Source organism: Thiomonas sp. FB-6 (genome assembly GCF_000377645.1).
Lineage (GTDB): Bacteria > Pseudomonadota > Gammaproteobacteria > Burkholderiales > Burkholderiaceae_C > Thiomonas_A.
In genome coordinates, this window is record NZ_KB898474.1 from 54,840 (window position 1) to 110,457 (window position 55,618).

Annotated in this window: 50 protein-coding genes and 2 pseudogenes (2 of these 52 only partly in view); 32 read left to right on the forward strand and 20 right to left on the reverse strand. The window is 71.7% G+C overall.

Annotation, left to right across the window (positions count from 1 at the left end; all coding sequences use genetic code 11):
* From D466_RS23160 to D466_RS0105870, 4 genes are all read right to left on the reverse strand, one after another.
* On the reverse strand, positions 1-1,099 hold the 5' portion of the coding sequence (locus D466_RS23160; RefSeq protein ID WP_081629839.1) for a methyl-accepting chemotaxis protein. 329 nt of this gene lie to the left of the window's left edge; 1,099 of the gene's 1,428 nt are visible here — the first part of the coding sequence; its start codon is at positions 1,097-1,099; the stop codon falls past the left edge of the window.
* Between the two features lie 36 nt (positions 1,100-1,135).
* A complete protein-coding gene (locus D466_RS24415) occupies positions 1,136-1,279 on the reverse strand; it encodes a hypothetical protein (RefSeq protein WP_196803431.1) in 144 nt (47 codons plus the stop codon).
* A gap of 116 nt (positions 1,280-1,395) precedes the next feature.
* Positions 1,396-2,829 carry a heavy metal sensor histidine kinase gene (locus D466_RS0105865; protein ID WP_018912782.1) on the reverse strand — a complete coding sequence of 478 codons (1,434 nt, stop codon included), beginning with the start codon at positions 2,827-2,829 and terminating at the stop codon, positions 1,396-1,398.
* Positions 2,816-3,502: a heavy metal response regulator transcription factor gene (locus D466_RS0105870; protein ID WP_018912783.1), complete on the reverse strand. Its 687-nt coding sequence runs from the start codon at positions 3,500-3,502 to the stop codon at positions 2,816-2,818. The genes D466_RS0105865 and D466_RS0105870 overlap by 14 nt, the downstream gene beginning before the upstream one ends.
* 194 nt (positions 3,503-3,696) lie before the next feature.
* Here D466_RS0105870 and D466_RS0105875 point away from each other — a divergent pair, with 194 nt between their 5' ends.
* The 6 genes and pseudogenes from D466_RS0105875 (at position 3,697) to D466_RS0105905 (ending at position 8,522) form a co-directional block, all read left to right on the forward strand.
* Positions 3,697-3,966, forward strand: coding sequence for an SHOCT domain-containing protein (locus tag D466_RS0105875; protein WP_026284944.1), 270 nt, complete (start codon positions 3,697-3,699; stop codon positions 3,964-3,966).
* Between the two features lie 31 nt (positions 3,967-3,997).
* On the forward strand, positions 3,998-4,708 hold the full coding sequence (locus D466_RS22665; protein ID WP_026284945.1) for a Spy/CpxP family protein refolding chaperone: 711 nt from the start codon (positions 3,998-4,000) through the stop codon (positions 4,706-4,708).
* Positions 4,709-4,891: 183 nt separating this feature from the next.
* A pseudogene (locus tag D466_RS0105890) lies at positions 4,892-5,104 on the forward strand (HAD family hydrolase); the annotation flags it as partial.
* Positions 5,105-5,212: 108 nt separating this feature from the next.
* Entirely contained in the window at positions 5,213-5,608 is a 396-nt protein-coding gene (locus tag D466_RS0105895; protein WP_018912786.1) for a DUF302 domain-containing protein, read from the forward strand.
* A 219-nt stretch (positions 5,609-5,827) separates the two neighbouring features.
* Positions 5,828-7,558: a copper resistance system multicopper oxidase gene (locus tag D466_RS0105900; protein WP_026284946.1), complete on the forward strand. Its 1,731-nt coding sequence runs from the start codon at positions 5,828-5,830 to the stop codon at positions 7,556-7,558.
* Positions 7,559-7,568: 10 nt separating this feature from the next.
* Positions 7,569-8,522 carry a copper resistance protein B gene (locus tag D466_RS0105905; RefSeq protein WP_018912788.1) on the forward strand — a complete coding sequence of 318 codons (954 nt, stop codon included), beginning with the start codon at positions 7,569-7,571 and terminating at the stop codon, positions 8,520-8,522.
* A gap of 24 nt (positions 8,523-8,546) precedes the next feature.
* Here D466_RS0105905 and D466_RS0105910 read toward each other — a convergent pair whose 3' ends face one another.
* Both D466_RS0105910 and D466_RS0105920 read right to left on the reverse strand, forming a co-directional pair.
* Entirely contained in the window at positions 8,547-10,001 is a 1,455-nt protein-coding gene (locus D466_RS0105910; RefSeq protein WP_018912789.1) for a CVNH domain-containing protein, read from the reverse strand.
* A 147-nt stretch (positions 10,002-10,148) separates the two neighbouring features.
* Positions 10,149-10,577, reverse strand: coding sequence for a YciI family protein (locus D466_RS0105920; RefSeq protein WP_026284949.1), 429 nt, complete (start codon positions 10,575-10,577; stop codon positions 10,149-10,151).
* A gap of 123 nt (positions 10,578-10,700) precedes the next feature.
* Here D466_RS0105920 and D466_RS0105925 point away from each other — a divergent pair, with 123 nt between their 5' ends.
* Positions 10,701-11,741: a patatin-like phospholipase family protein gene (locus tag D466_RS0105925; RefSeq protein ID WP_018912791.1), complete on the forward strand. Its 1,041-nt coding sequence runs from the start codon at positions 10,701-10,703 to the stop codon at positions 11,739-11,741.
* A gap of 26 nt (positions 11,742-11,767) precedes the next feature.
* On the opposite strand, the pseudogene D466_RS23165 reads toward D466_RS0105925, so the two are convergent.
* Positions 11,768-11,887: pseudogene (locus D466_RS23165) on the reverse strand (cupin domain-containing protein); the annotation flags it as partial.
* A gap of 121 nt (positions 11,888-12,008) precedes the next feature.
* Complete coding sequence (gene yghU, locus D466_RS0105935; RefSeq protein WP_026284950.1) at positions 12,009-12,887, reverse strand: glutathione-dependent disulfide-bond oxidoreductase; 879 nt, start codon at positions 12,885-12,887, stop codon at positions 12,009-12,011.
* Positions 12,888-12,978: 91 nt separating this feature from the next.
* Here yghU and D466_RS0105940 point away from each other — a divergent pair, with 91 nt between their 5' ends.
* From D466_RS0105940 to D466_RS0105970, 7 genes are all read left to right on the forward strand, one after another.
* A complete protein-coding gene (locus D466_RS0105940) occupies positions 12,979-13,584 on the forward strand; it encodes a TetR/AcrR family transcriptional regulator (RefSeq protein WP_026284951.1) in 606 nt (201 codons plus the stop codon).
* A 150-nt stretch (positions 13,585-13,734) separates the two neighbouring features.
* Positions 13,735-14,556, forward strand: a complete 822-nt coding sequence (locus tag D466_RS0105945; RefSeq protein WP_018912795.1) for a transporter substrate-binding domain-containing protein — start codon at positions 13,735-13,737, stop codon at positions 14,554-14,556.
* Positions 14,557-14,665: 109 nt separating this feature from the next.
* Positions 14,666-15,412, forward strand: a complete 747-nt coding sequence (locus tag D466_RS0105950; protein WP_026284952.1) for an amino acid ABC transporter permease — start codon at positions 14,666-14,668, stop codon at positions 15,410-15,412.
* Positions 15,409-16,269 (forward strand): amino acid ABC transporter permease, encoded by an 861-nt coding sequence (locus D466_RS0105955; protein ID WP_018912797.1) that lies wholly within the window; start codon positions 15,409-15,411, stop codon positions 16,267-16,269. The genes D466_RS0105950 and D466_RS0105955 overlap by 4 nt, the downstream gene beginning before the upstream one ends.
* 11 nt (positions 16,270-16,280) lie before the next feature.
* Positions 16,281-17,024 carry an amino acid ABC transporter ATP-binding protein gene (locus tag D466_RS0105960; protein ID WP_018912798.1) on the forward strand — a complete coding sequence of 248 codons (744 nt, stop codon included), beginning with the start codon at positions 16,281-16,283 and terminating at the stop codon, positions 17,022-17,024.
* Positions 17,025-17,198: 174 nt separating this feature from the next.
* On the forward strand, positions 17,199-19,442 hold the full coding sequence (locus D466_RS20755) for a DUF3141 domain-containing protein (protein ID WP_018912799.1): 2,244 nt from the start codon (positions 17,199-17,201) through the stop codon (positions 19,440-19,442).
* 30 nt (positions 19,443-19,472) lie between these two features.
* Entirely contained in the window at positions 19,473-20,303 is an 831-nt protein-coding gene (locus D466_RS0105970; RefSeq protein ID WP_018912800.1) for an HDOD domain-containing protein, read from the forward strand.
* A 46-nt stretch (positions 20,304-20,349) separates the two neighbouring features.
* Here the strand turns inward: D466_RS0105970 and D466_RS0105975 are convergent, their stop codons facing one another.
* Positions 20,350-21,045, reverse strand: coding sequence for a helix-turn-helix transcriptional regulator (locus D466_RS0105975; protein WP_018912801.1), 696 nt, complete (start codon positions 21,043-21,045; stop codon positions 20,350-20,352).
* A gap of 83 nt (positions 21,046-21,128) precedes the next feature.
* Complete coding sequence (locus tag D466_RS0105980) at positions 21,129-21,809, reverse strand: glutathione S-transferase family protein (protein ID WP_018912802.1); 681 nt, start codon at positions 21,807-21,809, stop codon at positions 21,129-21,131.
* A 105-nt stretch (positions 21,810-21,914) separates the two neighbouring features.
* On the opposite strand from D466_RS0105980, the gene arfB reads away from it, so the two are divergent.
* Both arfB and D466_RS0105990 read left to right on the forward strand, forming a co-directional pair.
* On the forward strand, positions 21,915-22,340 hold the full coding sequence (gene arfB, locus D466_RS0105985) for an alternative ribosome rescue aminoacyl-tRNA hydrolase ArfB (RefSeq protein ID WP_156004067.1): 426 nt from the start codon (positions 21,915-21,917) through the stop codon (positions 22,338-22,340).
* Positions 22,341-22,362: 22 nt separating this feature from the next.
* A complete protein-coding gene (locus tag D466_RS0105990) occupies positions 22,363-23,451 on the forward strand; it encodes a nitronate monooxygenase family protein (RefSeq protein WP_018912804.1) in 1,089 nt (362 codons plus the stop codon).
* 15 nt (positions 23,452-23,466) lie between these two features.
* Here D466_RS0105990 and D466_RS0105995 read toward each other — a convergent pair whose 3' ends face one another.
* Both D466_RS0105995 and D466_RS0106000 read right to left on the reverse strand, forming a co-directional pair.
* Complete coding sequence (locus tag D466_RS0105995; RefSeq protein ID WP_018912805.1) at positions 23,467-24,096, reverse strand: PQQ-binding-like beta-propeller repeat protein; 630 nt, start codon at positions 24,094-24,096, stop codon at positions 23,467-23,469.
* Positions 24,097-24,126: 30 nt separating this feature from the next.
* On the reverse strand, positions 24,127-25,347 hold the full coding sequence (locus tag D466_RS0106000; protein ID WP_018912806.1) for a hypothetical protein: 1,221 nt from the start codon (positions 25,345-25,347) through the stop codon (positions 24,127-24,129).
* Between the two features lie 104 nt (positions 25,348-25,451).
* On the opposite strand from D466_RS0106000, the gene D466_RS0106005 reads away from it, so the two are divergent.
* From D466_RS0106005 to D466_RS25090, 4 genes are read left to right on the forward strand one after another with little or no spacing between them, the layout of a single operon-like run.
* Positions 25,452-26,228 (forward strand): DUF899 domain-containing protein, encoded by a 777-nt coding sequence (locus D466_RS0106005; protein WP_018912807.1) that lies wholly within the window; start codon positions 25,452-25,454, stop codon positions 26,226-26,228.
* Positions 26,229-26,236: 8 nt separating this feature from the next.
* Positions 26,237-26,524 carry a hypothetical protein gene (locus D466_RS20760; protein ID WP_018912808.1) on the forward strand — a complete coding sequence of 96 codons (288 nt, stop codon included), beginning with the start codon at positions 26,237-26,239 and terminating at the stop codon, positions 26,522-26,524.
* A gap of 46 nt (positions 26,525-26,570) precedes the next feature.
* The gene (locus tag D466_RS0106015) at positions 26,571-27,236 is read left to right on the forward strand and encodes an MOSC domain-containing protein (protein WP_018912809.1); all 666 of its coding nucleotides are present in this window, start codon (positions 26,571-26,573) and stop codon (positions 27,234-27,236) included.
* 8 nt (positions 27,237-27,244) lie between these two features.
* On the forward strand, positions 27,245-28,093 hold the full coding sequence (locus tag D466_RS25090; protein ID WP_018912810.1) for a DUF488 domain-containing protein: 849 nt from the start codon (positions 27,245-27,247) through the stop codon (positions 28,091-28,093).
* Here D466_RS25090 and D466_RS22670 read toward each other — a convergent pair.
* On the reverse strand, positions 28,056-32,684 hold the full coding sequence (locus tag D466_RS22670) for an EAL domain-containing protein (RefSeq protein WP_018912811.1): 4,629 nt from the start codon (positions 32,682-32,684) through the stop codon (positions 28,056-28,058). The two genes, D466_RS25090 and D466_RS22670, sit on opposite strands and share 38 nt — an antisense overlap.
* A 71-nt stretch (positions 32,685-32,755) precedes the next feature.
* Complete coding sequence (locus D466_RS0106030) at positions 32,756-36,781, reverse strand: EAL domain-containing protein (protein ID WP_018912812.1); 4,026 nt, start codon at positions 36,779-36,781, stop codon at positions 32,756-32,758.
* A gap of 447 nt (positions 36,782-37,228) precedes the next feature.
* On the opposite strand from D466_RS0106030, the gene nirB reads away from it, so the two are divergent.
* The 5 genes from nirB to D466_RS0106055 are packed head-to-tail and all read left to right on the forward strand — an operon-like array spanning position 37,229 to position 44,945.
* Entirely contained in the window at positions 37,229-39,661 is a 2,433-nt protein-coding gene (gene nirB / locus D466_RS0106035; RefSeq protein ID WP_038165421.1) for a nitrite reductase large subunit NirB, read from the forward strand.
* Between the two features lie 8 nt (positions 39,662-39,669).
* Positions 39,670-40,041 carry a nitrite reductase small subunit NirD gene (gene nirD / locus D466_RS0106040; RefSeq protein WP_018912814.1) on the forward strand — a complete coding sequence of 124 codons (372 nt, stop codon included), beginning with the start codon at positions 39,670-39,672 and terminating at the stop codon, positions 40,039-40,041.
* Positions 40,034-42,826, forward strand: a complete 2,793-nt coding sequence (locus D466_RS20775) for a nitrate reductase (RefSeq protein ID WP_038165423.1) — start codon at positions 40,034-40,036, stop codon at positions 42,824-42,826. Before nirD ends, D466_RS20775 begins: the two co-directional genes overlap by 8 nt.
* Positions 42,823-43,758, forward strand: coding sequence for a uroporphyrinogen-III C-methyltransferase (gene cobA / locus D466_RS24680; protein ID WP_081629841.1), 936 nt, complete (start codon positions 42,823-42,825; stop codon positions 43,756-43,758). Before D466_RS20775 ends, cobA begins: the two co-directional genes overlap by 4 nt.
* Positions 43,674-44,945 carry a nitrate/nitrite transporter gene (locus D466_RS0106055; protein WP_231385672.1) on the forward strand — a complete coding sequence of 424 codons (1,272 nt, stop codon included), beginning with the start codon at positions 43,674-43,676 and terminating at the stop codon, positions 44,943-44,945. Before cobA ends, D466_RS0106055 begins: the two co-directional genes overlap by 85 nt.
* Positions 44,946-44,951: 6 nt before the next feature.
* Here D466_RS0106055 and D466_RS0106060 read toward each other — a convergent pair whose 3' ends face one another.
* From D466_RS0106060 to D466_RS0106075, 4 genes are all read right to left on the reverse strand, one after another.
* Positions 44,952-46,127: a CmpA/NrtA family ABC transporter substrate-binding protein gene (locus D466_RS0106060; RefSeq protein ID WP_018912818.1), complete on the reverse strand. Its 1,176-nt coding sequence runs from the start codon at positions 46,125-46,127 to the stop codon at positions 44,952-44,954.
* A gap of 110 nt (positions 46,128-46,237) precedes the next feature.
* Complete coding sequence (locus D466_RS0106065; protein ID WP_018912819.1) at positions 46,238-46,876, reverse strand: ANTAR domain-containing response regulator; 639 nt, start codon at positions 46,874-46,876, stop codon at positions 46,238-46,240.
* 64 nt (positions 46,877-46,940) lie between these two features.
* Positions 46,941-47,798 carry a DMT family transporter gene (locus D466_RS0106070; RefSeq protein WP_018912820.1) on the reverse strand — a complete coding sequence of 286 codons (858 nt, stop codon included), beginning with the start codon at positions 47,796-47,798 and terminating at the stop codon, positions 46,941-46,943.
* A gap of 4 nt (positions 47,799-47,802) precedes the next feature.
* Positions 47,803-48,741, reverse strand: coding sequence for a DMT family transporter (locus D466_RS0106075; RefSeq protein WP_018912821.1), 939 nt, complete (start codon positions 48,739-48,741; stop codon positions 47,803-47,805).
* 77 nt (positions 48,742-48,818) lie between these two features.
* Between D466_RS0106075 and D466_RS0106080 the strand changes: the two genes are divergently transcribed.
* From D466_RS0106080 to D466_RS0106105, 6 genes are all read left to right on the forward strand, one after another.
* The gene (locus D466_RS0106080) at positions 48,819-49,676 is read left to right on the forward strand and encodes a LysR family transcriptional regulator (protein ID WP_018912822.1); all 858 of its coding nucleotides are present in this window, start codon (positions 48,819-48,821) and stop codon (positions 49,674-49,676) included.
* A gap of 119 nt (positions 49,677-49,795) precedes the next feature.
* Positions 49,796-50,368 (forward strand): glutathione peroxidase, encoded by a 573-nt coding sequence (locus D466_RS0106085; protein ID WP_018912823.1) that lies wholly within the window; start codon positions 49,796-49,798, stop codon positions 50,366-50,368.
* A gap of 48 nt (positions 50,369-50,416) precedes the next feature.
* Positions 50,417-51,235: a GTP cyclohydrolase FolE2 gene (folE2, locus tag D466_RS0106090; RefSeq protein ID WP_018912824.1), complete on the forward strand. Its 819-nt coding sequence runs from the start codon at positions 50,417-50,419 to the stop codon at positions 51,233-51,235.
* A 31-nt stretch (positions 51,236-51,266) separates the two neighbouring features.
* Complete coding sequence (locus tag D466_RS0106095) at positions 51,267-51,464, forward strand: DUF2256 domain-containing protein (protein WP_018912825.1); 198 nt, start codon at positions 51,267-51,269, stop codon at positions 51,462-51,464.
* The gene (locus tag D466_RS0106100; protein WP_018912826.1) at positions 51,454-53,022 is read left to right on the forward strand and encodes a cryptochrome/photolyase family protein; all 1,569 of its coding nucleotides are present in this window, start codon (positions 51,454-51,456) and stop codon (positions 53,020-53,022) included. Before D466_RS0106095 ends, D466_RS0106100 begins: the two co-directional genes overlap by 11 nt.
* Positions 53,023-53,108: 86 nt before the next feature.
* A complete protein-coding gene (locus D466_RS0106105; RefSeq protein WP_026284955.1) occupies positions 53,109-53,849 on the forward strand; it encodes an SDR family NAD(P)-dependent oxidoreductase in 741 nt (246 codons plus the stop codon).
* Between the two features lie 15 nt (positions 53,850-53,864).
* On the opposite strand, the gene D466_RS0106110 is transcribed toward D466_RS0106105, so the two are convergent.
* Positions 53,865-54,398, reverse strand: coding sequence for a c-type cytochrome (locus D466_RS0106110; RefSeq protein ID WP_018912828.1), 534 nt, complete (start codon positions 54,396-54,398; stop codon positions 53,865-53,867).
* Between the two features lie 185 nt (positions 54,399-54,583).
* On the opposite strand from D466_RS0106110, the gene D466_RS0106115 reads away from it, so the two are divergent.
* Positions 54,584-55,522, forward strand: coding sequence for an extracellular solute-binding protein (locus D466_RS0106115; RefSeq protein ID WP_018912829.1), 939 nt, complete (start codon positions 54,584-54,586; stop codon positions 55,520-55,522).
* Between the two features lie 15 nt (positions 55,523-55,537).
* On the opposite strand, the gene D466_RS0106120 is transcribed toward D466_RS0106115, so the two are convergent.
* Positions 55,538-55,618: the 3' portion of a hypothetical protein gene (locus D466_RS0106120; RefSeq protein ID WP_018912830.1), read on the reverse strand. The gene runs 138 nt beyond the window's last position; the window shows 81 of its 219 coding nt (coding positions 139-219); its start codon lies off the right edge, out of view; the stop codon is at positions 55,538-55,540.

Genomic DNA, 55,618 nt, shown 5'->3' on the forward strand with positions numbered 1-55,618 from the left:
GGCTCTTCTCGGCCAGCCTGCGTACTTCGGCGGCGACGACGGCAAAGCCCTTGCCATGTTCGCCGGCACGCGCGGCCTCGATGGCCGCGTTCAGCGCCAGCATATTGGTCTGGTAGGCGATGTCTTCGATGACGGAAATGTGCTCTGCGATGCTGTGCATGGCCGCCACGGCGTCCTGGACCGCAGTGCCGCCCTCGGAGGCCTGGGTGGCCGCCTGCCGCGCCATGGCGTCGGTCTGGCGGGCGTTGTCGGCGCTTTGCCGGATCGATGACGTGGACTGTTCGACGGTGGCCGAGGTCTGTTCCACGGAGGCGGCCTGGTCGCTCGTCGCTTGCGACAGACTCTCCGAGGTGGACGCCACCTGGGACGAAGCCGAAAGCAGCTGATCGGCGGAGGCGCGCACCGAGGCGATCAGCGCGGCCAGCGTGTCGCGCATCGAGGCCATCGACGCGATCACGCTCGAGCGGTCACCGTCTCGAACCCGGATCGCCTGGCTGAAGTCGCCTGCGGCGAGCCTGCCCATGGCGCCGGTCACCTCCCGGGGCTCCGCGCCGAGCATGTTCGCCTCGGCACGCAGAACGTGGGCGACATAGATCAGGATCACGGCCTCGAACACCACGTACAGCGCGTGGACCGCGACGATGAACCAGCTGGCGCCGTCCTTGAACAGTTCGATGCCCTGGTGCTGTTCCTGCAGGTAGTTGAACAGCACGTGGTGCACCGCGATCAGCGCCGCGGCGAGCACGATGGGGCGCCAGTCCCCGTACACGATCAGCAGCGCGAGCAGCACGAAGATGCCGAAGTGCATTTCGATCATGCCCCCGGCCTGCTGGATCATCAGTGCGCAAAAGACCATGTAGGCAGCCCCGAAGGCGCAGCGGGAGGCCAGGCTTCCCGGCACCAAGAGCGCCACGGCCAGGGGCACGAGCAGCGCCGGCAGGCCGATGCTGGCCGCCTCGCCGAGGCTGTTCGTGAACCAGGCGAGTCCGCCGCTGATGGCGAACACCACGGCCAGGGTGATGCCCATCAGGCTGTCGGCCCGCACGTCGGCCATGTCGGACCGAAGCAGGGACGAGGAATGGGACGGCTCCGTGCTCATGAGGTACTCCGTGTGATGCGCGCGCCGCGTGCCGGTTCAGCCGCCGCAGCCGGGGAGATGGCGCAGCAGCTGGAACAGCCACAAGCGCTGGCCGGTATAGGCGATCCACGCGACGATCGCCAGCCAGGCCGCGAGATGCCGGGACCGAAGCGGGAGGTGAGCAGGGCGGGCGGATGGCATGGTGCGCGAATTGTTGGGAGACGTATTTGTCGCGCGAGTTGCCTCGCGGGACCTAGAACTATTTCACGGATAGGGCGTCGCGCAGCATGTGCATGTCGTCCGGACGCGATGGCCCTTCAGCGGCGCGCGCGCGAATCGGGGGGCAGACGCAGCCAGAAGGCGCTGCGGCCCCCGGAGGACATGGCGCCCACCCGGCCGCCGTGTGCTTCGACGATCGACTTCACGATGGCCAGCCCCAGGCCGGCTCCCTCGCCGTTGCGCTGGCGCGAAGGGTCGACGCGGTAGAAGCGGTCGAACAGATTGGGCAGATGCTCGGCGGCGATGTCGGGCCCGGGGTTCTCGACGCGGATCTCCAGCCAGCCCGCCGGATCGCTTTCGAATCGCACGCTGACCGTCTCTCCGGCCGCGGTGTGGCGAATGGCGTTGGACAGCAGATTCGACAGGGCTCGTCGCAGCATCGCGCGGTCGCCGCGAATTCGCGGGGCTTCGCCGAAGGTCTCCAGCCCGACTCCGCGTTCCTCGGCCCAGGCCTCGAAATACTCGAACAGCTCGCTCACCTCGGCACCCAGGTCCACCTCTGTGTGCTCGGGCCGGATCAACTGGTGCTCGGCCTGGGCGAGGAACAGCATGTCGCCGATCATCGTGCTCATGCGTTCGTATTCCTCCAGGTTGGAGTAGAGGATCTCGCGGTAGTCCTCGGCGCTTCGCGCGCGCGACAACGCGACCTGGGTCTGCGTGCGCAGGTTGGTGACGGGGGTGCGCAACTCGTGCGCGATGTCGGCGGAGAAGTTCGACAGGCGCTCGAAGCTTTCCCCGATGCGTTCGAGCATCGCGTTGAAGGAGGCGACGAGCCCGGCCAGTTCCACCGGCACCTTGTCCGGGTCGAGGCGGACGTCCAGGCGCTCCGAGCCGACCTCGCGCATGCGCGCGCCGATGCGCCGGATCGGCGCATGCCCCTGGCGCACCGCCAGCCAGGCCACCAGCACGCTGAAGGCGCTGGCCCCCAGCGTGCCCAGCCACAGCGCGCGCCGCAGCGCCGCGAGAAAGCGAAGGTGGTAGTCGATGGCGGTCGCCAGGATCACGGTGTCGCGATCGATGCGCAGCACCGCGCCGCGGTAGCTGCGCCCGCCGGTGGTCCAGATGCGCAGCGCGGCGGCATCCAGCTGCGCCACGGCCGGGTCGGCATGCGCGCGCGCGGCAAGTCCCGCCGGAGTCGCGTCGAACAGCACGCGGCCGTCCGCACCCTCCACCCGGAAGTACACCTCGTGGTGATCCGCGATGGTCTCGGCGAAACGCTGTTGCAGGTCCTCGCTGCCGACGCCGGCGGCAGCGTCGTCGAGGGCCAGGCGCAGGGTCTGCGCCACCGGGCGAAGCTGCCCCAGGTCCTGGCCCGCGAAGTGCTCCTCGATCGACGATTCCAGCGCCGCCGCTGCGACCAGGAAGGTCAGCGTGGTGGCCAGGCCGACCCACGCCGTCACGCGCAGCGCCAGCGACGCCGGGCGGCGTGCGCGGCGTCCGGCGCGAGCCCCGAGCCGCTCAAGCATCGGCATCGGGCAGGTCCAGCGTGTAGCCCATGCCGCGCACGGTGCGGATCAGCTTGGGTGAGAAGGCGTCGTCCACCTTGGCGCGCAGGCGCCGGATGGCCACGTCGATGACGTTCGTGTCGCTGTCGAAGTTCATGTCCCACACCTGCGAGGCGATCAGCGAACGCGGCAGCACCTCGCCCTGGCGACGCACCAGCAGCTCGAGCAGCGCGAACTCCTTGTTGCTCAGGGCGATGCGCGTGCCGCCACGGCTGGCACGCCGCCGAGGCAGGTCGAGCACCAGGTCGGCCACCTGCAGCTTGTCGGCCTGCGAGGGGCTGCGGCCGCGGCGCAGCAGGGTGCGCACGCGCGCCAGCAGTTCGGTGAAGGCAAAGGGTTTGACCAGGTAGTCGTCGGCGCCGAGCTCCAGCCCCTTGACGCGGTCCTCGACGCTGTCGCGCGCCGTCAGGAACAGCACCGGAACGTCGCGCCCGGCCTCGCGCAGCGCGCGCAGGATGCGCCAGCCGTCGACGTCGGGGAGCATCACGTCGAGCACGATCAGATCGTGGTCGCCGGTCATCGCCAGGTGGTGTCCGTCCAGGCCGTTGCGCGCGAGATCGACGACGAAGCCCGCCTCGCTCAGCCCCTGGCGCAGGTAGTCGGCCGTCTTGGCCTCGTCTTCGACCACGAGCAGTTTCATCACCGTACCGTCCTTGCCCACACTCTAGCCAGGGCATGCTTGCGCAGGCATGACCACCAGATGACATCAATGTAATCGACGGGTCATCCGAGAGACAGGGTCCGGATACTAATCTGGGTATCAAGCATCCGGTGGCAGCGCGCAAGGCGACTCGCCGCGACCGTCGGACGAGAACCGACTGAAAGGAGAACGACATGATGTGGTACGGACACCCCGGTGGATGGGGATGGGGCTACGGGATGATGGGCGGCTTCGGCTGGGTGTTCATGCTGCTGCTGGTCATCGTGGTCGTGGCGCTCGTGGTGGGACTGCTGCGCGACGTGTTCATCGGCATGCGTGGGCATCACGCCATGCCGAAGGTCCCGGGGTCCTCGGCACGAGCCATCCTGGACGAGCGTTATGCGCGGGGCGAGATCGACGCCGACGAATACAAGCGCCGGCGCGCCGACCTGGACCTGCGTTGAATCCGATTTTCTGTTCGCAAAGGAGCGAATCATGATCAAGTGGAACAAGCGTGCGGCGCTCGGCCTGGTGGCCGCGCCGGTGATGATCCTCGGCGCGGCCGCGCTTCCTGCCCTGGCGGCGGGCACGGCCAGCGCTCCCGCGGCGACCACGCAGTCCGAGGCTTACGGCCCCGGCTACGGCTATGGCATGGGCCCGGGCATGATGGGCGGCTATGGCCCGGGCTACTCGGGCGGTGCCTGGCAGCGTGGAGCCGCGGGCCCGCACCCGCGGGGCTGGGCGCGTGGCGGCCATGGCGGCTTCGGCCCCGGCATGATGGGAGGCTACGGGGGCTATGGCGGCTTCGGTCCGGGGATGATGGCGGGCTACGGCGGCTTCGGCCCCGGAATGATGGGAGGCTACGGCGGCTACGGCATGGGTCCCTGGATGATGGGCGGCTTCGGCGCCTACGGGGGGTGGGGCGTGAATCCCCAGCTCAGTGACGCGCAGCGCACCAAGGTCGTGGGGATCGAGAAGGCCTTGTTCGACAAGCAGTGGCCGCTGATGCAGTCCATGCAGAAGGTGATGTTCGAGTCCTGGGGGAAGGCCGCCGGCGACAAGCTCGATGTCGACGCGATCATGAAGCGGGCCACGGCGCTGTCGGAAGTGCGCCTGCAGATGCTGCGCAACCGCCTGGAGGCGGCCAGGCAGATGGACGCGGTGCTGACGCCGCAGCAGCGCGACAGCCTCGGCGACGCGCCTTGAGTCCGGTCCCGCCGGGACGGCTTGCGCGAGGGGCCGAAAACCCTGGCTGCCGGCCCGGCGGAACCTCCTCGAGCCCCGGTGTCCTTCGGGGAGCGTGACGGAACTCGCCAAACTGGAGCATGCGATGAGACCGACGATCAGGCGCCGCGTGCGCGGCGCCGTCCTGATGGCGGCCCTGCTGGCCGCGACCTGGGCATCGACGACGTGATCGCCGGCTTGCTTCCCGAACAGAAGGCGCAGCACGTCAAGCGCCTGCAGGCCGAGGGGCGCTTCGTCGCGATGGCCGGTGACGGCATCAACGACGCGCCGGCGCTGGCCCAGGCAGAGGTGAGCATCGCGATGGGCACCGGCACCGACGTCGCCATGGAAAGCGCCGGCGATGTCCTTCAGTTCGGTCTCGGTCGTGACCAACGCGTTGCGCCTGCGCCGGGCGAAGCTGTAGGGCCGCGAGCGGCAAGGCGGCAAAATGCATGAGCCCACCCCAGCCCATACGAGGAGAGTGTCATGAGTTCCTACGTCTTCAGCGTCCACAGCCCGAAGGGCTTCGAGTCCACCGTGCAGTCCGTCACCGACGCGCTCAAGCAGGAGGGATTCGGCGTGCTGACCACGATCGACGTGCAGGCCACGCTCAAGGCCAAGCTCGGCGTCGAACAGCGCCCGTACGTGATTCTCGGGGCCTGCAACCCCCAGTTCGCACACCAGGCCCTGCAGGCCGACCCGGATATCGGGGCTCTGCTTCCCTGCAACGTGGTCGTGCGCGAGGATGCCGATGGCGCGGTCCATGTCGTGTTCATGGATCCGCAAGCGGTGCTGGGCATGGTCGCCCGGCCGGAGATCGAGAGCCTGGGTGGGGAGGTTCGTTCCAGGTTGCTGCGCGTGGCCGAGTCGCTGCGCGGCTGAAGCGGTCGAGCGCGATGTGCCGGGTGACCGCTGGCGACTTGTTCCGAGCGGGATGACCTCCGTGGCGCCGCGGATGACAAAACTGTCATCCGTCGGTCATGCTCCGGAAAGTATGGCGTTTCTAGCATGCGTTGGTCGGTGCGAAGAGTCTTCGCTCCCCAACGGTCCGCGGGGCACGAGCCCGCCGCGCGGCGAATTCCTTCAGGAACCGAGGAATCCATGCAACGTTCATACCCAGATGCGCTCCGTGGGGCGGGAATCGCCCGGCGCCGCTTCGTCCAGGGCCTGGCTGCCGGCGGGGTGCTGCTCGGCCTGCCCACGCTGGCCGCGCAGGCACAGGGCCGGCCTGCGGCCACGCACACGGGCAGCGCCCCGGAGCTTCGCGGCACCGAATTCGACCTGGTGGTCGCCGAGACCCCGGTGAACTTCACCGGCCATGCGCGCATGGCCACCACTGTCAATGGCTCGCTGCCGGGGCCCACGCTGCGCTGGCGCGAAGGCGACACGGTGACCATTCGCGTCACCAACCGCATGGCCCGCATGACCGCCATCCACTGGCACGGCATGCTCGTGCCCTACCAGATGGACGGAGTCCCGGGCCTGAGCTTCGCCGGCATCGCCCCGGGGCAGACCTTCGTCTACCGCTTCCAGGTACGCCAGTCGGGAACCTTCTGGTACCACTCGCACGCCGGCATGCAGGAGCAGACCGGGCTGTACGGCGCCATCATCATCGATCCCGCCCACGGCCACACGGTGCAGGCCGACAGCGACCACGTGGTGCTGCTTTCCGACTGGATGGACGCGGACCCCATGCGCGTGCTGGCCAGGCTCAAGGCCGACAGCGGCTTCGACAACTACCACGAACCCACGGCGGTGGATTTCTTCGAGGACGTCAGGCGCAACGGCTTGCGCGCCGCGCTGGACAAGCGCGCCATGTGGCAGCAGATGCGCATGAGCTGGGGCGACCTGTCCGATCTGTCGGGGGCCACGCTGAGCTACCTGGCCAACGGCACCACGCCTGCGGGCAACTGGACGGCTCAGGTGAACCCCGGCAAGGTCGCGCGCCTGCGCTTCATCAACGGTGCCGGCGACACCTTCTACGACGTGCGCATCCCCGGCCTGAAGCTCACCGTGGTGTCGACCGACGGGCAGGACGTGGAGCCGGTGACGGTGGACGAATTCCGCTTCGGCCCCGGCGAGACCTATGACGTGCTGGTGCGCCCGACCGACGATGCCTACACGATCTTCGCGCAAAGCATGGACCGTACCGGCTATGCACGCGGCACGCTGGCGGCCCGCCCGGGGATGAGCGCCCCTGTGCCGGCGATGGATCCGCGCCAGAACCTGACCATGCTGGACATGGGTATGTCGTCGATGTCCGGCATGGCGGGAATGGGTTCCATGCCGGGCATGGACATGGGTTCCTCGCCCGCGGCGCGCCACGCACCCACCGAATACGGTCCCGGCGTGGACGCCCGCGTCGACCAGCCGCGTACCAACCTGGACGACCCCGGCGTGGGGTTGCGCGGCAACGGACGGCGCGTGCTCACGCTGGCCGACCTGCACACCGTGGGCGGCCCGCTCGATGCGCGTGAGCCGGGGCGCACGCTGGAGTTCCACCTCACCGGCAACATGGAGCGTTACGTCTGGTCCATCGACGGGGTGAGCTTCGGCGACTCCGCGCCGATCCTGTTCCACCACGGCGAGCGCCTGCGCGTCACCCTGGTCAACGACACCATGATGACCCACCCGATGCACATGCACGGCATGTGGAGCGAGGTCGAGGATCCGGACGGCCATTTCCTGGTGCGCAAGCACACGGTGCCGGTGCAGCCGGCGCAGCAGATCAGCTACCGGGTCAGCGCCGATGCCGTGGGGCGCTGGGCCTGGCACTGCCATCTGATGATGCACATGGATGCGGGCATGTTCCGCGAAATCCTGGTGGCCTGAGGAAACGACCATGCACAAGACGATCCACACGACGTTTCACGCGAGCATCCTTGCGGCAGCCATGGGTTCCGCGATCCCCGCCGCGGCACAGGCGATGGACATGCAAGGCATGGCCATGCCGGCCAGCCCCGACGCCGCGAAGCCTGCCATGGCCGCGCCGGACCCGGGCGCATCCATGCCCGCGGGCGCGTCGGACGCTGCGATGCCCGCGAGTACGGTCCCGGCTCCCGCGCAGGCCACGCCTCGTACGGCCAACGCCGATTCGGGCGGCTACACGCTGAGCACCGGCCCCTACATCCCGGCCGGCGTGAAGCCGCCGCGCCTGGCGGACCAGGAGAGCTTCGGCTCGGTGTTGGTGGACCGCCTGGAGCGCGCCTACAGCCACGACTCCGGCAACTGGACCACCTACGACGTACAGGCCTGGTACGGGCATGACTTCAACCGCGCGGTGCTCAAGGCCGAGGGGCAGGCCTCGCAGGGGCGCCTGCAGGACGCGCGCACCGAACTGCTGTGGGGCCACGCCATCGCCGCGTACTGGGACTCGCAGCTCGGCGTGCGCCACGACAACGGCGGCGGCCCGGACCGCAACTGGCTGGCCTTCGGCGTGCAGGGCCTGGCGCCGTACTGGTTCAACGTCGAGGCCACCGGCTACCTGGGCGACCAGGGCCGCAGCGCCTTGCGCCTGAGCGCCAGCTACGAACTGCTGCTGACCCAGCGCGTGGTGCTGCAACCGCAGCTCGAGCTCAACGCCTACGGCAAGGACGATCCGGCGCGCGGCATCGGCAGCGGCCTGTCGGACGCCACCGCGGGGCTGCGGCTGCGCTACGACATCTCGCGCCAGTTCTCGCCTTACATCGGCGTGGAGTGGAGCGGGCGCTTCGGGCGCACTGGTGACTACGCGCAGGCGGCGGGCGAGCGCCGCGACACCGCGGACGTGGTCGCCGGTGTGCATTTCTGGTTCTGATGGACTCCGCAGGGCAGTCCGAGGCTAGGTTCCGGTGCCGAGCGGCTCGACACAGTACAGGCGCCCCGGACGGGCGTATTCGGGGCTGAAGCCCACGTCGGAACCGGGCCTGCACTGCTCGGCATAGGCCAGGCGCAGGTCGGCGGCACCGGTGTCGAGGCAGCCGCAGCGCGCCTGCAGTATGCCGTCCGCGTAGCGCAGGTCGCGGCAACTGCGGCGGTAGGGGCCCGAGGGCAGCCAGGGCTGGTCGCAGCGCAAGCGGCCGTCGACGTTGGAGATGCCGGAGCCGGCCGCGCAAGCCTGGGCCACGTCCAGGCTGGAGCGCAGCTGGGTGGTGGTGCCGCTGCGGGTGCACAGGGCCTGCAGCACCCCACGGCGATAGCGCAGCGGCGCGCAGCTGCGCTGGTAGCTTCCCGCGGGCAGCTCGCAGCGCAGCGTGCCGTCATCGTTGGCGACGTCGCCCCCGAAGCAGCTCGCGGCACTCAAGCTCGCGCGCACGGGCGCGCCGCTGGAGCTCTGGCATTGCGCGGACAACTCCTGGCTGCGGGGGTCGTACGCGATGTCGCTGCAGCTTGCGCGGTAGCTTCCCATGGGGCTTTGCCGGAGCTTGCCAGAGCCCTGAAAGCTGCCCCAGTTCAAGGCCGCGCCGATGCTGGGGCCCAGTCCGACGAATTGCCCGATGTTCTCCAACGGGGAGTCGGAGTCGGGGCCCAGCTGGGCGAGGAACTTGAAATAGGCCCCGACCAGCGGCTGGAAGGTGTAGAGGGTGACGGGGAATGGCTGCGCCAGGGCCTGCGGCGTCAGCGGGCTCCAGAAGTAGCCGAGCGTCAGCCCCAGGTTCAAGCCATAGCCCAGCGAGGAAAAGCTCAGCGAGCCGCTCCTGCAGCCGAGGAAGGACAGGCCGGGGCCGATGCCGCCGCAGATCATGAATTCGGAAAGCCCGGCCAGCTCCGCCGGCACCTCCACCAGCGGCAGGCGCGGATCGGGAGCGAGGCGGCTCGCACCAGTGGCCGAGGCCCTCGCGGGCTCGAACGTGAAGGAGCCCTGTGCGGCCGGCTGCGTCCGGCCGTCGACGCTGCCGGGCTGCCCGGAAAGCTCGATGAGCACGGTGCCGTCCTCGCCGCGGGCATAGGCGCCGAGCAGGTAGTCCGCATCGCCCGGCCACGCCTCGCGCAGGAACTCGAAGCTGCCCAGGCCGGCCTTCGACGGCGCCGCCACGGTGAAGCGGCTCTCCCCCGGCGGCAGCTCGCCGATCTCGGCCCAGCGCCCGTGGCCGCTGCGGATGCGAAAGCCGTGCAAGGTGCCGTGCAGGCGGTTGCGCACCGTGAAGGACGTCGGGCTCGGCAGCGGCTCGCCGGCGGGGGAGTCCGCGCCCGATGCGGGCGCCGGGCCGGCCGCCGCGTTCAGGGCCGCCAGGCAGCCGGTGAGCGCGAGCGCCGCCGCCGGGCGGACGGCAGACGATGGGGCGAGCGCTGGCATCCCGGGCTCCTGGGGGTGAGAGGCGCAGGGATCGTAGGTCCGTACGCTTTTCCGCGGATGCCGTGGGTGATTGACAGGCCTGGCGCTCTGCCCGGGCGCTGGCATGCCGGGTCCGCAAGGCTCCCCCCGGGCCATGGCCGCGGCGCCTCAGCCGCCTTGCCGGATGGCAGCCAGCTGTTCGCGGATGATGCGCTCGGCGTCCTCCGGCGGAAGGTCGACGCCGCCCATCAGCGGGCGCACCTCGATGCAGCAGGCCTGGCCAGGGAAGGGCGCCGGAAAGCGCCGCGCCCAGGCCAGCGCCTCGTCGTGCGAGGACACCTGGATCAGCGTGTAGCCGGCGATCAGTTCCTTGGTCTCGGCGAAGGGGCCGTCGACGACCCGCGCCCGGCCGGCGGCGTCGTAGTCCACGCGAAAGCCCTGGCTGCTGGGCTGCAGGCCGGCGCCGTCGAGCAGCACCCCGGCCTTGGCCATTTCCTCGTGAAAGGCCATCATGCGCGGCACCAGCGTCGGGTCGTCGGGGAAGTCGCCGGCTTCGCTCATCGCGGTGGCGCGAACCTGGATCATGTATCGGGGCATGGAAGTCTCCTGGAAGGGTGGATCTTGCACGACGAACGGCGCGGGCGTGTTTCGACACGATCCCGGTCGTCATCGCTGCTGTGGCATGCTCCGGTTCACGCCCGTTTCAACCGGATGGGAGCGATGAAGCTCGAGCCTTGGCTGCCGCGCCGCGGCGCGGCCCTGAATCTTGCCCTGCAGGGCGGCGGCGCGCACGGCGCGTTCACCTGGGGCGTGCTCGACGCGCTGCTGGAACACGGGCGCTGGCGCTTCGGCGCGCTCAGCGGCAGCAGCGCCGGGGCCCTCAACGCGGTGATGCTGGCCCAGGGCCTTCGGCAGGGAGGCGCCGATGCCGCGCGTGAGCTCCTGGAGCGTTTCTGGACGCGACTGGCGGCGTGCATGCCGGTCGGCGGCGCCGGCCATGCCGGCGAGGAACTCGCGCTGAGGCCGGCCATGCACCTGGCGCTGCAGTGGGCGCAGCTGCTGTCGCCCTATCAGTTCAACCCGCTGGGCTTGAATCCGATGCGCGAGCTGCTCGCCGGGCTCGTGGATTTCGAGCTGCTGCGCCACCCTGCGGCGCCGCGCCTGTACATCGGTGCCACGCATGCGGGAAGCGGGCGGCTGCGCCTGTTTGGCAACGCGGACCTGAGCCTGCAGGCGCTGCTGGCCTCCACCTGTCTGCCCAACGTCCATCACGCCGTCGAGATCGACGGCCAGCCCTACTGGGACGGCGGCTTCTCCGCCAACCCTCCGCTGCTGCCGCTGGTGTTCGAGCAAGCCTGCGCCGATACCCTGCTCGTGCTGCTGAGCCCGCTGGATCTCGGTGCCGCGCCGCGCAGTGCAGAGGGCATCCGCTCGCGCATGCTCGAACTGGCCTTCGGCGGGCCGCTGGTGCGCGAGCTGCAGTTGCTGCACGAGGCGCGGAGTCGGCTCGCGCGTGAACTCTGGCCCTGCGGGCGCCTGCCCCGCCGCGTGGCGCGGGCCAGGCTGCACTGCGTCGACGCGGACGAGCCCCTGCGCGAGCTCGACGGCCACAGCCGCATGGTGGTGCACCTGGGCTTTTTCCAGCGCCTGCGCGACCAGGGCCGCGAGCAGGCCTTGCGCTGGCTGCGTGAACACGGCGAGGCGGTGGGGCGCCGGTCCAGCATGAGCGGCTGGGCACCGGCCTCGCCGCTGCATGCCTGAGCGGCGCGCCGAGTCAGCCGCCGGCTTCAAATCCACGGGTCGTTGTCGAAGGTGCGCTGCCCGCGGGCTCCGTCGCCCGTGTTCACCACGCCGCGCGGCTCGATGAGCAGCACCTTCACCTCGCCCATCGCATGCGGCTTCTCCTCGGTGGAATTGGTACCCGCCGACTACAGATCCTCGCGCCGGCGCAGCGCCCACGCTGTCCGCGTCGCTCCAGGCCCGCTCCGTGGTGCTCGCCTGACCGGCCTTGCGCCATCCGGGAAATGTTCAGTCCGCGGCAGCCGCCAGCTTGTCCTGGGTCCTGCGTTCGAAATCGCTGGCGTCGTGGCGCTCGTGCAATTGTTCGGAGGGCTCGCCGCGGGTGCGGTTCACCATGCGTCCGCGGCGCACGGCGGGCCGCTCGTACACCGCCTCGGCCCAGCGTTGCACGTTGCGGTAGTCCTGCACCGAGAGGAACTCGGCGGCGCCGTATTGCCAGCCCTTGACCAGCCCGCCGTACCAGGGGAAGGCGGCGATGTCGGCGATGGTGTAGTGCGGGCCGGCGAGATACTCGCTCTCGCTCAGGCGCCGGTCGAGCACGTCGAGCTGGCGCTTGACCTCCATCGCGTAGCGGTCGATGGCGTATTCGATCCTGGTGGGCGCGTAAGCGTAGAAATGCCCGAATCCCCCGCCCAGGAAGGGCGCGCTACCCATTTGCCAGAACAGCCAGTTCAGGGTTTCGGTGCGTGCCGCCGCATCCGGGGGCAGCAGCGCGCCGAATTTCTCCGCGAGGTACAGCAGGATGGAGCCCGACTCGAACACCCGGATGGGCGAGGGGCCGCTGAGGTCCAGCAGCGCCGGAATCTTGGAATTCGGGTTGACGGCGACGAAGCCGCTGCCGAACTGCTGGCCCTGGCCGATGTCGATCAGCCATGCGTCGTACTCGGCGCCTGCGTGGCCCAGGGCCAGCAGCTCCTCCAGCATGATCGTGACCTTCACGCCGTTGGGTGTTCCCTGGGAGTACAGCTGCAAGGGGTGGCGTCCTCGCGGAAGCTCCGCCTCGTGGGTCGGACCGGCCGTGGGCCGATTGATGCCGGCAAAGGAGCCGCCGCTGGGCCTGGACCAGCTCCAGACCTTCGGGGGTACGTATTCGGGCGTATTCGCCATGTCGGGATATCCGTGGCTGGTTTTAGTATGAGTATTCTAAAATGCATCCAGCGCGGGTGCAGGCCCGGCGATTCGAGTGGTGGATGGAACGATGGCGAGACCGAGACAGTTCGACCAGGTGCAGCTGCTGGAAGCCGCGGTGCAGTGTTTCTGGGACCGGGGCTACGCGGCCACGTCGGTGCAGGATCTGGTGCGCGGCAGCGGGGTCACCGCCGCCAGCCTGTACAACGCCTTCGGCGACAAGCGGGCGATCTTTCGCGCGGCGCTGGAGCATTACGTGGACACCCGCCTGGGCGAGCGCATGCGCCGTTGCGACGCGCTGCCCCCGGAGCAGGCGATCCGCGGGTTTTTCGAGGAGGTCGTGCGGGCCTCGTTGAACGATCCGGCGCACAAGGGGTGCATGCTGGTCAACACGGCGCTGGAACTCGCGCCCCACGACGCCGAGCTGCGCGCGCGGGTCTGCTCCTTGCTCAGGCGCCTGGAGCGCTTTTTCCTCCGCCATGTGGAGGCCGGACAGGCGGCCGGAAGCTTCACGCGGGCGCTGCCGGCCCAGGTGCTCGCGGGCCATCTGGTGGGCGTGCTGATGGGTCTGCGCGTGCTGGCCCGCGCGCGCCCCCGGCGCGGCGTACTGGACGACGTGGTGGCCCCGGCGCTGGCCCTGCTCAGCGGAGCCGGCGTCGGTGCCGCGGCACGATGATGGGCGTACGCCGCCCAGGGTCAAATCCGGTACTGTCGCCTATTGACAAGGAGTTCGTTTGCGAATCAACTCGTTTCAAGCAGCAACCAGAGCCGGGACTCGACGTTTCTTGCCGCGGGTCCTTCAATGCCCTTGAAATGGAGTGGTGAATTGAAAGTATCGTCGCTGATTCAAAGCCTGGCCTTCGGGCTGGTGCTCACCGCCGGGGTCGTGCAGGCCGCGCAGGCCAGTGAGATCGACACCATCAAGCATCGCGGAACCCTGATCGTCGGCGTGAAGGCCGACTACCCGCCCTTCGGCTTCCGGGCGCCCGACGGCAGCATCGTCGGCATCGAGCCGTCGCTGGCCGCCCAGGCCGCCAAGAAGCTCGGGGTGAAGGTCGAATACGTGCCGGTCAACGCCTCGAACCGCATGCAGTTCCTGGAGCAGGGCAAGATCGACCTGCTGATCGCCACCATGAACGTGACGCCCGAACGCGCGAAGGACGTCTGGTTCGTCGAGCCCTACTACTACGCCTCGGGCTACAACGTGCTGCTGTCCGACAAGGTCAAGGCGCACCAGTGGTCCGATCTCAAGGGCCAGTCCGTGTGCGGCATCCAGGGGACCTACTACAACAAGGACTCCGAGCAGAAGTACGGGGTGCACATCGTGGCCTTCACCGGCACCGCCGAAGCGCTGACGGCGCTCAAGCAGGGCCGCTGCATCGGCTTCATCTTCGACAACACCTTCATCCTGGGCAAGCTGCTGGACAAGGAATGGAGCGGCTACGGCATGCCGCTGGAGACCCTGGACGCCAAGCCCTGGGGCATGGCCACGCGCCTGGGCGACAAGGACTTCCACGCCTTCATGGACCAGATGTCGCAGGACTGGGCCAAGACCGGCGAGGTGCTCAAGCTCGAGACCCAGTTCGGCATCACCCAGCACTCGGCCTACGTGGAGAAGGTGCACGAGCAGTACAAGAGCGGCAAGTAAGTAGCCGGCCGCGTACCGAGCGGCCGTCCACCCGCCGCCCGGCTCCGGGGAGTGCCCCCGGGCGGGCGGCGTTTCCGCGACTTCGCGGCCTCGCATCCACCCGCGCATGATGATCGACATCGCAGGCTGGTTCCGGCATCTGTACCAGACGACCGGAATCAACCTCACCATCGTCTACGACCCCTTCGACCGCTCCAGGTTTCTGCACGGCTTCCTGGTGACCGCGGAGCTCTCCGTGGTCTGCGTAGTCGGTTCGGTGCTCGTCGGCGTGGTGGGCGCCTGGCTGCAGGGGTCGAAGATGGTCTGGACCCGGCGCATCGTGCAGGGCTACATCCAGGTGTTCCGCAACACGCCGCCGCTGGTGCAGATGTATTTTTTCTATTTCGGCATCAGCAACCTGCTGCCCAGGACCACCAACGCCATCGGCCTTCCCGAGCCCCTGGTGAGCGGCTTCGTCTGGGCCTGCGTTTCGCTGACCTTTTTCGCCGGCGCCTTCAACGTGGAGATCTTCCGCGCGGGCATCGAGGCGGTTCCCTCCGCCACCGTCGAGGCCGCGGAGGCGCTCGGCTACACCCGTCTGCAGTCCTATGTGCACATCGTGCTGCCGCTGGCCCTGCGCGTGTGCCTGCCGGCGCTGAACAACAACCTGGTGAACCTGATCAAGACCACCACGCTGGCCTATGCCATCGCCGTGCCCGAGCTGCTGTACGCATCGGCGCAGATCTGGTCGGACGAATCCAACGTGACGGTGATGATGTTCGTGTTGCTGTTCGCCTACGTGGCGCTGGTCGGGCTGCTGGTGTACATGATGCACAAGCTCGAGCACCGCCTGCGCCTTCCGGGATATTCGCGATGAGCGCGCGCACCGAGGACGGGGGCAAGCCCTTGCCGGTGCTGCTGGCCTGCGCCGCGCAGCCTGGCGCCGGCGCGTGGCAGGCACCGCGCCTGCGCCTGTGGCATGGGGGCGCGCTGGTCCTGCTGGTGCTGCTCGGCGCGGGCTTCGCCGACGCTGCGGCCTCGCCGCCGCGGGCAGGGGTGCTGTCCGTGCTCGTGCGCTGGACCCCGCTGCTGCTGCGGGGTTTCGGCTTCAACATCCTGATCAGCTTCCTGTCCATGGGCCTGGGCACGCTGCTGGGCGTGGCGCTGGGCCTGGGGCTGATCTCCCCGCACGGGGGCGCCCGCAAGCTGGCCTGGAGCCTGACCCAGTTCTTCCGCAACGCGCCCTGGCTGGTGCTGCTGTTCTTCGCCATCTTCCTCATCCCCTTCCAGCTGCGCCTGGGCGGGCTGACGATTCCCCTGCCCGGGTGGTTCAAGGCCGTGGTGGGGCTGAGCCTGCCGGTGATGGCCAACGTGGCCGAGATCCTGCGCGGGGCCGTGGCCTCGATTCCCTCGGGCCAGTGGGAGGCCGCCGAATCCCTGGCCTTCAGCCGGCGCCAGCAGCTGTGGCTGGTCATCCTGCCGCAATGCGTCAAGCGCATGCTGCCGCCGTGGATGAACCTGTATTCGATTCTCACCACCTCCACCGTGCTCGCGTCCATCGTGGGCGTCAGCGAGGTGATGACCCTGGCGTCGCAGATCACGGCGGCCGAAGGGGGGCGTACCGATATCCTGGCGCCCCTGTACGGCTACATCATGCTGTGGTTCTTCGCCTACTGCTATCCCATTGCCCGCTATACGCTGCGTCTCGAGCGCCGCTTCGCGGTGAAGATCTGAGCAGCCATCCCATGAGCACTTCCGACGAAATCGCAGTCGTCATTCAGGACCTGCACAAGTCCTATGGGGACGCCGAAGTCCTCAAGGGCGTCTCGCTCACGGTGAAAAAGGGCGAGGTGGTCTGCATCATCGGCCCGTCGGGTTCCGGCAAGTCCACGCTGATCCGCTGCATCAACGCGCTGACGCCCTTCGACAGCGGCAGCATCCGCGTGTTCGACATCGACGTGCACGACCCCAAGCTCGACAAGCTGGCCCTGCGCCGGCGCGTGGGCATGGTGTTCCAGCAATACAACCTGTTCCCGCACCGCACGGCGTTGCAGAACGTGATGATGGCGCCCATCCACGTGCTGGGCCAGGATCGCAAGCAGGTGGAACAGCGGGCCTTCGCCTTGCTGAAGAAGGTGCGCCTGGCCGGGCGCGAGCACGCCTACCCGGGCGAGATGTCGGGCGGGCAGCAGCAGCGGGTGGCCATCGCGCGCTCGCTGGCCATGAATCCCGAGGTCATGCTGTTCGACGAGGTGACGGCGGCGCTGGATCCGGAAACCGTGGGCGAGGTGCTGCTGACCATCAAGGAACTCGCCGCCGAGGGCATGACCTGCATCCTGGTCACCCACGAGATGGGATTCGCGCGCGAGGTGGCCGACCACGTCTACTTCACCGACCGCGGTGTCATCGTCGAGCACGGCCCGCCTTCCGAACTGTTCGGCGCACCCAAGGACCCGCGCACCCGCGAGTTCCTGGGCAAGGTGATGTAGCGGAAGCGCGGCTGGACAAGGCGTTGCCGCTTCGGGGTGCCGCGGCCTACCATCGGCCCCATCGAAGGACCACGGTCCGGCGCCGCCCCAGTGTTCGAGGACCCAGCGATGGCCAGCCGCAGAAAACCGCCGTCTTCCACCGCCGCGGCAAGCGCCAGGGGCGCCGCCCCTGCCGTGCGCGCCCCCTTGCCGGGGGAACTGCGGGACTACGTCGTGGATGCGGGGCAGCGCACGGCGCTGTTCCTGGATGCGCTGCTCGACCGGGGCAACGCCTACCGCGAGCATCTGCAACGGGGCACTCCGGCCCTGCTCAAGTTCAAGCACGAACTGGTGCTCGACGGCGCGAGCTTCGAGCGTCCCTGCAACTACGCCTTGCTGCGGGTGGTCCCTCCGAAGGATCTGCCGGTCCGCGACGACCTGCGCCCGCTGGTGGTGGTCGATCCCCGCGCCGGCCACGGGCCGGGCATCGGGGGTTTCAAGAACGACTCCGAGGTGGGCGTGGCCATGCGTGCCGGGCACCCGGTGTATTTCGTCAGCTTCCGGCCGCAGCCCGAGGAGGGGCAGACCCTGCAGGACGTGATGCACGCGCAGGCCCGGTTCCTGGAGGCGGTGATCGAGCGCCATGCCCACTGTCCGGACAAGCCGGTGGTGGTGGGCAACTGCCAGGCCGGCTGGGCGATGATGGCGCTCAACGCCACGCGCCCCGAACTGTTCGGGCCGCTGATGGTGGTGGGCGCGCCGCTGTCCTACTGGGCCGGCGCCTCCACCCTCAACCCCATGCGCTACGCGGGCGCGACGCTGGGCGGCAGCTGGCTGGCCTCGCTGGCCGCGGACCTGGGGGCCGGGCGCTTCGACGGCGCCCACCTGGTCGACAATTTCGAGAAGCTCAACCCGGCCAACACGTTGTGGAGCCGCTACTACAAGCTGTGGTCGGAGGTGGACGGCGAGGCTTCGCGCTTCCTGGACTTCGAGCGGTGGTGGGGGGGCTACTTCCGCATGAGCACCGCCGAGATCGAGACCATCGTGGAAGATCTGTTCGTGGGCAACAAGCTGGCCCGCGGCGAGTTCCTGGACGGCGGGCGCCCGGTCGACCTGCGCGCCATCCGTGCGCCCGTCGTGGTGTTCGCCTCGCACGGCGACAACATCACTCCGGTGCCCCAGGCGCTGAACTGGATCATCGACACCTGGGGCGACGAACGCGCCATCGCTGCGTCCGGGCGCACCATCGTCTACGTGCTGCATGAAAGCGTGGGCCATCTGGGCATCTTCGTGGGCGGGGAGATCGCCCGCAAGGAGCACGACCAGCTGGTCGGTTCCCTCGACGTGATCGAGAGCCTTCCGCCCGGCCTGTACGAAATGAGGCTGCAGGCCAAGGACGGCATCGATGTGCAACGCTGGGACTGCCTGGAGCCGGGCGACTACAGCGTGCACTACGAACATCGCACCATGCAGGACATCCTGGACCTCAACCCCGAGGGGCGCGACGAGGAGGCGCTGTTCTCCACCATCGCCAAGGTCTCGGCCTTCAACGCGCGGTGGTACAAGGCCTGCGTGCGCCCCTGGGTGGGGGCGCTGGCGAACCGGGCGACGGGCGACGCCGTGGGCCGGCTGCATCCGCTGCGCCTGCAGCGCGAACTGCTCAGCGATGCGTCGCCGGCGGCCCCCGCGCTGCGGCGCCTCGCCCGCCAGGCGCGGGAGCGGCGCGCACCGGCGGCGCCCGGCAACCCCCTGCTCGCGCTGCAGCAGCAGCTCGACGCCGGCATGCGCGCGAGCCTGGACCGGCTGCGCGAGCAGCGCGATGCCTTCACGGTCGCGTGGGCGCGCCAATGCTTCGGCGCGGCCGGACTCGGACGCTGGTTCCCGCCGGACCCGCCCGATTCGGCTCGCGCCCAGGCGTGGGCGCTGCGGCAACTCGAACAGGCCCGCGCGCGGGCGCTGGAGAAGGTGGAGCAGGGCGGCTTCGCCGAGGCCGTGTGCCGCATCGTGCTCGCCGGCATGGCATCGATCGGCGCCTTCGAGCGGCGCAGCCTGCGCCTGGCCCGCCTGCTGGCGCGCATGCCCGCGCAGGGGGCCGGGGGCAAGCCGGTGGACGTGGACTGGACGCGCCTGCTGAAGGACCAGGCGCGCATCACCGCGGTGGTGCCCGTCGAAGCGCTCAACGCGCTCGAACGCATGCTGCCCGACCGCGCCGCGCGCGAGCGCGCGCTGGCGCTGGCCGCGGCGGTGATGATGATCGAGCCCACGCTGCACAACCCGCGCTCGGAGATCATCGAGTTCCTCATGGGCACCCTGGGCGCCGACCCGCAGCGGGTGATCGGGCTGGCGCGCAGGCTCACCGGAGCGCTGGAGGCGCCGCCCCGCCGGCCCGCGCGCGCTCCTGCGGCGCGGCGCGGGCGCCGCGTGCCGGCCGCGGACTGATCACGCCCCATGCCGGCCTCGAAGCTCCCCATGCCGACCCTGCGCGGTCTGCTCGACCAGCCCCACAAGCTCCCGACCATTCCCAAGGTCGCGCAAGAGCTCATGCGCAGTTTCAGCGACGAGGACGTGTCCTTCGCCGCCGTCGCCGCGCAGATCTCGGCCGATCCGGTGCTCAGCGCCAAGCTGCTGCGCCTGGCCAATTCCGCCTATTTCCATTTCTCGCGCACCATCGGCTCGGTCGACGATGCCTTGCGCATGCTGGGTTTCGTGATGGTGCGCAACCTGGTGCTGGGCAACGGGCTGGCCGCCGCCTTCCGCAACACCCGCGGCATGGACCTGCGCGAGTTCTGGCACTACAACCTGTACACCGCCTGCGCGGCGCGCTGGCTGGCGGCCGAGGCCGGCGTGCAGGCCGACACGGTGTTCACGGTCGGACTGATGCACGGCATCGGCCAGTTGCACCTGCATGCCGCGGCCGCCGAGGCGATGGCGCCGCTGGACCGGAGAATGGACGTGCTGGAAGCCGGGCGCGCGGCGCTGGAACGCCAGGAGCTGGGCTTCCACCACGGCGACGTGGCGGCGGAGCTGGCGCGCTGCTGGCATTTCCCCGAGCCCATCGCCTTTGCGCTGCGCCAGGTTCCGCTGCCGCTGGAGGGCCGGGAGTTCTCCGACACGGCCGCCTGCGTGCACCTGGGCGCGTGGCGGGCGCGCGCGGAGCTGCGCGCCACGGCGCCCGAGGAACGGGCGGCCGCCTTTCCGGAAGTCGTGGCCCGGCGCCTGGGACTTTCGCTGCAAGGCATCGACGCGCGCATGCCGGTGCTGACCGAGCTCACCGAGGGCCTGCAGGCCATGCTCGAATAGGCCGGCAGGGCGCCGGCCGCGCTACGCCTCGGGCCGCGCGGGTGGGTCAGTCCTCCGGCCAGTTCCCGAAGCGCTGCCGCAGTCCGCGGTGTCCGGCCGGCGTGAGGCTGACGGCCCGGCTGTCCAGGTCCTGGCGGATCCAGCTTAGCTGCTCCAGGCGGCGCAGCAGCGCCACGCCCAGCGGCCCCGAAAGATGATGCCGGCGCTCGCTCCAGTCGATGCAGGTCTTCGACGTGGGGTTGCGTTCCCAGGTGCGCATGTCCAGCCCGAATTCCCCCAGGAAGGCCAGGCCCTGCGGCGTCAGGCGGGCCACGTCCTCGTCGATGCGCAGGCAGTCTCGGCGGATCAGGGCATCGCACAGGCCCACGCCCAGGCGGCCGGCCAGATGGCTGTAGCAGGTACGCCCGGCCTGCAGGCGCGGCGCCACGCGCGAGGCGGGGCCGGAAGGCGGCTGCTGCGCGGCGACCAGCATCAGCGATTCCAGCAGCGCGCCGACCTGCGGCGACGCCAGGCGGTGATAGTGGTGCCGCCCCTGCCTGAGCATGCTCAGCAGCCCGGACTCGCGCAGCAGGCGCAGATGTTCGCTGGCGGTGGCCGCGCTGATGCCGGCGCAGGCGGCCAGCTCGCCGGCGGGCAGCGCGCGGCCGTCGCCCAGCGCGAGCAGCATGGCCGCGCGCGCCGGCTCGCCCACCAGCGCCGCGACGCGCGCGATGTCCACATCCTGGGTCATGTTCGGTGCCATGGGCTTGCTCCTGCCCTGGATTGTCCCAGGCCCTTTCGCCCTGGCTTCGGCCGCCGACGAAGCATGGGCGTTCGAGGGCTTGTTCAGCCGCGGGCGCTGCGGTAGGGTTCCTCGAAGGGCCGGAAATCCTGCTCGGCCAGGGCCTGCTCGATCCAGGCCGCCACCGAAGGCAGCGCGAGCACGCGTCCGACATAGGCCTCGGCCGGCCCGCCCAGCGGCAGCGCGTAGCTGCGCAGGCGCAGGCACACCGGGGCGAAGCAGGCATCGGCGTAGCTGAAGCCGCCGAACAGCAGCGGCCCGCCGTGCGCGGCCAGCGCCTCGTTCCACAGTTGCTCGATGCGCGCCACGTCGGCACGCACCGCGGACTGGTCGCGCCAGATCTCGCGCCCCACCTCGGGCAGCCTGGCCTCGACGTTCAGCGGGCAGTGCGAGCGAAGGGCCTCGAAGCCGCTGTGCATCTCTGCGCACAGGCTGCGGGCGCGCGCCCGGGCTCGCGCATGCGCCGGCCACACGCCGGGGTGGGATTCATGCAGGTACTCGGCGATGGCCATGGTGTCCCAGACCACGAAGCCCTGATCCAGCAGCAGCGGGACCTTGCCCGCGCCGCCGACCTCGCGCAGCGCCGCCTTGAATTGCGATGCGGGCTCGAAGCCGTCGAAGCGCACCATCACCTCCTCGAACTCGATGCCCAGCTCGCGCATCAGCACCCAGGCCCGCATCGACCAGGACGAGTAGTTCTTGTTGCCGATCAGCAGCTTGAGCATGGAGGTCTCGGGAGCAACGGGACAGGGCTTTCAGGTGCGGCCATGCCGGCCGCAGAGCCATGACGACCATGGTAGTGGTGCGGTGCGTGTGTGGACGAGCGTACGATGCGTCGCGTCATGCAGGCCGCCATCACCATCGCTCCGGAGGAAGTCGAGCTCAAGGCGATCCGCGCCCAGGGCCCGGGCGGACAGAACGTCAACAAGCTGTCCAGCGCGGTGCAACTGCGTTTCGACGTGGGCGCGTCGTCGCTGCCCGAGGACCTGAAGCAGCGCCTGCTGGCGCTGCGCGACCATCGCATCACCGAGGACGGCGTGGTGCTGATCAAGGCCCAGTCCCACCGCAGCCAGGAACTGAACCGGCAGGACGCGATGCGCCGCCTGGAGGACCTGGTGAACTCGGTGGCGCGGCCTCCCCGCAAGCGCCGCCCCACGAAGCCCACGCTCGCATCCCGTCGACGCCGCCTGGAGGGCAAGGCCGAGCGCGCGCAAGTCAAGGCCGCGCGTGCACGCGTGCATCGTTCCACCTGGTGAGCGCCGCGATGAAGGAGTCCTGATGCAAGCGGATCACCCGAGCCGGCGGCTGTTCGAGTTGCTGGGCATGCGCAAGCCCGTCGTGCAGGCCCCGATGGCCGGCGTGAGCACGCCGGCGATGGCCGCGGCGGTCAGCGCCACCGGCGCGCTGGGCTCGCTGGGGCTGGGGGCCATGCAGGCCGAGCAGGCGCGCGAAGCCATCCGCGCCACCCGCCGGCTGTGCGACGCGCCCTTCAACGTGAATGTGTTCTGTCACGCCCCCGCGCGCAGGGACCCGGCGGTGGAGAAGGCCTGGCTGCGCTGGCTGGCGCCGCGCTTCGCCGAATTCGGGGCCTCGGCGCCGGCGCAGCTGCGCGAGATCTACGCGAGCTTCGTCGACGACCGGCGCATGCTGGACATGCTGCTGGCCGAACGCCCGGCCGTGGTCAGCTTTCACTTCGGGCTTCCCGGCGCGCCCGCGATCGCCGCGCTGCAGGCCGCGGGAATCCGCCTCATGGCTTCGGTGACCGATGTGCGGGAGGCGGAGCTGGCGGTGCGGGCCGGCGTCGACGTGCTGGTGGCGCAGGGCATCGAGGCCGGCGGGCACCGTGGGGTGTTCGACCCCGGCGAGCCCGACCAGGGCCTGGGGGTGCTGGCCCTGACGCGCCTGCTGGTGCGCCGGTTTGCGCTGCCGGTGATCGCCGCCGGGGGCATCATGGATGGCGCCGGCGTGGCCGCGGTGCAGGCCCTGGGGGCGCAGGCGGCGCAGCTGGGCACGGCCTTCGTCGCCTGCCCCGAATCCGCCGCCGACCCGGCCTACCGCGCGGCGCTGCTGAGTGAGCAGGCGCTGCACACCACGCTGAGCGCCGCCATTTCCGGACGCCCGGCGCGCGGGCTGCTCAACCGCATGGCGCGGCTGGGGCAGGCCGCCGACAGGCCCGCGATTCCCGCCTATCCGTTGGCCTACGACTCGGCCAAGGCCCTGCACACCGCCGCGAAGGCGCGCGGGGAAGCGGGCTACGGGGCGCAGTGGGCCGGGCAGGCGGCGGCGCTGGCGCGCAGCCTGCCGGCCGCGCAACTGGTGGAACAGCTCGAGCGCGAACGCCTGCAGGCACTGGCGGACCTGGCCTGAGGCGCGGCGCCCGGTTCAGCCCCGGCGGCGCACGGCGCGCAGGCACCCGCTCTCGGCTCCGCCGCAGAACCAGGTATCACGGCCGTCCGACTCGAGGCCCGAGACGACCATGCCGGGCGGCAGGTCCAGCTGCTCCAGCAGCTCGCCGCTGGCGGGGTCGATGCGGCACAGGGCGCTGTCCTGCTGCTCGCGGCTGCCGTGCCAGAGCTCGCCGTCCACCCAGCTCACACCGGTCACGAAGCGCTGGCATTCCAGGGTGCGCAGGACTTTGCCGGTGTCGGGGTCGACCTGGTGGATGCGCCGGTTGCGGTACTGCCCCACCCACAGGCTGCCCTCGGCCCAGGCCATGCCCGAGGCTCCCTCCCCGGGCGTGGGGATGGTGGCCACGACGACGCCGGTGCGCGGATCCACCTTCTGGATGCGCGGGCCGGCGATCTGGTAGAGGTGGGTGCCGTCGAAGGCGGTTCCCGCCTGCGCGGGCAGGCGCAGGCGCCGCAGCTCGGCGCCGCTCGCCGGGTCCAGCGCCCGCAGCGCCTCGCCGGTGGCGATCCACACCCGCGTGCCGTCGTGGCTGACGCCGTGGACATGGGTCACGTCGGGCCAGGGCCCGTATTCGCGGACGATGATCGCGGCGCTTCGTGGCATGCTCGGCTCCAGGGGGTTGGCGTCTCGATGCTAGCCGCCGATCAGCGCCCCGGGGAGTAACAAACTCGTCGGGAATCCGGGAACGGGCTCGGCGGTCCAGCGCCTTGCGCGCCCCTGCCCCACGGGCCTGGCCTTGCCCTGGCCGGCGAGTTCCTGCAGCGCGCGTTGCAGGCTGCGCTGGCTCAGGCCCAGCGCGATCGCCAGCGCCGAACTGGACCACGCCTGGCCGTCGGCGAGCAGGGACAGGAGTTCCGCGTGGGCGCCTTCGGTGGGCGGCTCCAGCACCACCACCTCGCCGGCCTGCGCGGGCTCCAGCGCGAAGCCGTCGCGGGTGGCGCGAATCCCGGCACAGCCGCGCAGTGCGGCGCGCAGGCGCGCGAGTTCGACCCGCAGGCGCGCACGATGCGAGTCGTCCACCAGCCGGGCACGGAACACGCGCAGCAGCAGCGCGGTCCTGGGCACGTCGCCCGGCCAGGCCTCGGCGAGCGCGTGCGCCAGTGCGAACAGCACCGGCCGCGAGGCCAGCGCGACGGCCTGGCCGCGATGCAGCACCCGGTGCCGGCAGGCGTCCACCACCAGGGCCTGCGAGGCGGCGATGCGCTCGACCTCGTCCAGCGCCACCAGTCGCCCTTCGCCGCGGCGCACGCAGCGCGCCGCGGGCTGCTCCAGCGCGAGCCGGGCCTCGCGCACCTCGGCCTGCAGCGAGGCAATGCCGCAGGAGTCCGCCAGCGCCGAGGCGCGCGCCAGTGCCGCGCGGGCCTCGGCGACGCGCAGGCGCCGCATCGCCAGGCCCGCGAGCACCAGCGCGTGGCCCGCGCGCGACGGGGGGGCGAGCCTGGCGGCATCGAGTCCCGCGAGCAGCTGCTCCGCCTGGTCGAGTCGGCCGAGCAGCAGCATCTGCCTGGCTTGCAGGTAGCCCGCATGCGCGGCATTGGCGCTGTCGCCATGGCCGGCCAGGCTCGCGCGCGCGGCCTCCAGCGCCCGCGCGGGGCCGCGCAGATCCCGGCAGACCAATGCGATCTCGGCCTGCGCGAGCACGCAGCGTGCGCGGGACAGGCCGTCGCGCGGCCCGAAGCCGCGCACCGCGCGCCCGAGCAGCAGGCGCGCGCGCTCCAGGTCCCCGAGCTGGGCCATCGCGACGCCGCGCAGCGCCAGCGCCGCCGCGTCGTCGCGGCGGGCGATGCGGTTGAGCGCGCCCAGCGCGTCGCCGGCGCCCAGGGCCTGCGCCGCGGCCCGGATCAGCAGGTCCATGGCAATCGCGCCAAACTTGTCACTCCCTCCGCCAGCATGGTGGCTCCTAATCTAGTAGCCACTTCAACGCCCGGCAAGCGCCGGGATTCCCAAGGAGAGAGATCATGGAACTGCAACGGACGGTGACGCGCGAGCAGTGGCTCGACGCGCGCCTGGACCTGCTGGCCGCCGAGAAGGACCTGACCCGCCACGGCGATCGCGTGGCGCGCCTGCGCCGCGAGCTGCCCTGGGTGGAGATCGACAAGACCTATGTCTTCGAAGGGCCCGAGGGCCGCGTGGCCCTGGGGGATCTGTTCGGCGCACGCCGGCAATTGCTGGTGCAGCATTTCATGCTGGGCCCGGACTGGGAGGAGGGCTGCAAGGGCTGCTCCTACATGGCCGACCACGTGGACGGCATGCTCGTGCATCTGGCGCAGCGCGACACGGCCTTCGTCGCGGTCTCGCGCGCGCCCTACGCGCGCATCGAGCGCTTCCGACGGCGCATGGGCTGGCGCTTTCCCTGGGTGTCCTCCCACGGCAGTTCCTTCAACTACGACTTCGGCGTCAGCTTCACGCCCGAGCAGGTGGCCGCGGGACCCCTGCCGTACAACTACGGCGAATGGCCTTTGTCCGGCGAGGATTGGCCGGGGGTGAGCGTGTTGTTCCGGGACGAAGCCGGACGCGTGTTCCATAGCTACTCGACCTACGGGCGGGGCGTGGAGGTCATGATGGGGGCCTACCGCATGCTCGACCTGACGCCGCTGGGGCGCGGCGAGCGCGAGGACGCGCCGAACAAGATGGAGTGGGTGCGTCACCACGACCGCTATGAAGACGCTCCGGCGTCCCGGCCCTGCTGCGCCGCGCATGACCGCGCGGCGCCGGACAGCGGCCACCGCGCCTGAGCGGGACCGTGGAACCGCGCACACGGGCGGCGCCGCGAGCCGGCGCCGGCGGGGCGCGGGCTCGCGAGGGCGGGCCGGCGCGCTGGCTCGGGCTGGCCGCCGCCCCCACCTTCGCCGCCATGGCCGTGGGCTCGGCGCTGGCCGGCGCGCATGCCGACTGGATGTGCACGGCCATGCGGGGGCCCTCGGCCCTGTTCGGAATGACGGCCATGTACGCGCTGATGGCGCTGTTCCACCTGCCGCCATGGCTGCGCATGCTGCGCGTGCCGGGTGCCCGGCGCCGCGGCGTGGGCTGAGGCGGCGGGCCCCGACTTGGGCTATGTTCGTGGCATCATGGATGCGATGAACCAGGTTGCGGTGCGGATTTTCGTGGGCGGGGTCCGGCCGCTGGCGGACTCGGGCAAGCTCAGCGGCATTTTCAAGCTGCCGGTGCAGGGGCCCGTGCATCTGGGGCCCGAGGGTTTCGACGGCGACGTGCAGGCCGACCGCCGCGTGCATGGCGGGCCGGACAAGGCGGTGCAGCTGTTCCCGGCGGCCCACTACGCCGGACTCGAGGCGCTGTTCCCGGTGCTGCGCGGCAGTCTCGGCGCGGGCGCGATCGGCGAGAACCTGTCCTGCGAGGGCCTGGACGAAAGCGGCGTGCGGGTGGGCGACGTCTGGCGCCTGGGCGAGGCGCTGTTGCAGGTGTGCCAGCCGCGCAACCCCTGCTGGAAGATCGACGAGAAGCTGGGGTGCCCGGGGGTGGCCGCGGCCATCGCGCAAAGCCGGCGCACCGGTTGGTACTGGCGGGTGCTTCGCACGGGCAGGGTGGGTCCCGGCGACGCGCTGGAACTGCACGATGCGGGCGACCCGGCGCTGCGCCTCGACGCGATGCTGGAACTGGTGCAGCGCGAACACCCGCCGCTGGAGGACTTGCAGCGCCTGGCGCGGGCACCGGCCATCGCGCAGAACTGGCGCCGCAAGATCGAGCAGCGCATCGCCTGGCTGCGCGAGCAGGGCCGGGGCTGAGAACCACCATGTCCCCCGCACCCGCAGCGCCGAGGCTGTCCATCCGCCGCGCCCACGAGGCGCCTTCCGGCGACGACGGCTACCGCGTGCTGGTGGACCGGCTGTGGCCGCGCGGGCTGCGGCGCGAGCAGGTGGCCGCCGATCTGTGGCTGAAGGACATCGCGCCCTCCACCGAACTGCGCCGGTGGTTCGGCCACGATCCCGCCAGGTGGGCGCAGTTCGTCGAGCGTTACCGCGCGGAACTCGACGCCAACCCGGCGGCGGTGCGGCGCCTGCGGGCGCTGTTGCGCGCGCACGGGCGCCTGACCCTGGTGTACGCGGCGCACGACCCGGTGCACAACCATGCCGCCGCGCTGCTCGACTACCTGCACCAGCCCGCGACGGATCCGGACGAGCCCGTGGCGGCGCATGCCCCGCGCGCCGCCGCCGGCCTGCGCGAGCGCCTGCTGGGCGAGCATGCGCGCATCCTGTCGGGCCTCGACGATGCGCGCCTGGCCCTGCTGCGCGGCGACGCGGCGGGAGCGCGCGCGGCGCTGGACGCGCTGGCGGTCGTGCACGCCGAGCACGCGCGCCTGGAGGAGACGCTGCTGTTTGCGGCGCTGCCGCGCGCGGCACGCTGGCCGCGGCGCACCTACGAGGCCGAGCACGCGGCCCTGGCGCGGGCGCTGGGGGCCCTGCGCGACAGCCTGCGCGAGCTGCCCGCGCGCCTGCGCTCGCCGCGTCAGCGCCTGCAACTGGTCGACTCCGCGCTGCCCTTGCGGCACCTGCTCGAGCACCACTTCGAGCGCGAGGAGAAGGGCTTGTTCGAGGAAGTCGACCTCAATCCAGACGAACCTGCCCGACCAGCCAGTCGGTGAGCAGCGCGGCGTGGCGTTCGGGCTCGCGGCCCTCGGCCAGGGCGGCCTGCCAGCGCAGGGCCTGTGCGGCGGTCTCCCCCCGCTCTCGCAGGTAGTCGCGCAGGCGCTCGTCGTCGCTCGCGGCGCGTGCGCCGGCCACGTGCAGGCCGCGCCAATGCTGCGCCAGCGCGCCCAGCGCGGTGCGGATGGCGCCATCGCCCGAGCTGCGCGCGCAGGACGCAAGCCAGGGCAGCAGGGTGTCCGCGGGCATGGGGCGGGCGAGGCCGTAGCCCTGGCCGTAGGTGGCGCCCAGCAGCCTGGCGGCCTCGATCATGCCCTCGTCCTCCAGCCCCTCGACGACCACCGTGCGCTCGAAGTCCTTGCCGATCTGGATCGCGCTGTGGATCAGGCTGAGCGTGCGCACCGGATCCTCGCGGATGCGTACCAGCAGGCTCTGGTCCACCTTGACCGTGTCGAAGGGAAGCGAGGCCAGGCGCTGCAGGTTGCTGTAGCCCGAGCCGAAATCGTCCATCGACAGACGCACGCCGATTTCCGTCAGGCGCCGGATCGCGAGGTCCTGCACCTGGGATTCGATGTCCTGCGACTCCAGCAGTTCCAGGGTCAGGCGCCGCGGCTCGATGCGGTGCTTGTGCAGGGCCTGCTCCACCCAGTGGGGGCAGGCGGGGTCGAGCAAGGTGCCGGGCGCGATGTTCACCGCCACCTCGATGGCCAGCCCGGCCGCGTCCCAGGCCACGAGCGAGGCCAGCGCGAGGTCGAGCCCGGCGCGGAACAGGCGGTCCAGCTCGGCGGTTCCCAGCAGCGGCAGGAACTCGCCGGGCCCGACGATGCTGCCGTCGCTCATCACCAGCCTGGCCAGGGCCTCCACGCGGGCCAGCGCGCCGCTGGCCAGCTCGACCACCGGCTGCACGTCCATGCGCAGCCCGCCGGCGCTGAACAGCCGGTCGCGGTAGGCGGTGGCCACCCGGGCGGGTACCGCGTTCAGCGCCGGGGCCCTGCAGCGCAGCCACAGCGAGGTCCAGCGCTGCTGCAGGCCGACCGCGAACTGGCGCATCCAGTCGCTCTCGAACTGGTTCAGGCGCGCACCCAGCAGGCGCACCACCGCCACCGTGTGGCCCGCCGCCGACAGCACCGGGAAGGCCATGGCGCTGCGCACGCCGAGCCCGAGCACGGCCTGCGCCCACGAGGCGTCCTCGTCGTTGGCGTAGGCCGTGCGGTAGGAGGCCAGGGTGGCGATGGTCTCGGTGCGCCAGGCCCGCACCACCATGGTCTGGACCTCCACCGGCGCATCGCCGCCCGCCGGGGAATAGCGGTGATCCAGCACGATGGCGCGAATGGCCGGGCTCTGCGGGCCGGCATCGGCCTCGAGCTGGAACACGCCTCCCGAGTCCAGGCGGAAGCAGGCGGCGGAGACGATTCCCGGCAGCGCCCCCAGGCGTTCGATCTCCTCGCGCATCGCGTCGATCCACAGCGTCCCCGGCGGCGGCAGGGTGTGCGCGAGAATGCCCATGTAGTCCGCCACGGCCTGCTGGCTGGCGCGAAGCTGGGCATGCAGGTCGTCCTGCAGGCGGGACTCGACGATGGCCAGCAGGTGGTGGCGCTCGCGCGGCGGCATCAGCGTGCGCCCCAGGCGCTCCCCCAGCAGGTTGCGATAGCTCATCTGGCTTTGCGCGAGCCAGGCACCGCTGACGCCGGCCAGGGCATGGGCGACCCCCAGCGCAGCGCCGGTGCTGCGCACCAGTTCCTCGGTGGTGTCCGGGTGCAGCAGCAGGCGCACGTGCGCGCGCTGGCGCTTTTTCAGCTCGGCGAGTTCCCCTGCGTCGAGCACCGCCAGCAGCGCCTGCATGTCCGGATTCTGGTTGAGGTTCGCGTAGAAGCTCTCGACGAAGTCCCATTCGACGACTTCCAGGTGCAGCTGGGCCCCCGCGAGCAGCGTGCGCGCCTGGGCGCCGTAGGGGTCGAGCGCCGGCACCGCGGGGCCCTGCGCGTCGGACGCGGTGTGCGCGCGCCACCACAGGCCCTCCGATTTGTACTGCTTGGTCAGGTACATCGCGGCGTCGGCCTGGCGCAGCAGGGCATCGGCGTCGCTGCCGTCGTCCGGGCACAGCGCGATGCCCGCGCTCAGCCCGATGGTCACGGGGGGAATGGAGTCGAACTCGAAGGGCCGCTCGACCGCGCCGTGCAGGCGCTTGAGCGCGGCGGCCACGCTGTCCAGCGGGCGCAGGGCGTCGAGGTCCTCGATGACCACCACGAACTCGTCGCCGCCCATGCGCGCCAGGAAGTCCTGCGCCCTGAGCAGGCCGGACAGGCGCCGCGCCACCTCCACCAGCAGGCGGTCGCCGGCCACGTGGCCCCAGGTGTCGTTGACCGGCTTGAAGTCGTTGAGGTCCATCATGCCCACCGCCAGCGAGCGGCCGTGGCGCGTGGTGCGCGCGATCGCCGAGTTCAGGTGCTGGGTGAGCGCCAGGCGATTGGGCAGGCCGGTGAGCGAGTCGTGCAGGGCCGCGTGGCGCAGGCGCTCCTCGGTGCGCTTGGACTCCGTGATGTCCAACGCGGTGCCGACCGCGCGTTTCGCGCTGCCGTCGGCCAGGCGTTCGACCACGCGCCCCGCGCAGCGCAGCCAGCGCCAGGCCTCGTCGCCGTCGCGAATGCGGAACTCCGCGTGGAACCCGGCCTCGCCACCCTCCAGCGCCTGCGCTGCCAGCCTGCGCACGCGGCCCAGGTCGTGCGGATGCACGGCAAGCTCCAGATCCGCCACCGCCACGCCGCCCGGCTCCAGCAACTTTGCGGGCAGGCGTGTCGCGCTCTCCTCGAGACGCAGCAGGGCGTGTTCGGCGTCGTAGTCCCACAGGCTCAGGTCGGAGGCGCTGATCGCCGTGGCCAGGCGTGCGTTGACCAGCGCCAGGCGATCGGCGGCTTCGCGTGCCGCGCGCTCCGCCTCATAGCGTTCGCTCAGGTCGGTGTAGGAACAGACGAAGCCGCGCACGTCGCCGTGAGCATCCCGCAGCACGTTCAGCGAGATCAGCACGGGGAACACGCGTCCGCTGCGCGAGCGCCGCAGCACCTCGCCGCGGAAGGAACCCGCGGCCACGGCCTCGCGCACCAGGGCATCGGCCGAGCGCCCGGGATCGCCCTGCGGCGGCTGCAGCGCCTCGGGGCCCTGGCCGATGATTTCCTCGGCGCTGAATTCGAACAGCCGGGTGAAGGCGGGATTGACGAAGCGGTACTGCAGGTCGGGCCCGGTGATGGCGAAGGCGTCCCGGGTCTGGCGCAGCGCCTGGTCGAACAGGCGCAACTCCGACAACGCATGGAGTTCCTCGCGCAGGCGCCGGTTCTCCAGCGCCGCGGAGGCCGAACGGGACAACTCCCGGCCCAGCACCAGCACCGACACGCTGGCGTTGTTGTAGCGGCTGACGCCGTCGTCGGCGACGCCGCCCTCGCCGAAACTGCAAAAGCCCGCCAGAGCCGCCTGCGGGGCCAGGCGCGCCATGTGGGCGATCTCCGCCGCGGCCTCCTGCTCGCCGAGGATCGAGGAGCGGATCGCGCAGTCGTGCACCAGCACCAGCGCCGGGCTGCTGGTGGCCGCGCGCAGCAGCGCCTTGCGCAGGGCCTGCGATCCGGCTTCGCGCGTGGCCTCGCTCGGGCTCATCAGGTACAGCGGGGCTCCTGGCGCGACCGGCTGGGTCAGCAGCACGCCATCGCGCTCGGTGGCGTAGCTGGCCACGTTGATCGAATACTGTTCCAGCGGGTCGCGCGTGCCCAGCACGGCGCGCGTGCTCCGCGTGATGTGCTGGCCGCGCAGGCCTTGCGCGGGCCGGCCCAGGCGCCGCGCCAGCGCCGGCAGCGCGGGTTCGCCGTCCAGCGAGAGCAGCTCCCGGCCGGTGCTCCCCGTCACGGCAAGGGCTTGCGGGGAGGGCTGGAAACCGTGGCTCATGCCGATGCCGAAGCTGAGTTCGGTTTCGAACACGGCCACCAGCAGCCCGTCGGCATGCACGGAGCTCCCGTGGAACACGGCGTTGCCCTGCATGTTCCAGTCGTCGGCGCTGGCGCCGGCGATGAGCGCGACGCTGCCCAGGGTGCGCAGCTTGAAGGCCTCGACGATCTCGTAGCCGGGGGACGGGTGGCGGCGCGTGTTGCCGGGCACGAGCAGCAGCGCGAACAGCTGGGATCCGCGCTCGGCGCGCGCGCGCACGAGTTCCTCGTCGGGGTCCAGCGCGGCGCGCAGTTCGGGGGCCGCCAGCGCCTGGTCCAGGGCTTCGCGCCAGTTCGCGGCGGCGTCGTCCCCCACGCCCACGCTGCAGCGCAGGTGGGGGGAGGCGAGCGCGGTGACCACCACGCTGCCGCGGTGGATCCCCCCGTCGATCTCCCCGCAGGTGCTCGCGCCGATCAGTACCGGATCGGGGAATACCTCGCGCACGCCGGCGAGCACGCCGGCCAGGTCATGCTGCACCGAAGCGTGCACCAGCAGCACCGAGGCCGGGTGCACGCGCAGCCCCGCCAGGCTGGCGCGGGCCGCGTCCGTGCCGGCCGCGGAGCCCGCCCCGCGGCCCACCGCCACTTCGATCCGTGCCGCCCCGGATGGGTCTTCGACCATGGTTTGCCGACGCCGACTGGCCACTGGATGCACCGCAGCGTATCGCGAATCCGCGCCGCCGTGCAGGAGGTTTACCGCATGCCGGCCGCGGCGCGCACCCGCTCGACCAGCCAGGCCGTGAGCTGGTCGCCCGCGGCCTTGCGCTCGGCGGTGTCGGGCCCGCCGTGCACCCGGGCGTGCCAGGCGGCGGCCTCGCGCGCGTCCTCGCCCAGGCCGGCGAGGAAGTGCGTGAGCGGGCAATTCGCGATGGAGGCTTCGCGGTGGGGTTGCTCCTCGTGCATGGACAGCCAGTGGAAGGCCAGCGCGCCGAGCGGGCTGGAAATCGCCGCGGCCGCCGGGCCCGCGCCCGGCCGCCGCGCATAGGCGGCCGCCCAGGCCGCCAGCTCGGGGGCGGGCAGCGGGCGCGCGATGCCGAAGCCCTGGCCGTAGCGCGCGCCGAGCAGGGTGGCGGCTTCCTGCACGGCCGCCGTCTCCACGCCCTCGACCACCACTTCCTTCTCGAAATCGCGGCCGATCTGCACCACCGTGCGCATCAGGCTCAACGCCTTCACGGGGTCGCGGTCGATGTCGAGCAGGATGCTGCGGTCCACCTTGACCACGTCGAAAGGCATGCTGGCCAGGCGCTTGAGGCTGCTGAAACCCGAGCCCAGGTCGTCGATGGCCAGGCGCACGCCCACGCGCCGCAGCGTGGCTACCGCCTCATCGCGTACCGATTCGTCCACTTCCTGCGATTCCAGCAATTCCAGCGTCAGGTGGCGCGCCGCGATCGAATGCGCGCGCAGCGCGTCCTCGATCCACACGGCGCACTGCGGGTTGAGCATGGTCGACGGCGGCAGGTTCAAGGAAAGGTCCAGTTCGAGCCCCTGGGCGTGCCAGGTGGACAGCCACTGCAGGCTTTGCACCAGCCCGAGCCGGAACAGGCTATCCAGGTCGGCCTCGCGCAGGGCGGCCAGGAAATGCGCCGGGCTCAGGATCTCGCCTTCGGGCGAGGCCAGCCGCGCCAGGGCTTCCACCTTGACCAGTCGCCCGTCGCGCAGGTCCACGATGGGTTGCACGAACATGCGCAGGCCGTCCGCGTACAGCCACTGGCGAACCAGCGCCGCGTCGTGCGGATCGATGCTCGGCAGCCCGCGGCGCATCAGGTCGTCGATCAGGTTCCAGCGGTTCTGCACCGCCGTCACGAAGGTGCGCCCCTGCACGGTGTCGAACTGATTCGGGTAGGCGCCGTAGAGCACCATCACCGCATCGGTCTGGCCGGCGCGCATCAGCGGGATGGCCGCCACGCTGTGGATGCCCAGCGCACGCGCCGAGTCGCGCCAGGTGGCCAGGCCCGGCTCGGCCTCCAGGCTGCGCGCCGTCATGATGGAATCGCTGCGCCAGGCCAGCGCCGCCATGCCCATGCCGGTGGGCTGGTTGAAGTCCAGGGCCATCTGCAGGCCCGGGGCGGTCAGGGATCGGGCCAGCTCGACGGCGCGGCCTCCCTCGCAGGCGACCAGCTCGAACAGGCCCTGCGCTCCCGGCCGCAGCATGGCGCAGCCGACGATGCCGGGCAGGCCGGCCAGCGCGCGAAGCTTGGACGGTGCGATCCCGCGCGGGTCGGCGGCTGCCCGGGTCAGGGGGTGCGCCAGGTAGGCGCTGTAGGCGTTCTGCACCTCGAGCATGGCGTCGAGCTGCGCCTGCAGGTCGATCTGGATGCGCGCGCCCAGGATGCGCTGCAGGCGGTTGCGCTGGCGCGCCGACAGTTCCGCGGCATCGAGGTGCCAGTGCAGCAGGTCGCGGTAGAACTGCATGGAGGCGCTCAGCCACGACGGCGCGACCCCCACCAGCGCGTGCACCATGCCGAGATGGCGCGTGCGAGTCTGGATGCGCACGGCCGTCGCCTGGGCCTCCAGCATCGACCGCAGGTGCTGCGCCAGGCTGGTCTTGAGCCGGCGCAGGCGCTGCTCGCCGAAGCTGGCAAGAATCGCGGCCTGCTCGCCGTGGGAGGCGATCTCCGCGAAAAAGCCTTCGGCGAATTCCTGTTCGACCCGTTCGACCAGAGGAGCCACGCGCTCGAGCAGGGCCTGGGCCTCGGTGGAAAAGGGGTCGAAGGCCGGCTCGGGGACTTCGTCGTCGGGGCCGGAGCCGGCGCGCGCCCACCACTGGGTGCGCCCGGCCTTGCGCACCTTGATGCGGTACATCGCGGCGTCGGCCAGGCGCAGCAGGGCGTCCGCGCTGGCGCCGTCGGCCGGCCCCAGCGCCACGCCCATGCTCATGCCCAGCGTCGCCGCGCGTCCCGCGCCCAACTGGAAGGGCGCTTCCACCGCTTCATGCACGCGGGCCAGGATGCCGGCCAGCTGTTGCTCGGCGTGGTCGGGCTCCAGGTCCTCGATCACCAGCACGAACTCGTCCCCGCCCAGGCGCGCGACCATGTCCGAGGCGCGCGCCAGGGCGCGCAGGCGCTCGCCCAGCTGGCGCAGCAGCGCGTCGCCGATCTCGTGCCCCCAGCGGTCGTTGACCGGCTTGAAGTCGTCCAGGTCGATGAGGCCGACGGCGAGCGCGGTGCCCATGCGGACGGCGCGCGCCACCGAGCGCTCGAGGTGGAAGTCCAACGCCCTGCGGTTGGGCAGCCCGGTCAGGGGATCGGCCTGGCTCAGGCGCTCGAGCTGGCGCAGCAGCCGCTGGTGCTCGGTCACGTCCACCACGGTCCACACCACGTCGGTGCAGCCCTCCACGTCGGAGTCCATGCGCCGTCCCGACACCGAGATGCTGGCGGGTTTTCCGTCCAGGCGCACGATGTCCAGCGCCTCCAGGTGCACGCGCCCCTGCTTGAGCACCTGCTGCGCGGCCGCGACCATCGCGTCCTGCGCCATCACCGGCGCCGCGTCGCCCACGGTCATGCCGATGACCGAGCGCAGATCCGGCGCGCCGAAGATGCGCGCGATGGCCGCATTGGCCTCGACCACCACGGCGCCCGGATGACGCACCAGCGCGATGCCGGCCACCGAGTTGTCCAGCACGCTGGCGCGCTGACGCTGCAGCTGCGCCTGGGCCCGCAGCACGTCCAGGCGGTCGAGCCCCTTGGAGACGTCGGCCGCGAGTTCCTGCACGGCGTGGCGCATGTCCGGATCGAAGGTCCCGGGCTCGGTGCTGTACAGCTGCAGCAGCGCCCACACCTTGCCGGCGCGGCGCAGCGGCACGCTGGCCGCCGCATGCAGGCCGAAGCGCTGCAGGCGCTCGCGCCAGGGGCGCGAGCTCGGGGTGGTGGCGCTCAGCGCGGTGAACTCCGCGCGGCCCTCGTGCCAGGCCGCGGCCGCGCTGCCCTGGCCGCCGGGCAGTGCCGGGTCGGTGGCGATCGCGAGTCCGTCCAGGTAACCCAGGGGTTCGCCTTGGGCCGCCAGCGCGTGGAACCTGCCGGTGGTGTCCGGGCGGGCGATCCAGGCCAGCGCGATGGCCGGCTCGGACGCGGCGATGCGGCACACCTCGCGCAACAGCTCGGGGACCTCGGTCGCGCGCACGATGGCCTGGTTCACATGCGCCTGCACCGTGCGCAAGCGGGCCAGCCGGGCGCTCTGCGCCAGCAGCGCCTCGCGGCTGCGCAGCAGGCGCCCGATGAGCACGGCGCCCAGCGCGAACAGCGCGAGCAGGGCGCTGCGCGCCGGCAGGCGCCAGGCCATGTCGCGTCCATACAGCTCCCGCACCCTGAGTTCCGGCCAGCCCACGTTGACCGTCAGGGGCAGGCCCATCAAGGGTTCGCGTACTTGCCGCGACGTGCCGGGGCCTGCACCCGCTGGATGGACCCTGACCTGCCAGCCCGCGGCCGGCGCCGGGGCGAGCAGCTCGGGATGGCGCAACGCGAAGGCTTGAAGCCGCGCGGGGAGCGAGGCCGTGTCCGGCCCCGACGAGTTGGCGCCCGACATGGCGTCCAGCAGGCGCAACTCGATGCGCTGGCCTTCCCGCACGGCCAGCCGGCGCGCCTGGGCCTGCACCTGCAGGCGCGCACGCTGGTATTCCAGGCGTTCCTGGTTGCCGAACCAGACCACGACCAGTCCGACCGGGATCCACAAGGCGGCCTGCAGCAGCCAGCGGCGCAGGGCCAGGCGGCTCATGCGCTGCATGTTCGGAACTCGGTCTCGCGGGGAACGGGACGATGCATGGCTTCGTGCGGCGATGCTTGCATTTGTAAATCAATCGCCTTGTCGCCGGTGTGCCCCGCGATAAAAATCGGCGCTGAGCGTGACAAATCTCACAAGGTTCCGCTCCCATCCAAGCGGCTGAACGAAATTCGCCACGCCTCGCCCGTTCCCGGGGCGATCCTGCACCGCTGCCGTGCGCGCGGCACCCCATGGCGGTGCACGGCGGGCATGCGCCGCAGCGCGCGCCCCCCGGTGCCGGGGCTGGCACGCCGATTGCTGGTCGGGTACCGGGCGGGCCAACGGCGGCCGGCCCGTGCAGTCACGGTCCGGGCGCGAAGCCGCGCCCCGGCCCAGGCAACGACGCCTTCGCGAACTCCGCAACCGGAGCTCGCGGAGGCTTTTTTTTTGTTCCGCATCCGGCGTCATCGCATGAAACCCAGACTCGTCCTCGTGGGCAACGGCATGGCCGGGGTACGCACCCTGGAAGAGTTGCTCAGGCTCGCCCCCGGCATGTACGACATCACCGTGTTCGGCGCCGAGCCCTACCCGAACTACAACCGCATCCTGCTCTCGCCGGTGCTGGCCGGAGAGCAGACGGTCGAGCAGATCGTGCTCAATCCCCGCGCCTGGTACGAGGAGCACGGGGTCACGCTGCACACCGGGGCCACCGTGGTCGACGTCGACAGGCGCCGGCGCGTGGTGCGGGCGGCGGACGGGCGTGAAGCGCCCTACGACCGGCTGCTGCTGGCCACGGGTTCGCGCTCCTTCGTGCTGCCGGTGCCGGGGCACCAGCTCGACGGTGTGCTCGGCTACCGCGACATCGCCGACACGCAGGCCATGATCGACGCGGCCGCGCGCCATGTCCACGCGGTGGTCATCGGCGGCGGACTGCTGGGCCTGGAGGCGGCCAACGGCCTGATGCTGCGCGGCATGCAGGTGACGGTGGTGCACCTGATGCCCTGGCTGATGGAACGCCAGCTGGACGAGAGCGCCGCGGGCCTGCTTCGCGCCAGCCTGGAGCAGCGCGGGCTGCGCCTGCTGACGGGAGCGCGTACCCGCGCGCTGCTGGCCGGGCCTTCGGGCCGCGTGCGCGCCGTGCAGCTCGACGACGGTGCGGAGATCCCCGCCGACCTGGTGGTGATGGCCGCCGGCATCCGCCCCGAGACCGCACTGGCCGAGCGCATCGGCCTGCACTGCCGCAACGGCGTCGTGGTCGACGACACGCTGCAGACCGTCACCGACCCGCGCATCTACGCGGTGGGCGAATGCGCCGCGCACCGCGGCACCAGCTACGGCCTGGTCGCGCCGCTGTTCGAGCAGGCCAAGGTCTGCGCCACGCACCTGGCCTGCTTCGGCATCGGGCGCTACGCCGGCTCGGCGGTGTCGGCCAAGCTCAAGGTCACGGGCATCGACCTGTTCTCCGCCGGCGAATTCATGGGCGGCCCGGGTAGCGAGGACATCGTGCTCGCGGACCCGGGAGCAGGGGTCTACAAGAAACTGGTGCTGCGCGACGACCGGCTGGTCGGTGCCTGCCTGTACGGCGACACCGTGGACGCGGCCTGGTACTTCAAGCTCATGCGCGAGGCGCGCCCGGTGGGCGCGTTGCGCGAGCGCCTGATGTTCGGCGAGTCGGGGCTGGGCGACGCCGGCCACCAGGGGCAGAGCAAGGCCCTGGCCCTGGCCGACGACGCCGAGGTCTGCGGCTGCAACGGCGTGTGCAAGGGCGCCATCGTGCGGGCCATCAAGGAGCAGGGCCTGTTCACGCTGGAGGAGGTGCGCAGGCACACCAAGGCCAGCGCCAGCTGCGGGTCCTGCACCGGGCTGGTCGAGCAGATCCTCATGTTCACGGCCGGCGGCGACTACTCGGCGGCGCCCAGGGCGAAGGCCCTGTGCGCCTGCACCGACGCCACCCACCAGCAGGTGCGCGACGCCATCCGCGAGCAGCACCTGCTGGCCGTGGATGCCGTGATGCGCTTCCTGGAATGGCGCACGCCCAACGGCTGCGCCAGCTGCCGCCCGGCCATCAACTACTACCTGCTGTCGACCTGGCCGCGCGAGGCGGCCGACGACCCGCAGAGCCGTTTCATCAACGAACGCGCCCACGCCAACATCCAGAAGGACGGCAGCTTCAGCGTGGTGCCGCGCATGTGGGGCGGCGAGACCAGCGCGGCCGAGCTGCGGCGCATCGCCGACGTGGTCGAGCGCTACGCCATTCCCTCGGTGAAGGTGACCGGCGGGCAGCGCATCGACCTGCTGGGCGTGCGCAAGCAGGACCTGCCCGCCGTGTGGAAGGACCTGGGCATGCCCAGCGGCCACGCCTACGCCAAGGCGCTGCGCACGGTGAAGACCTGCGTGGGCAGCCAGTGGTGCCGCTTCGGCACCCAGGACAGCACGCGGATGGGGCAGCAGCTCGAGCGCGCGCTGTGGCGCATGGTCGCGCCGCACAAGGTCAAGCTCGCGGTGTCGGGCTGCCCGCGCAATTGCGCCGAGTCGGGGATCAAGGACGTCGGGGTGATCGGCGTCGAGTCGGGCTGGGAGATCTACGTCGCCGGCAACGGCGGCATCAAGACCGAGGTCGCGCAGTTCCTGGTGAAAGTGGCCACCCACGAGCAGGTGATCGAGCACGCCGGCGCCTTCCTGCAGTTGTACCGCGAGGAGGGCTGGTACCTGGAGCGCACGGTGCACTACGTGGCGCGCGTGGGCCTGGAACACGTGCGACGCCGCGTGGTCGACGACGCGGCCGGCCGCCAGGAGTTGTGGGAACGCCTGCAGTTCGCGCTGGCCGACCTGCCCGACCCCTGGCATGAACCCGAACGGGCCGCCGTGGACACGCGCCAGTTCCTTCCCCTGCTTCCCACATGAGGCCCGCCATGGATGCCTGGACCGAGATTTGCCGCGTCGACGAGTTGCCGCGCCTGGGTGCGCGCACGCTGCGGCGCCCCCATGGGGGCGACATCGCCGTGTTCCGCACCGAAGGCGACGAGGTGTTCGCGCTGCTCGACCGCTGCCCGCACAAGGGCGGTCCGCTGTCGCAGGGCCTGGTGTTCGGGCGCGCCGTGGCCTGCCCGCTGCACAACTGGACCGTGGCGCTGGACAGCGGCTGCGCCGTCGCGCCCGACCACGGCTGCACGCCGGCCTTCGAGGTGCGCGTGGAGCAGGGGCGGGTGTACCTGCGCGCGCAGGCGCTGGCCGGCGGGGCCGGTACCTTGCCCGAGGCGGCGGGGAGCAGCGGCGATGTCTGAGACCGCGTCCACCTGCCCCTACTGCGGCGTGGGTTGCGGAGTGCTGATCGACGCCGAGGGCGGCGCGATCCGCGGTGTGCGCGGCGACCCCGCGCATCCGGCGAACCTCGGGCGCCTGTGCAGCAAGGGCGCCACGCTGCACCTGAGCGCGCAGCCGGGCGTGCTGGCCTCGGCTCGCGCGCTGCATCCGCGCATGCGCGCATCGCGCGAGGGCCCGATGCGGCGCGTGGGCTGGGACGAGGCCCTGGAACACCTGGCCGGCCGCTTCGCGGACATCGTCGCCCGGCACGGGCCGGACGCCGTCGGCTTCTACGTCTCGGGTCAGTTGCTGACCGAGGACTATTACGTGTTCAACAAGCTGGCCAAGGGACTGATCGGCACCAACAACATCGACACCAACTCGCGCCTGTGCATGTCCAGCGCGGTGGCCGCCTACAAGCGAGCGCTGGGCGCGGACGCGCCGCCCCCCTGCTACGAGGACCTCGACGCGGCGGACTGCCTGTTCATCGCGGGCTCCAACACCGCCTGGGCGCACCCCATCCTGTTCCGGCGCATCGAGCAGGCGCGGCGCGAGCGCCCGCAGCTGAAGATCGTGGTCGTCGACCCGCGGCGCACCGAGACCGCGGAAATCGCCGACCTGCACCTGGCGCTGCAGCCGGGCACCGACGTGGCCCTGTTCCACGGCATGCTGCACGCGATGCTGTGGGACGGCCTGGTCGATACCGCGTACATCGCGCGCCACACCGCGGGCTTCGAGGCCCTGCGCGAGGCCGTGCGGCCCTTCACGCCGGCCTTCGCGGCCCAGCTGTGCGGGCTGCGCGAACAGGACGTGGTGCAGGCGGCCCGCTGGTTCGCCGGCTTGCGTGACGACGGCGGCCGCGGCGCGACGCTCTCGCTGTACTGCCAGGGGCTCAACCAATCCAGCGCCGGCACTGACAAGAACCTGGCGCTGCTCAACCTGCACCTGGCCTGCGGGCAGATCGGACGCGAAGGCGCCGGCCCGCTGTCGCTGACCGGGCAGCCCAACGCCATGGGCGGCCGCGAGGTGGGCGGCATGGCCAATCTGCTCAGCGGCCATCGCGATCTCGCGAACGCCGGCGACCGCGCGGAGGTCGCCGCCTTGTGGGGCGTGGACCAGGTGCCCGCGCAGCCGGGCCTGACGGCGGTGGACATGTTCCGCGCCGCGGCGCAGGGACGGCTCAAGGCGCTGTGGATCGCCTGCACCAATCCACTGCAGTCGCTGCCCAACGCGGCCCTGGTGCGCGAGGCCCTGCAGCGCGCGGAACTGGTGGTCGTGCAGGAGGCCTTCGAGCACACCGCCAGCGCCGGCTACGCGCACGTGCTGCTGCCGGCCGCCAGCTGGGGCGAGAAGCAGGGCACGGTGACCAATTCCGAGCGCCGCATCTCGCGCGTGCGCGCCGCGGTGGCGCCGCCCGGGCAGGCGCGCGCGGACTGGGAGATCGCCGCCGATTTCGGGCGCCGCCTGGAAGCGCGCATGCGCCCGGGCCGGGCGTCGATGTTCGCGTGGCCGGATGCCCGCGCGGTGTGGAACGAACACCGCGAGAGCACGCGCGGGCGCGATCTGGACATCACCGGGCTGAGCTGGGATCTGCTGGAGCGCGAGGGGCCGCAACAGTGGCCCTTCCCGACGGGGGCCGCACGCGGCCGCCAGCGCCTGTACGCGGACGGCCGCTTCGCCACGCCCGACGCGCGCGCCCGCCTGTGCGCGGTGGAGTACCGGCCGGTGGCCGAGGCACGCGACGCGCGCTTCCCCTTCGCGCTGAACACGGGGCGGCTGCGCGACCAATGGCACGGCATGAGCCGCAGCGGCAGCGTGCCGCGCCTGTTCGCCCACCGGCCCGCGCCCAGCGTGGACCTGCACCCCGGCGACATGGCGCGCCGCGGCCTGGCCGAAGGGGATCTGGTGCGCCTGAGCTCGCGCCGCGGCACGCAGGTGCTGCCGGCGCGCGCCGACCCCGGGCTGGCGCCGGGACAGGCCTTCGTCGCCATGCACTGGGGCCCCGAATACCTGGGCGGCACGGCCGGCAACGGCAAGCCGACGCTGGGGGTCAACGGCCTCACGCTGGACGTGCTGGACCCGGTGTCGCGCCAGCCCGAGCTCAAGCACGCGGCGGTCAAGGTGTTGCGGGCCGAGCTGCCGTGGCGCCTGTGCGCCTTCGGCTGGCTGGAGCAGGGCGGCGAAGCGCCGCTGCGCCGCGCCTTGATGGATGCGCTGCGCGGCCTGGACTACCTGAGCTGCGTGCCCTTCGGGCGCGAGCGCTGCGGACTGGCGCTGCATGCGGCGGGCCACGAGCCGCCCGACGAGGCCAGCCTGCGCTTCGTGGCCGGGGTCTTCGGCCTGGACGCGCCGCAGGTGCTGCGCTACCGCGACAGCCGCACCCGCGATGAACGCCGTGTGCTGCTGCGGGGCGATGCGCTGCACGCGGTGCTGCTGTGCGGCGGCCCCGGCGCGGTCGCCGCCGAGGCCTGGTTGCGCGAACTGCTGGAATCGCAGGCCCCCGCACGGACCCTGGGGCGCCTGCTGCTGGCGCCGGGCGCTCGCGCGCCGCTGCCCGCGGCTGGCGCGCGAGGCGCCCAGGTGTGCAACTGCCTCGACGTGCGCGCCGGCGACATCGCGCGTGAACTCGCGGCTTCGACAGGGGATGCCGCCGACAGGCTGGCGGCGCTGCAGCGCCGCCTGGGCTGCGGCACGCAGTGCGGTTCCTGCCTGCCCACGCTGCGGCGCATGGCCGCCGAGGCTTCGTCCCTCGGGGTCCCGGCATGAACCCGGGCCCGGGCACGAAGCCAGGCGCGAAGCCCAGGCCGCGGGTGCTGCTGGTGGGGGCCGGGCCAGGCGACCCCGAGCTGCTCACCGTGAAAGCCGTGCGGGCGATCCGCCAGGCCACGGTGATCCTGGTCGACGATCTCGTGGCGCCCGCCTGCCTGCGCCTGGCGCGCCGCGCCTGCCGCATCGTGCAGGTGGGCAAGCGCGGCGGCTGCGCCAGCACGCCGCAGGACTTCATCCAGCGCCTGATGGTCGTCGAGGCGCTGCGCGGCGAACGCGTGGTGCGGCTCAAGGGCGGCGATCCCTCGGTGTTCGGGCGCGCGGGCGAGGAACTGGCCTGCCTGCGCGCCGCCGGCATCGAGGTGGACATCGTGCCGGGGATCACCGCGGGCCTGGCCGCGGCGGCGGCCGCCGGCGCCTCGCTCACGCACCGCGAGCACAGCCACGGCGTGGCGCTGGTGGCCGGACACACCGCGGCCGACAGTCCCGTGGACTGGGCCTCGCTGGTGCGCTCGCGCATGACCCTGGTGGTCTACATGGGGGTGTCGGCGGCCGCGTCCATCCGGCGCGAACTGCTGGCCGCGGGCCTGGAGCCAGGCACGCCGGTGCTGCTCATGCATGCCGTGGCAAGCGCCTCGCAGCGACGCGTCGACAGCAGCCTGGGCAGGCTGGAGGCCGACCTGCGCGCCGCCGGCCTGGCCAGCCCCTGCGTGATGCTCATCGGCCGCGCGCTGGGCGCCGATGCGCAGGGCCTGGCCGCATCCCCTTCCCGTCCTGCTTCTTCCCCCTCGCTTCAGGAGAACGCGTCATGCAGACCCCTTCGATTCGCGGCAGTTCCCGCCGGGCCCTGTTCGGCGCCACCGTCGGATTCTTCATCGGCTTCGGCGCCGTCTCGCTGTTCGGCCCCACGGCGCAGAGTTTCGTCAAGCTGATGGACCTGGGCCCGCAGCAGGTCGGGCTGCTGGTGGCCATGCCCATGCTCACGGGGTCGCTGCTGCGCATCCCCTTCGGCGCCTGGGTCGATCGCAACGGGGGCAAGCTGCCCTTCCTGGTGCTGCTGCTGGCCTCGGTGCTGGGCATCGCGGGCCTGTACTGGATGCTGCTCAGCCGCTATCCCGATCACCTGAGCCAGGCCCAATACCCGTTGCTGCTGGCCTGCGGAGCCCTGGGCGGCTGCGGCATCGCCACCTTCTCGGTGGGCATCGGCCAGGTCTCCTACTGGTTCGAGCGTTCGCGCCAGGGGCGCGCGCTCGCCTTCTACGCCGGGCTGGGCAACACCTCGCCCGGGCTGGTGGCCATCGTGCTGCCGCTGATCATCGCCTACGGCGGCTTGCGCGCGGGCTACCTGGTGTCGCTGGCCATCGTGCTCACCGGTCTGGTGCTGTACGTCGTGCTGGGCTTCGACGCGCCCTATTTCCAGCTGCGCCGCGGGGGCGCGAGCCGCGAGCAGGCCATGGCGCAGGCCCGCGCGGCCGGCCAGGAACTGCTGCCCGCCGCAGGGGCCGCGCGCAGCCTGCGGGATGCCGCCTTCAGCTGGCGCACCTGGCCGCTGGTCGGGCTGTACTTCACCTCCTTCGGCGGCTTTCTCGCGCTGACCGCCTGGTTGCCCACCTTCTGGGGCGCCTACTACCACGCGCCGCACTGGCTGGCGCTGGCGCTGACCGCGGGCTTTTCGCTGTTTTCCTCCCTGATCCGCGTGCCCGGCGGGGCCTGGGCGGACCGGCTGGGCGGCGAGAAGGTGGCCTTCGCGGCTTTCCTCAGCGTGCTCGCCGGCGCGCTGCTCATGAGCGGGGCCAGCGTGCTCGGGCTGACCGTGCTGGGCGAATTCCTGATGGGTGCCGGCATGGGCGTGGCCAACGCCGCCGTGTTCCGACTGGTTCCGCAGTACGTACCCGATGCGGTGGGCGGCACGGCCGGCTGGGTGGGCGGCCTCGGCGCGCTCGGCGGCTTCGTCGTGCCGCCGCTGCTGGGGCGGGTGGCGCAGAGCCTGGGCCCCGTGGGCTACGCGCGCGGCTACCTGGTGTACGTGGTGCTCGCCCTGCTGTGCCTGGGGCTGACCGGCCTGCTGGCGCGCACCCGCGCCGGAGTCGCGCGCGCCGCGCGCCCGCTGGCGGCTTGACGCCCTTCAGCCGGCCAGGGCTCCAAGCTCGAAGGCACGCGCGTAGCCGGCGGGGTCGCTGCCGTCCCAGACCATGCCGTCGAGCAGGGTGGAACTGCGCAGCGTGCCCGCGGGCGCGACGACCTCCAGCGCCTCGGCCACCTCGCGGTACAGGCCGATGCGGTGGATCTCGCGGGCCACGCCGAGATAGTCCGGCTCGCTCCTGAGCAGGCCCCAGCGGCGGAACTGGGTGAGGAACCACATGCCGTCGGACAGCCAGGGAAAGTTGACCTGGCCGTCGGCATGGAAGCGCATCGGGTGCGCGTCGCCGCGCCGCGCGCCCAGGCCGTCGGCATGCTCGCCGAGGATGCGCGGCAGGATGGTGCCGACCTCGGTGTCGACGTAGTCCGGGCCGGCGATGCAGCGCGCCATCTCGGCCCGGTGGGCATCGGAGGCGTCGATCCAGCGGCAGGCCTCGAGCACCGCCGCGGTCACGGCGCGGGCGGTGTTCGGGTAGGCCCGCACGAACTCCGAGGTGGCTCCGAGCACCTTTTCCGGATGCTCGGGCCAGACTTCCTGGCTGGTCGCCACCGTGAAGCCCACCTGCTGGGCGGCGGCGACGGCGTTCCAGGGTTCGCCGACGCAAAAGCCGTCCATCGCGCCGGAGCGCAGGCTCAGCACCATCTGGCGCGGCGGCACGGTGATTCGGCGCACGTCGCGCAGCGGGTCGATGCCGGCGCTGGCCAGCCAGTAGCACAGCCACAGGGTGTGGGTGCTGGTCGGGAAGGTCTGGGCGAAGGTGTAGCCGCGTTCGCCGGCGTGGATCGCCGCCGCCAGCGCGCTCGCGTCGGTGATGCCGCGGGCGGCGAGCTGCCTCGACAGGGTGATGCCTTGCCCGTTGCGGTTCAGGGTCATCAGCAGCGCCATGTCGCGCCGCGGCCCGCCGAGGCCCAGGTGCACGTCGTACACCAGGCCGTAGAGCATGTCGGCCAGGTGGATGTCGCCGCGCAGCAGCTTGTCGCGCACGCCGGCCCACGAGGCCTGGCGGCAGGGCACGATGCGCACGCCGTGCTTGCGGTCCAGGCCCAGCCTGCTGGCCATGATCACCGGCGCGCAATCGGTCAGGGCGACGAAGCCGATGCGGACTTCCTGCAGTTCGAGGGGGCCGAAGTTCGCGGCGCTGGAAGGGGGTAGGGTTGCCATGGTGGGTTTCAGCCGGGCCCGGGCAAGCCGCCGTGGCGTGCCCCGAGTCGGGGCGGGCGGGACCGGATTTGGTGCATGGAAGGGGTGGAATGGTCGTGGCGGTGCATGATTCAGAGCAGTTCGGCTGCGTCGAGAACGCGCTGCGCGATCTCGGCGAGCTTCAGGCCTTTTTCCATCGCCAGCCTGCGCAGGCGCGCGAAGGCCTCGTCCTCGTCCACGCGCAGGCGTTTCATCAGCAGGCCCTTGGCGCGCTCGACGGTCTTGCGCTCGAGCAGTTGCCGGCGCGCGTCGTCGAGTTGCGCGCGCAGGCCCTGCTCGCGCGCGAAGCGCGCCAGGGCCACCTCGATCACCGGGCGCACGCGCCCGGGGCGCAGGCCGTCGACGATGTAGGCCGTGACGCCGGCGGCCACGGCCATGCGCGCGGTCTCCACGTCGTCGTCGTCGGTGAACAGCACGATGGGCCGCGGCGAGTCGCGGGTGACGAACACGATGTGCTCCAGCAGGTCGCGCACGCCGGACTCGGCCTCGACGATCAGCAGGTCGGGGCGCAGTTCGGCGATGCGCGCCTCCAGGTCGGCGCTGGCGGGCAGCAGGGCCACCAGCTCGTAGCCGGCCTGCGCCAGGCCCTGCGCCAGCGCGCTGCCGCGCGCGGCCTGCGCGCGCGACCCCGGGTCGCCCGCGACCAGTTCCGGGTCGGGCGTGACGACGGCCACCGTCGGCCTGCGGGCATCGCTGCGAGGCGTGGACATGCGTCTCGAGCCGCAAATTCCGTGCCGAGCCCGGGCCGCGGGGCGGGCATGCGCCCGCGCGGGCTCAGCCGGCGGCGCGGATGCGGCTTCCCCAGAGCGCGGCGCCCACGATCATCAGCGTGGCCGCGACGATGGAAGCGTCGGGGCGCTGGTGGTGCACCGCCATCAGCAGCGAGGTCGACAACAGCGGCGTGAGAAAGGCCAGTAGGCCGATGCGCCGCGGATCCCCGCGCTTGAGCGCGGCGTCCCACAGGAAGAAGGCACCCCCCAGCGGGCCCAGGCCGAGCAGGGCCAGCAGCCCCCACTGCGCCGGCGACAGGCTGGCGCGGGGTTCGAGCACGGCGTGACACAGCAAGGCCAGCGCTCCGGCGATGGCCGCGAAGCCCCCGACGGCGGCGGTGGGAAAGCGAGGCAGCCTGCGGGTCATCAGCGAGTAGCAGGCCCAGCTCAGCGCGGCGGCGAAGGCGAACACGTAGCCCCAGCGGAAGCCGCCCGCCAGCAGCGAAGCGCCGCCACCGGCGCGCCCGAGAATCGCGGTGGCGGCGCCCGCGAAGCCCAGCAACGCCGCCGCCACATGCCCGGCGCGCACGCGCATGCCGGGCAGGAACAGCGGCGCCAGCACCACCATGCCCAGCGGCCACAGGTAGTTCACCAGGTTGGCCTGCACGGGTGGCGCCGTGCGCAGCCCCATGAACAGCAGGAAGTGGTAGCCGAACAGGCCGCCGGCGCCCACCGCCAGCGTGGGCAGCGGCACGCGCCAGCGGCGGATGTCGAAACCCGACAGCGGCAAGGCGATGAGGCTGCCGATCAGCAGCCCCGCGCCGGTGAGCAGGAAGGGCGGCACCTGGGCCAGCGCCACGCCCAGCGTGGCCAGTGAACTCCACAGCACGATGGCTGCGAGGGCAAGCAGGTCGGAGGTCATCCCGTTAGCGTAGCGTGCCGGTCCGGCGTGGCCGCCCCACGGCCCACAGGGCCAGGCCCATCGCCAGCACCCCCAGCCACTGCAGGGGCGAGAGCCGGTGGCCGAAGGCGACCCGGTCGACCAGGATCGCGGTGATGGGATAGACGAACTGGAGCACCGCGATCTGCCCCGCCTGCAAGCGCGGCATGCCGCTGTACAGCGCCACGTAGGCGGCCGCCGTGGGCACGAGTCCCAGCCCGGTCATCCACAGCCAGGGGGCCGCCTCGCGTGGCAGGCCGTGCAGCCAGGGCCACCAGGCCAGGCTGAGCGCGCCGACCCCGCATTGCCAGGTGGCCAGCGCGAAGCCGCTGAGCCTGCGCTGCGCCTTGGCGATCAGCGTGACCGCCGCGTAGCACAGCGAGGCCAGCAGCGCGAAGCCCGCGCCCTGAAGGTAGGCGCCCTGGGGCCGCGCCAGCACGGCCGGCCCGACGGCCAGGCCCAGCCCGAGCAGCGCCAGCGCCGCCGCCAGCATGCGCCGCGGCGACCGGGGCTCGCCCAGGAACAGCATGCCGCAGGCCATGACCCACAGCGGCTGCACGTGGAACACCAGCGTGGCCACGGCGATCGAGCTGCGCTGCAGCGCAGCGAAGAACAGCGCCCAGTTGGCCACCATCAGCGCGCCGCTGAGCAAGGCCACGCGCAGGCCGCGCCGGTCCACGCGCAGTTCGCCCAGGCGCCCCGCCGCGGCGGCGTAGGCCACCAGCGCCGCGCAGCCGATGACGCAGCGCACGAACACCTGTTCCAGCGGCGCCCGCCCGGCCTCGTCCACGAACAGCCCCACGGTGCCGAGCAGCATGCCGCCGCCGACCATGAGCCCGGCGCCCCGCAGCGGCCCGGACAGGCGGGTACGGCCGGTGGCGGAGGAGGCGGAGGCGCCGGAGGTGGCGGGTCGTGGCGTCGGCATGGTGCACGGAGTCTGCGCCTGGCCGATGTTTTCGCAAAGCGCATAATTCGAGACATGGTCATTCGATTCTCGAAACCATGAACGATCTGCGCATCGACTGGCTGCGCGCCTTCGTCGCCGCCGTCGACGGCGGTTCGCTGAGCGCCGCCACGCGGGTCGTGCACCGCTCGCAGGCGGCGGTCAGCATGCAGGTCAAGAAGCTGGAGCAGGCCGTCGGCGCCCCGGTGCTGCTGCGCGACGCGCGGCGCCTGGAATTGACCCCGCAGGGGCGGCGCCTGTTGCCGCACGCGCGCCGCGTGCTGGGCGCCCACCAGGAGGCGCAGGCCGCGGTGCTGCAGCCCGGCCTGTCGGGGCAGGTGTGCTTCGGCATTCCCGAGGATTACGCCATCGGCTACCTGCAGCGCGTGCTCGGCGCCTTCTCGGCCAGCTACCCCGCGGTGGAGCTCACGCTGGTGTGCGCGCAGTCCACGGCCCTGATTCCGCAGGTCCGCGACGGTGCCGTGGACGTGGCCATCGTCACCCAGGGCCGCCCCGGCCGCGGGCGCCTGCTGTTCCACGAGCCCCTGGTGTGGGTGGCGTCGCGCAGCACCGAGGTGTGGCGCGAGGAAACGCTGCCGGTGGCGGTGTACGAAAAGGGCGCGGTGGTGCGCGCGCTCACCGAGTCGGCGCTGGCCTCCTCCGGGCGCCGCTACCGGCTCGCGTACCACAGCCCCAGCCTGGTCGGCCAGGTGGTGGCCGCGCAAAGCGGCCTGGCCGTGGCCGTGCTGGCGCGCTGCGCGGTGCCCGAGTCGCTGCAGGTGATCGACAGCCGCCACGGGCTGCCGCCGCTGCCGCCGGTGCCCGTGGCCATGATCGCGCGGCCCCAGCAGGGGCGCAGCGCCGAGGCCAGGGCCTTGCAGGCCCAGATCGTCGCGCTGCTGTCGGCCGCCGCCTGAGCCGGGCGCGGCGGCCCGTGCCGGGCGCCCAAAGACCCTACGTCATGCTTGGGTATACGCTTCGCTTCGGATGGTTTTGTCCAAGATGAAGTCGAATTGTCCTAGACAAAGGAGAAGTCATGCGCATCCGCTCCCCCCTCGCAGCCTGGCTGCGGCCCCTCGTGCTGCTGGTGGCGCTCTCGCCCGTCGTGCCGGCCATGGCGGCGAGCTGTCCGCCGCTGCTGGACAAGAGCTTCGATTCCCTGGACACGGGCAAGAGCGTGAACCTGTGCCGCTATGCCGGCAAGGTGATCCTGGTGGTCAACACCGCCAGCCACTGCGGCTTCAGTCCCCAGGAAAAGGGCCTGCAGCACCTGCAGGCCGAGTACGGGCCGCAGGGCTTCGTCGTGCTCGGCTTCCCGTCCAACGACTTTTTCCAGGAATTGTCGAATCCCCAGAGCATCGTCTCCTATTCGAAGGCCAACTACGGCGTGCAGTTCGAGTTGTTCGCCCCCTCCCACGTGCGCGGCTCGGAGGTCAACCCGCTGTTCGCGGAGCTGATCCGCGAATCGGGCACCACGCCGAAGTGGAACTTCTACAAGTACCTGATCGGGCGTGACGGCAAGGTGGTCTCGGCCTACTCCAGCCTGACCACGCCGGAGGACAAGGACTTGAACGCGCAGATCCGCAAGCTGCTCGCGCAGCATCCCTGACCCACGCCCCATCGGCGCCGGCCCGGCGCCGGCCCGAAAGGACGCACCATGAACTCCCCCGACCTGCTGTTGCTGCGCGACAAGGCCGCAGCCCTGCCCGACGTCCAGTCCAGCCCCGACCGGCGCAGCATCTCCATCCAGAAGGTCGGGGTGCGCGACGTGCGCTACCCGATGAAGCTGCGCGGGGGCGAGGGCGAGGCGCAGTCCACCATCGGAACCTTCCAGATGACCGTGGCGCTGCCGCCCGAGGTGAAGGGCACCCACATGTCGCGCTTTCTCGAGGTGCTCGACGCGCATGCCGCCGACATGGATGCGCAGGCCCTGGGCCGCCTGCTCGACACCATGCTGCCGCGCCTGGGCGCCGAGGAAGGCGCCATCACCCTGCGCGCCACCTATTTCCGGCGCAAGAGCGCGCCGGTGTCCGGCGTGTCCAGCCTGCTCGACTACGGCGTCAGCCTGCACGCCGAGACCCGCGCCGGGCAGCGCCTGCTGCGCCAGTCGGTGGATGTGCCGGTCACCAGCCTGTGCCCGTGCTCGCGCGACATCTCAGACTACGGCGCGCACAACCAGCGCTCGATCATCAGCATCGGCGCCGAGCTGCGCGGGGCCTTCAGCCTGGACGAGCAGATCGCCATCGCCGAGACGGCGGCGTCCTGCCAGCTGTGGGGCCTGCTCAAGCGCCCGGACGAAAAGTACGTCACCGAATACGCCTACGACCATCCCAAGTTCGTCGAGGACCTGGTGCGCGACGTGGCCGTGGCGCTGCGCGGCGAGCCGCGCGTGGCGGCCTACACGGTGGCCTCGGAGAACTTCGAATCCATCCACAACCACTCCGCCTACGCCTGGCTCGAAGGCCGCAACGACTGAGCCCGCGGGCGAGCAAGGCGCCGATCCGGTCATGGAGCGCGGCATGCGCGCCGGGCATCGCGGCAACAAGGCGAGCCTGCCTAGCAAGACCTGCCAGGTGTGCGGGCGTGCCATGAGCTGGCGCCGCGCGTGGGCGGCCAACTGGGAGCAGGTGCGCTACTGCTCCGAGGCCTGCCGCAAGCGCAAGGCGCGGGCGCGCGGCGCCGCGGACGCGGGCGATGCCGCCTGAATCACCCCGGCGCCTGCGCCGGCTGATCCTGGTGCTTGGCGACCAGCTCGACGCCGGCGCCGCCGCCTTCGACGGCTGCGACCCGGCGCACGATGCGATCTGGATGGCCGAGGTGCACGAGGAGTCGGCCCACGCCGGCTCCTCGCAGCCGCGCACCGCGTTGTTTCTCGCGGCCATGCGCCACTTCGCGCGCGAGCGCCGGGAGGCGGGATGGACGGTGCACTACACCGAGCTCGACGACCCGCGCAACCGCGGCTCGCTGGGCGCGGAACTGCGCCGCGCGCTGCAGGACCTGCGTCCGGCGTCCCTGGGCATGACCGCGCCCGGCGACTGGCGCGTGTTGCGCATGCTGCGCGAGGCGGCCGCCGCCGAGGGGCACGAACTGGACGTCCGCGCCGACCGGCATTTCTTCGGCACGGTGCAGGAGTTCGCGGCCCATGCGCGGGGCCGGCGCAGCCTGCGCCTGGAGGCCTTCTACCGCGAGCAGCGGCGCCGGCACGGCGTGCTCATGGACGTCATGGACGGTTCTCAGCCCGCCGGCGGGCGCTGGAATTTCGACGCCGACAACCGTGCCGCCTTCGCGCCCGAGGGGCCCGGCGAGGTCCCCGCGCCGCCCGTGTTCGCGCCCGACGCGCTCACGCGCGAGGTGCTGGCGCTGGTGCGCCGCCGCTACGCCGGCCACGCGGGTTCGCTGGAGGCATTCGATTGGCCGCTGACGCGCGCGCAGGCCCTGCGGGCCCTGGACGCCTTCGTGCGGGAGCGCCTGCCGCGCTTCGGCCGCTGGCAGGATGCCCTGTGGCCGGGCCAGGCGCTGCTGTGGCATTCGCGCCTGTCCGCGGCGCTGAACCTCAAGCTGCTGGGCGCGCGCGAGGTGGTCGGGGCGGCGGAACAGGCCTGGCGCGACGGAGCGGCCGACCTGGCCTCGGCCGAGGGCTTCATCCGCCAGGTGCTGGGCTGGCGCGAGTACGTGCGCGGCATCTACTGGACTCGCATGCCCGGTTACGCCGACGCCAACGCGCTGGGGGCGCAGGCCGATCTGCCGGGCTATTTCTGGAATGGCGACGCCCCCATGCCCTGCCTGGCGGATGCGCTGCGCCAGACCCTGCGCACGGGCTATGCCCACCACATCCAGCGCCTGATGGTCATCGGCCTGTACACGCTGCTGCTGGGGGTGCAGCCGCGGCAGGTGCACGGCTGGTTCCTGGCGGTCTACGCCGACGCCGTGGAATGGGTCGAACTGCCCAACGTGCTGGGCATGAGCCAGTTCGCCGACGGCGGGGTCATGGCCAGCAAGCCCTACGCGGCCAGCGGCCAGTACATCTGGCGCATGAGCGCGGGCGCCTACTGCCGGGGCTGCCGCTTCGATCCGGCGCAGCGCGTGGGCCCGCGGGCCTGCCCGTACACGCTGCTGTACTGGGACTTCCTGATGCGCCACGAGGCCCTGCTGGCGGACCATCCGCGCACCGCGATGCAGGTGCGCAACCTGCAGCGCCTGGACGCCGGGGAGCGCGCGCGCATCGTGCGGGAGGCCGAGTCGTGGCGCATGACCCAGGCCTGAGCGTGGCGCGGCCTGCGCGGTTTCGCCCCCGACTCCGAGTTCGAACTCGCATTCGACTTCGATTCCCCCAAGCAGGAGTTCCCATCGTGAGCACCCCGAAAATCGTCATGGTCACCGGCGCGTCCGGAGGCATCGGCCGCGCGCTGAGCCGGCGCCTGCACGAGGCCGGCCACCACGTGGTGGTGGTCGGGCGCGACGCGCAGCGCCTGGCCGAACTGCCCGCCAGCCTGCGCATCGCCGCCGACACCACGCAGGCCGGCCAGGCGCAGGAGGCCATGGACCAGTGCGTGCGCGCCGTGGGCCTGCCCACCGCGCTGGCCCACCTGGTGGGCAACACGCTGATCGCGCCGCTGCACCGTACCCAGCCCGCGCAGTGGGAACAGGTGCTGCTGGTCAACCTGGGCAGCGCGCTGGCCGTGCTTCGCGCATGGACCGCGGCCATGCGCGAAGCCGGGGCGGCGGGGGCGGCCGTCCTGTGCAGTTCCGTGGTGGCGCGCGTGGGCGCTGCCAACCACGAGGCCATCGCGGCGGCCAAGGGGGGCGTGGAGGCGCTGGTGCGCAGCGCCGCGGCCACCTACGCGGCCTCGGGCCTGCGGGTCAATGCGGTGGCGCCGGGCCTGACCGACACGCCGATGACCGCGGGCCTGCTCAAGCTGCCCGCGCAGCGCGAGGCCGCGGGGCGTCAGTACCCGCTGGGCGGCGTGCAGCAGGCCGACGAGGTCGCGGCCGCGATCGAGTGGCTGCTGTCGGACGGCGCCTCGCGCATCACCGGCCAGGTACTGCCTGTCGACGGCGGCTTCACCGCGGTGCGGCCGCTGGTGAAATGAGCGCCGGCGCGGGCCCTATTTCGAGAACTGCGCCCCCATGCTCGCGCCCTTGGACAGTTGCGTGAGGTAGACCACCAGGTCGACCATCTCGGGGCTGTCGTAGGCGGGGGGCTTGCCCATGATGCCGGCGCGCACGCAGTGCACGATCTGGCGCTCCAGGGTGTAGACCGCGTGCTTCTTGCCCTTGAACTTGGGGTATTTCGCGGCGGCGCCGATCAGGCTGGGAATGTGCTGTCCCGTGGGCGTGGTGCCCTCGGGCCGGCCGCCGTCGGTATGGCAGGCCGCGCAGGTCATCAGATGGTTGCTGAAGGCGTTCGGCGGCACCCAGGTCTGGCGCGTGCCGAAGGTGTCGTTGGCGAACACCTGCGCACCCTGCTCGGCGGCCTGTTCCAGCGAGGACACCCGGCGCGTTGCCGTGAACTTGCCGGCCGGCGCCGTGTCCGCGCGCGCGGGCGGGCTGCAGGCGGCGGCCAGCGCGATGCAAGCCGCGGCAAGCAGGGCGGGCAGTCCGGACGAAGCCGGCTCAAGCAGGGAAGGCGAGCGGGGCATGGGTTGTCTCCTCGAAGGGGCGCGCGAAGGCTCCCCGCAGTATCGGTGCCCCGGCCCCGGCGATCAACGTCCGGCAGGTATCCAAGTGTTCGCCGGGTTTCGGTCCAGTGGGGATGCGTTATATTCCGCCGTGCATAACCAAGTGCCGGCGATCGTCCGGTGCGCCACCGAACCTGGGAGCTTCCATGCAGCGCAAGATGTTCAACCTGATGGCCACGCGCCTTTCGGTGCTGGCCGCGGCCCTGCTGGGAAGCTGCGGCGCGCAGGCCGCGCAGCCGGTGCTGTCGGTGGCCTATGCGGGCTCGATGGGCGCGCTGATGGACAAGGCCCTGGGGCCGGCCATCTCCGGCAAGGCCCACGTGGAGTTCCAGGGCCGCGGAGCCGGGGCCTACGGCCTGGCGCACCTGCTGGCCGACAAGCAGATCCGCGCCGACGTATTCGTGTCCATCACGCCGGGGCCGATGGAGTTGCTGCAAAAGGCCGGACTGGTCGGCACCGCGGTGCCGGTGGCCAGCACTCAGATGGTGATCGCCTACAGCCCCGATGGCCCGCACGCGCAGGAGTTCCGCGAAGCCGCCGAGGGCCGGCGCAGGTGGTACGAAGTGCTGGAGCAGCCGGGGCTGAAGTTCGGCCGCACCGATCCGGCGACCGACCCGCAGGGCCGCAACATCGTGTTCGCCATGCTGCTGGCAGAGCACTACTACCAGCAGCCGGGGCTGGCCTCCAGGATCCTCGGGGACTACCAGCACAACACGGCGCAGATCTTTGCCGAACCCTCGCTGCTCAGCCGGCTGGAAAGCGGCCAGATCGACGCCTCCTCCGGCTACCTGAGCGCGGTGACCTCGCACAAGCTTCCCTACGTCAAGCTGCCGGCGCAGGTGAACCTCAGCGATCCGGCGATGAGCCGGGACTGGTACGCCAAGGTGCACTTCGGCATCACCGCACCCGACGGCAAGCCGCAGACCCTGTCCACGCAGCCGCTGGTGTTCTACGCCGCGGTGCTTCGCAACGCCGCCAACCCCGTGGCAGCGCGCGAGTTCGTGCAACTGATGCAAAGTCCCCAAGGGCGCAAGATGTTCCACGACTTCGGCTACAGCGAGCCGAAGGGCGGCGACCTGCGCTGAGCCCGCGGCGCGGCGCTATGCGCCGCGACTCGCTTCACCCCGGGTCTGGCTCAGCTGGGCCTGCAGCGCGCGGATGCGCGCGTCCTTCTCGGCCAG

Excerpts from the sequence above, each read along its gene's own strand:
- D466_RS0106005 (WP_018912807.1), top strand. The coding sequence starts at position 25,452 with ATGGAACTGCAACGGACGGTGACGCGCGAGCAGTGGCTCGACGCGCGC.
- D466_RS0105980 (WP_018912802.1), bottom strand. The coding sequence starts at position 21,809 with ATGCTCAAGCTGCTGATCGGCAACAAGAACTACTCGTCCTGGTCGATG.
- folE2 (WP_018912824.1), top strand. The coding sequence starts at position 50,417 with ATGAACTCCCCCGACCTGCTGTTGCTGCGCGACAAGGCCGCAGCCCTG.
- D466_RS0106095 (WP_018912825.1), top strand. The coding sequence starts at position 51,267 with ATGGAGCGCGGCATGCGCGCCGGGCATCGCGGCAACAAGGCGAGCCTG.
- D466_RS0105925 (WP_018912791.1), top strand. The coding sequence starts at position 10,701 with ATGAAGCTCGAGCCTTGGCTGCCGCGCCGCGGCGCGGCCCTGAATCTT.
- D466_RS0105940 (WP_026284951.1), top strand. The coding sequence starts at position 12,979 with ATGGCGAGACCGAGACAGTTCGACCAGGTGCAGCTGCTGGAAGCCGCG.
- D466_RS20775 (WP_038165423.1), top strand. The coding sequence starts at position 40,034 with ATGTCTGAGACCGCGTCCACCTGCCCCTACTGCGGCGTGGGTTGCGGA.
- D466_RS0105960 (WP_018912798.1), top strand. The coding sequence starts at position 16,281 with ATGAGCACTTCCGACGAAATCGCAGTCGTCATTCAGGACCTGCACAAG.
- D466_RS0106115 (WP_018912829.1), top strand. The coding sequence starts at position 54,584 with ATGCAGCGCAAGATGTTCAACCTGATGGCCACGCGCCTTTCGGTGCTG.
- D466_RS0105920 (WP_026284949.1), bottom strand. The coding sequence starts at position 10,577 with ATGCCCCGATACATGATCCAGGTTCGCGCCACCGCGATGAGCGAAGCC.
- D466_RS24415 (WP_196803431.1), bottom strand. The coding sequence starts at position 1,279 with ATGCCATCCGCCCGCCCTGCTCACCTCCCGCTTCGGTCCCGGCATCTC.
- yghU (WP_026284950.1), bottom strand. The coding sequence starts at position 12,887 with ATGGCGAATACGCCCGAATACGTACCCCCGAAGGTCTGGAGCTGGTCC.
- cobA (WP_081629841.1), top strand. The coding sequence starts at position 42,823 with ATGAACCCGGGCCCGGGCACGAAGCCAGGCGCGAAGCCCAGGCCGCGG.
- D466_RS0106015 (WP_018912809.1), top strand. The coding sequence starts at position 26,571 with ATGAACCAGGTTGCGGTGCGGATTTTCGTGGGCGGGGTCCGGCCGCTG.
- D466_RS0106100 (WP_018912826.1), top strand. The coding sequence starts at position 51,454 with ATGCCGCCTGAATCACCCCGGCGCCTGCGCCGGCTGATCCTGGTGCTT.
- nirB (WP_038165421.1), top strand. The coding sequence starts at position 37,229 with ATGAAACCCAGACTCGTCCTCGTGGGCAACGGCATGGCCGGGGTACGC.
- D466_RS0105970 (WP_018912800.1), top strand. The coding sequence starts at position 19,473 with ATGCCGACCCTGCGCGGTCTGCTCGACCAGCCCCACAAGCTCCCGACC.
- D466_RS0106110 (WP_018912828.1), bottom strand. The coding sequence starts at position 54,398 with ATGCCCCGCTCGCCTTCCCTGCTTGAGCCGGCTTCGTCCGGACTGCCC.
- D466_RS0105895 (WP_018912786.1), top strand. The coding sequence starts at position 5,213 with ATGAGTTCCTACGTCTTCAGCGTCCACAGCCCGAAGGGCTTCGAGTCC.
- D466_RS0106060 (WP_018912818.1), bottom strand. The coding sequence starts at position 46,127 with ATGGCAACCCTACCCCCTTCCAGCGCCGCGAACTTCGGCCCCCTCGAA.
- D466_RS0105865 (WP_018912782.1), bottom strand. The coding sequence starts at position 2,829 with ATGCCGATGCTTGAGCGGCTCGGGGCTCGCGCCGGACGCCGCGCACGC.
- D466_RS0105990 (WP_018912804.1), top strand. The coding sequence starts at position 22,363 with ATGCAAGCGGATCACCCGAGCCGGCGGCTGTTCGAGTTGCTGGGCATG.
- D466_RS22670 (WP_018912811.1), bottom strand. The coding sequence starts at position 32,684 with ATGGTCGAAGACCCATCCGGGGCGGCACGGATCGAAGTGGCGGTGGGC.
- D466_RS25090 (WP_018912810.1), top strand. The coding sequence starts at position 27,245 with ATGTCCCCCGCACCCGCAGCGCCGAGGCTGTCCATCCGCCGCGCCCAC.
- D466_RS0105905 (WP_018912788.1), top strand. The coding sequence starts at position 7,569 with ATGCACAAGACGATCCACACGACGTTTCACGCGAGCATCCTTGCGGCA.
- D466_RS0105870 (WP_018912783.1), bottom strand. The coding sequence starts at position 3,502 with ATGAAACTGCTCGTGGTCGAAGACGAGGCCAAGACGGCCGACTACCTG.
- D466_RS0105955 (WP_018912797.1), top strand. The coding sequence starts at position 15,409 with ATGAGCGCGCGCACCGAGGACGGGGGCAAGCCCTTGCCGGTGCTGCTG.
- D466_RS0106030 (WP_018912812.1), bottom strand. The coding sequence starts at position 36,781 with ATGCAGCGCATGAGCCGCCTGGCCCTGCGCCGCTGGCTGCTGCAGGCC.
- nirD (WP_018912814.1), top strand. The coding sequence starts at position 39,670 with ATGGATGCCTGGACCGAGATTTGCCGCGTCGACGAGTTGCCGCGCCTG.
- D466_RS0105995 (WP_018912805.1), bottom strand. The coding sequence starts at position 24,096 with ATGCCACGAAGCGCCGCGATCATCGTCCGCGAATACGGGCCCTGGCCC.
- D466_RS0106000 (WP_018912806.1), bottom strand. The coding sequence starts at position 25,347 with ATGGACCTGCTGATCCGGGCCGCGGCGCAGGCCCTGGGCGCCGGCGAC.
- D466_RS0106070 (WP_018912820.1), bottom strand. The coding sequence starts at position 47,798 with ATGACCTCCGACCTGCTTGCCCTCGCAGCCATCGTGCTGTGGAGTTCA.
- D466_RS0106075 (WP_018912821.1), bottom strand. The coding sequence starts at position 48,741 with ATGCCGACGCCACGACCCGCCACCTCCGGCGCCTCCGCCTCCTCCGCC.
- D466_RS22665 (WP_026284945.1), top strand. The coding sequence starts at position 3,998 with ATGATCAAGTGGAACAAGCGTGCGGCGCTCGGCCTGGTGGCCGCGCCG.
- D466_RS0106065 (WP_018912819.1), bottom strand. The coding sequence starts at position 46,876 with ATGTCCACGCCTCGCAGCGATGCCCGCAGGCCGACGGTGGCCGTCGTC.
- D466_RS0105910 (WP_018912789.1), bottom strand. The coding sequence starts at position 10,001 with ATGCCAGCGCTCGCCCCATCGTCTGCCGTCCGCCCGGCGGCGGCGCTC.
- D466_RS0105875 (WP_026284944.1), top strand. The coding sequence starts at position 3,697 with ATGATGTGGTACGGACACCCCGGTGGATGGGGATGGGGCTACGGGATG.
- D466_RS0106080 (WP_018912822.1), top strand. The coding sequence starts at position 48,819 with ATGAACGATCTGCGCATCGACTGGCTGCGCGCCTTCGTCGCCGCCGTC.
- D466_RS0105950 (WP_026284952.1), top strand. The coding sequence starts at position 14,666 with ATGATCGACATCGCAGGCTGGTTCCGGCATCTGTACCAGACGACCGGA.
- D466_RS0105975 (WP_018912801.1), bottom strand. The coding sequence starts at position 21,045 with ATGGCACCGAACATGACCCAGGATGTGGACATCGCGCGCGTCGCGGCG.
- D466_RS0106085 (WP_018912823.1), top strand. The coding sequence starts at position 49,796 with ATGCGCATCCGCTCCCCCCTCGCAGCCTGGCTGCGGCCCCTCGTGCTG.
- D466_RS0105900 (WP_026284946.1), top strand. The coding sequence starts at position 5,828 with ATGCAACGTTCATACCCAGATGCGCTCCGTGGGGCGGGAATCGCCCGG.
- arfB (WP_156004067.1), top strand. The coding sequence starts at position 21,915 with ATGCGTCGCGTCATGCAGGCCGCCATCACCATCGCTCCGGAGGAAGTC.